We start from the raw sequence: 57,671 nt of genomic DNA, 5'->3' as shown, positions 1-57,671 counted from the left end.
TTCTCCGACATGGGAAAATATGATTGGTGGTCAAATTAATATGCGTGATGCTATTAATAAGACGATAGAATTTTCACAAGCATCCAATGGTAAAACGTATAAATTAAATAAAGAAACAGCAGTGCTTTTAGTTCGTCCACGAGGTCTACACTTGCTTGAGAAACATGTTCTTGTCGATGGAGAGCCGATTTCAGGTAGCTTCTTTGATTTTGGTTTATATCTATTCCATAATGCAAAAAATGCGCTAGCGCAAGGTACTGGTCCATATTTCTATCTGCCAAAGCTTGAAAGTCATTTAGAGGCTCGTCTATGGAATGATGTCTTTGTATTTGCCCAAGATTATATTGGCATTCCACAGGGAACAATAAAAGCTACTGTACTAATTGAAACGATTTTAGCGGCGTTTGAGATGGATGAAATTTTATATGAGCTACGCGAACATTCAGCTGGTCTGAATTGTGGACGTTGGGATTATATTTTCAGTTATATTAAACGTCTTCGCAATCAAGCTGATGTTATTTTGCCAGATCGTGGGCAAGTAACAATGACCGTACCGTTTATGAAGGCCTATACGTCTTTATGCATACAAACATGTCATAAGCGTAATGCACCAGCAATGGGGGGAATGGCTGCACAAATTCCTGTTAAAAATGATGATGAGGCGAATGCTATAGCGTTTGCGAAAGTGGCAGAAGATAAACGTCGTGAAGCAACAGAGGGGCACGATGGTACTTGGGTAGCACATCCTGGTATGGTTGCAACTGCAATGGAGCAGTTTGATGCCATTATGACAACACCTAACCAAATTCATAAAAAACGTGAGGATGTACACGTAACTGCAGAAGATTTAGTAGCGGTGCCAGAGGGAACAATTACGCTTGAAGGTCTTCGTATTAACTGTAGTGTCGGTGTACAATATATTGCTTCATGGCTACGGGGTAATGGTGCTGCACCAATTAACAACTTGATGGAGGATGCTGCAACAGCAGAAATTTCTCGTACGCAAGTATGGCAATGGATTCGTCATCCAAAAGGAATCTTAGATGATGGACGTGGTATTACGTTAGCATTTGTCCTAGAAATATTGGAAGAAGAGCTTGTGAAAATTAAAGAGGCTGTTGGGGAACAAGCTTATAGCAGTGGTCGCTACATTGAAGCAGCTGAACTGTTTAAATCCTTAATTGAGCAAGATGAATTTGCGGAATTTTTGACACTTCCAGGATATGAAAAATTAGCATAAGACATAAATCTACTATCAGCATATTTCAACTTTCCTAATTCCACTAACATAGCGTGACGGGGTCTGTTCCCCGTTTAGGCTAAAGAGATGAGCACGATTGAATTAAAGGGATCTACTAATAAAAGTAAAGAGATTTTAAAGGGGTGAAAGATCTCTTACTAGCTTTGATGGGGAGCTTGTAAGGCATCTTTTATTAGGGGAATCCGCGTTAATATGGTAACGCGGATTTTTTCTATATTAGTTTACGATAGCAAGTACAAAGCCGTCATAGCCTTTTACACCAACTGTTTGTATAGCTGTTGCCTCAATTCTAGGTTCCTCTTTTAGTAATTCCATAAATTGCTGAATACCGCGTACACGTTCATCCTCACTATTTTTATCAGTTATTGCACCATCACGTACTACATTATCTGCAACGATTATAGCACCTAAATGAGCTAATTGTATGGCCCACTTCAAGTAAGCGGGGTTATTCGGTTTATCAGCGTCAATAAAAATAAAGTCAAATAAGCGCCCTTCATTTTTTAAATCTGGCAATGTTTCTAATGCGTTTCCAACAATAACCTCAATTTTTTCCTCATAACCTGCATTCTCGATATTTTTCCTTGCAACCTTTGCGTACTCTTCATTAATTTCTAAAGTAACTAGTTTACCTTCTCGAGGAAGAGCTTGGGCTAAGCAAATACTGCTATAACCACCAAGTGTGCCAATTTCTAAAATATTTGCTGCGGCTTTCATTTTGGCTAATAAATATAATAGTCTCCCTTGCGTAGGAGATACATCGATCTCTGGAATACTTGCAGCTTTATTCGTCTGTAGTACAGCATTAAGATGTTTGTTTATTGGGAGGAGCTTATCCATAAAATAATGATCTACATTTTGCCAAACATTCATCTCTGTCATCATACAGTCCTCATTTCTTTAATTTATACGTGCAAGCTTGCAAATAAAGTGTATGATAGAATGAATCATAATAAAAATATATTCTAATTATTTATGTATAACTTTAGATTATGAGTAGGAGTAAAATCATGAATATTCATGGCTTAAAATTGTTTTATCAAGTTGCAACTACAGGTAGTTTCACAAAAGCTGCAGAAATATTACGTATAAGCCAGCCCGCTGTTTCGAGTCAAATTAAACGATTCGAACATGAAATAGGAGTACAGCTTTTTAAGCAACAGGGACGAGGGGTAGTTCTCACAGAATTTGGTGAGGCACTAGCGGAGAAAGCTCAAAATCTTATCGCCCTTGAACATCATATTGAAACATTTATAGAAGAATACCGGCTTGCAAAGGCAGGAAATTTACATATAGTTGCTACCTACCTGCCAGCAAATTTTCTAATTCCAAAATGGGCTGCTCACTTCAAGGCTGTAAATGAGCATGTCAATTTAATGATTACAACGACCAATACAAAGGATGCCTTTGAACAACTTATTCATTATAAAGCGGATATTGCTATTTACGGGGGAGGAATGTCCGAAAGACCTAAAGAAATAGAGTGGGAGGAGCTTTATGAAGATGAATTATGGTTTGTCGTGTCTCCAACTCATCGCTATGCACACCAAAACATTACCTTAGTTGAAATGTTTCAGGAGCCGTTTATTATGAGAGAGGAAGGAAGTTCGATGAGAGAGCATCTTTTTTCACTATGCCAAACATATCAGGTGAAACCTCCGAACATTGCGCTTCAATTTAATGGAATTAATGAAACAATTCGATCGGTCATGGCGGGTTATGGAGCGAACTTTATTTCTTCTCTTGCAGTTAGAGAATATGTAGAGAATGGGCAATTGGCTAGGGTTTATGTTAAGGATATCCATGCTATTAAACATAAAATTGCTATTTGTACGAGGAACAATGAAAAGCATAACTTGCTTGTACAAAAATTTATTGAAACCATCAAGAGTTCTCCTATTTGATATGTACATCATGCATAATAGTAGGAAATTTGTTATACTAGTTATATAACAATATGGAGCTGATAAACATGTTCATTCAAATAGAGCCACAATCGGACGTACCTATTTATGAGCAGGTGACACGTCAAATCATTGAAGGCATTGCAAGAGGTGAGATGAAGCCAGGGGATACCCTACCATCTGTTCGGAGTTTAGCTGCTGATTTAGGTGTAAATATGCATACTGTTAATAAGAGCTATCATGAATTAGAAGCCAAAGGTATTATAGTTATTCGGCCAAAATCGGGAGCTATTATAAGTTCTACAGAGGAGCGAGCTTTGACACCTGAGCAATTACAACAAATCGAAAAGAATTTGAAGCCTGTTGTGGCAGAAGGTATGGTGCTCGGCGCAACAGCAGAACAAATTGAGCACATGATGAAAAAGGTGTTCGCTGAATTGCAAATACCAGCAGAGGGAGTGTAGCACAATGCTACTTGTTGTTTTTATAACGATCTACATCATGACATTAGCTTTGCAATTGGTGGTTCCTTATATTGTGCGAGATACTATTGTTTTTGGGGTCACTGTACCAGATCAAAATATTATGCACCCCGTCTTAGCTAAAATGAAAAAGCAGTATGTTCAATTAGTGGGGGGCACTGGAATAGTATTCTTACTCATTATGATTATTAGTTACAATTGGTTAGCCCCTTCTGAATCGATTCAAAGTATCGTTTTATTAAGCTGTCTATTTAGCATGCTTACGGTCAGTATGGTGCTGTACTGGATAAGTCATCAAAAGGTATCAAGGCTGAAAAAGCAGGAACAATGGGGCGTAAATATTAAGCAAGTACGTGCCGTTGATTTAACTGCGCGAAGCCGTGATGAAATGCTACCTTGGTCATTTTTTGCTGTACCTTTAGGAATTTCAGTATTTTTAATCATTTACACAATGCTCCATTACGACCAAATGCCGAATGATATAGCTGTACATTGGGGGCCAAGTGGAGAAGCGGATGAGTGGAGGAAGAAGACGTATTTTACGGCTATTTCGTTGCCGCTTGTTATGCTAATGATGCAATGTATGATGTGGGGAGTTAGCGATTCCATTAAACGTTCTGCAATTAAGCTGGCTGTCAATCGCAAAGAACAATCATTAGAGGACCAGCTAAAAACTCGAAAATATATGAGCTGGCATATATTGTTGATTAGCTATGCTTTAACCATCTTATTAACAGTGTTACAACTAAGCAATATCTATCCCTTCATGACTGTAGGCTATAAGCTATTGCCAGTCTTTATTTCGTTTTTAGTTGTACTGTTTGGTTCACTATTTATTTATATTGTGAAAAAGCATAAACATAAAGTACGCTATGAAGAAAATATTGATTCACAAGTAATGGATGTAGATGAAGATAGGTATTGGAAGGGTGGCTTAATTTATATTAATCGACAGGATCCTTCCGTTTTTGTGGAAAAACGCTTTGGAGTAGGGTGGACGATGAACCTTGCGAATCCTAGAGGTTATATTTTCATTGGTCTGCCTTTTGTGTTATTGCTGTTGATTTCAATTTTTTCGTTATAAAATAATAGTAATTTGTAGGGGGAAAATTCGTTCCATGTGAACGGATTTTTTCTTATTACTGGAGGTAGGCAGATGAAAATTCTTGTAGTCGATGACGATATTCATATTTTAAAACTAGTTACAATTTATTTAACAAAGGAAGGTTATCAAGTGTTACGTGCAGAAAATGCTGAGCAGGCACTAGCATTACTTGAAGGAAGTCTACCTGATTTAGCTGTTGTAGATGTAATGATGCCAGGAATGGATGGTTTTACACTAACTGAGACTTTAACACAAGATTATGACATTCCAGTCTTATTATTAACAGCGAAAGGCGAGTTAGAGGATAAAGAGCGAGGCTTTTTAGCAGGATCAGACGACTATGTTGTAAAGCCCTTTGAACCAAAAGAGTTATTATTTCGCATAGCAGCTATATTACGGAGATTGGATAAGAAAAATCAAATAACGATTCAAGTTGGAAATATAGTGATTGATCGCCGAAGTTTTGAAGTTGTAATAGGAGAAGATACTCTTATTCTTCCTTTAAAGGAATTTGAATTACTGGCCTTATTGGCGTCACGGCCCCATCAAGTGTTTACGCGTAGCTATATTATGGAGCAAGTATGGGGCTATGACTATGATGGAGACGAGCAAACGCTGAATACACATATGAAGCGGATTCGCGAAAGAATAAGTAGGTATGACACTGCTGTTGAGATCACAACAGTGCGTGGTGTGGGCTACAAGCTAGAGGAAACAACATGAAGACTTTATACAGTAAATTTGTAGTGACGACAATGCTTGTCATGATTGGTAGCTTATGTATTGGTTTTTTAGCGACGAATACATATTATCATCAAGTGGTAAAAGAAAAAAATGATGCAAAAAATGTTACAATAGCTCAGGATATTGCGCAATATATTGAAACGGCCAATCCAGAGGATTTAGATCATTACTTGATGACACTGGGCAAAGTTGGCTATCAAATATATGTAACATCAGGTGAGGAAGGGCAATTTTTTGGTGGAGAATATCGAGATAAAACATTGTCAGCATCTGTTGTTGAACGTGTTTTAAATGGAGAAGTCTATCATGGAATGCGAGATTTTCCAAAGGAAACTTTTGTAACAGGCTTTTTTGCTAATGAACTAATTAATACAATTGGTGTGCCATTTACATATGAAAAAAGGCCATACGCATTGTTCATAAGACCTGATATTCGTTTATTATTTTCTGAGGTGCATACGATACTTGCTGGATTAATGCTCGTTATGACCGTATTGAGCCTATTAGCTATGCTAATGTTTGCTAAAGCATTAATTCGTCCAATTACAAAGCTTACAGCTGCAACACAACAGCTTGCACATGAAAAGTTTGACACTGTTTTAGACATTGATCGTGCGGATGAAATCGGTCAATTAGCGGCTAGCTTTAATACGATGACAGAGAAATTACAAGAAAATGATCGTTTGCGGAAGGAATTTATTAGTAATGTATCACATGATTTTCAGTCTCCTTTGTTAAATATTCAAGGCTATGTAGATCTCCTTAAAAATCCTTTGCTAACTGAGCAGGAAAGACAGGAATATGCAGGGATCATTGAATTAGAAACAAAGCGTCTATCTACATTAACCAAGCAATTATTATTACTAACATCGCTGGATCAATCGACAAGAATGGTAAAACGGGAACGATACAGCTTAGACGAACAACTGAAAGAAACAGTACGAAAATATCGTTGGCAAATAGAAGAGGCACAGCTGCAGATATCATACAAGCTAGATCCAATTCATTATGATGGCGATGCAGGACTTTTGCAAAATGTGTGGGATAATTTGTTGACGAATGCTATTAAATATAATGTAAACGGTGGGCAAATACAAATCCAATTACAAAAGAAAACTACCTCACTAGAAATCCTTGTGGAGGATAACGGTAGAGGCATGACTGCTGATCAATTAGCTAAAGTATATGATCGTTTTTACCGAGGTGACGCCTCTAGAACCACGCAAGGAACGGGGCTAGGACTGGCGATTGTCAAACAAATTATAGAGCTCCATGGAGGCACTATCCATATGGAAAGTGCAATAGATGCTGGTACAAAGGTAACTATTGATTTACCCATTTTGTCATAAGGAGTTCATGTAAAGTTCATGTTCACACGATAAACTGCTACTTAGTTGAAACAAGCTTAGGGGGAGTTTATCGTATGGAACAAAAGTGGAGTATACGCCTTATTCGATTAGCAGCCATTTTTGCCTTAATCGGAACATACTTAGGTTCACATATGTCAGGTTCGGGTAGTTATGAGTATAGACCGATACATGCACATATTTTACTTGTTGGTTGGCTGAGTATGTTTGCGTGGGGTATTTTTTATCGAGTTTTCAAAGTTAAATCACAAAAATTAGTAACCATACATGGATGGACAGCTATTCTTGGTGTTTTAGGATTAACATTAGGCATGTGGTTTTATAATATAAATCCATTTAATTTTAGTAGCACGTTTACATTAGTCTTCTTTATTGTAGGTGGAACTACGCTATTAATTAGCTTCGCTTTATTTATTGTCGTTACATTCATGATTAATCAAAAAGTGGATATGAAAAAATAATGAAACCTACCGTGTCACGATTTGTGAAGCGGTAGGTTTTCATGTTTATTGTATAACTACTAGAGATTTTTTCAGCCATTTTGAAGCTCTTGGTAATCTTGTGCACCATATCCCTTTTCTTGCTTACCAAGTTTGTTTTTTCTTAAATGAATCGTGACAAAATTCGACAGAGAGATAACACGATAGTTAAACAATTTACTGTTCCTACAATAATATATGAGGGTTTAATCGGAGAAATATCGATATTATTGATATGTTTTGATGGGATTCATCAGTTGAATTGTTGCTGTTACATGATACTATTTGATATAAGGGAAATTCGTCTAAGGAGAGCCTGTCAGCCTATAGATAGGGGATCGAAATAATGAAAAATATTGTAGCTATTATTCCAGCTTATAATCCACAACAATCACTTATTACTTATGTACACCAATTATTAGCAACGACCATTACACAAATAGTTATTGTCAATGATGGGAGTGATCAAAAATATAATGAGCTTTTTGAAGATCTAATGAAAATAGATCGTTGCCAGGTACTGCAGCATAATGGCAATATAGGCAAAGGGGGAGCACTTAAGACGGCCTTTACCTATTTACGGAAACAATCGAGAATGTATCATGGCGTCCTTACAGTAGGGGCACATGGCCAGCACACATTACAAGACGTGAAGCTTATTTTAACAATGACAAGGGTGTTTTCTGAAGGTATTGTATTAGGTGTACGTAACTTCCATTCCGTTGATAGTACGTTTCTTTCTTATTGGGGAAACCGTGCAACAAGCCTCTTTTTTGAGCTGCTGTATCATCGAAAATTAATGGATACGCAAACAGGTCTGCGATATATTTCGATAAATGAGCTGCCTTGGCTGATGAAAGTAAAAGGTGAAAAGTATGACTATGATACAAATATGCTAATTGCAGCACTTAAAAGAAAGTGTCCGATTTTTGAGGTAGAGATTGGGCAATTACGTGTAAAAAAGAATACGATTATTCATTACGATGAAATTACAAATGCAGGAACGTTAATTACGAGAATGCTTATGAATTATTTAAAACCAAGGAATAGTAATAGCTAGGTTTAAATTCGAAATAATAAGCTAGGATAAAGATTAATGATAAATATAGAACGTAGCGAGTTTAGAATAAAGGAGCAATGGAAATGGAATATTCAGATCAAGTGAAAAATCGTGTAAAGCGGATGGAAGGTCAGCTACGTGGGATTCTGAAAATGATGGAGGAAGAAAAGGACTGTAAGGCAGTCATTACACAGCTATCAGCAGTAAGGTCTGCTGTAGATCGTACAGTTGGTGTTATTGTCAGTACAAATTTATTGGAATGTGTACAAAATGCTGAAGGAGATGGCGAAAAAATGAATGAGGCCATTCAGGAAGCAGTTAATTTAGTTGTGAAAAGTAGGTAACAGTTATGAATTTGTAGTATGAATAGAATCATAACTTAAAATATACAAATATTAGCAAGCGCAATTGGACCCTTAAGTGAGTTCTTTGTGCTTTTTTTGTATATAATGAAAAGAAGACGGTTGGAGGTGAGGAATTTGTGGAAGAAATTAGCCATTATCGCCATTATTGTTATTTTTATTGATCCCATTTATTCTGCTGGTAAAGCGGTTGTACAGCAGGTGGTGGATTGGACAAATAATGATGAAATTGAAACTATGCTTCTTTCAACAAAGGAGAAAATTGTGGATGTTACTGCTAGACTTTCAGACAATGCCTCAATTGAAACAGCCATACCCATAGAAGATGTACATGAAGCGGAGGTAGCCCCAACAGCTCCACCAATTAAGAAACCAGAAACGAAGTTAGTCGTGACGAATGCCAAGGAAATGGCGGATGCGATGTATTCATATTATAGTAGTTTTTCACCGAAGTTTGAAATTCAATACAAAGGAAATACCCAACGAATTGAACAAATTGTAGAAGAGGCCTACAACAATGCGATTAAACGAGATGACTATGTTTATGGGCATATTAGTAAACATTCAATCCGATATGAATATGGACGGAATAAGGCTACTGTTTTTGGAGAACAGAGCTATTTAATGACACCAGAGCAGGCAGCATATGTGGAGATGAATGTTCAAGATATTATCGCCAAAATAAGTAAAGAATCGATGACAGAAGTAGAAAAGGTACGAGCTGTCAACGACTATATTGTTGCCAATACTTCTTATACGGATCAAACAAATTCAAGTCCGCATAGTGCTTATACGGTTCTTGCTGAGCATGGAGGGGTATGTCAAGGCTATGCTTTACTCGCACATTCAATGCTTCAAAAACTGGGCATTGAAACGAAATATATCGTAGGTTATGTCGGTCAAGAGGGACATGCGTGGAATTTAGTCAAACTAGATGGTCAATGGTATCATCTCGATACGACATGGAATGATCCAGTACCTGATCGCAAGGGAGCTATACGTTATCAATACTTTTTGGTAGATGATCGCACAATGGCGAAAGATCACTCATGGATAGCTGAAGACTATCCAAAGGCAACTAGTACACTTTATAATAACTATCATGATATGGATTTTCCAGCACAGGTTGGAGATCAGTTATTTTTTAGTAATATCTCTGATAATAATAAGCTATATGTATTTGATATAAAGACCGGTAAGACGAAGCGTGTCACAGATTCTCGCGCACAATACATCGTTTATTCGGATGGTTGGCTCTATTTTAGTAATTATTCACGAGGGGCATATTTAACGAAAATTCGTCCAGATGGCAGTGGGGAGCAGGTATTAAATAGAGAGGAAACGAAAGATTTATTTGTGAAGGATGGCTATCTATATTTTACAACAAATGAATTAAAGAGAATGGCACTCTAATTTTTCGGTATAAGAAAAGGGCAATGACTTATAAACAGTCATAGGCCCTTTTTGTTCGTTCAATCAGATAAGTAATAGGTTGATGCTGACAAAGCGTAATAGAAATTTGAGGATATGTTAAGGCAATTTGTTCTGAAAAGGTTTTTAAAATGAGTGGATTATGCTTAATGGCGCCTCCATTACAATAAAGTGAAAAAGGACCATTCTGATAGCCAATTTTTTTTACCACGGCACTTGCTAGAAGGGCTAGTTCATGAGCAGCTTGTTGCGAAATGTGAATGGCACAAGCATCTTCTTGTTCGACTGCTTTAGCCACAAAGGAGCCCATCTTAGCCAATTGTGCATTAGTATAAGAAGGCTGAAATAACCATTCCGCTAGCTCAGTTATATCTTGGATACCTAAAGAACGATAGACAGCATCTTTTAATAAGGTTGGTTGACCACGCCCATCTTCCATTTTAAATATAGCCCTTATAACCTCTTGCCCTAACCAATAACCACTCCCCTCATCCCCAGCTCGATGTCCCCATCCCCCAGCACGAACAATTTGCTGTCCATCATAGGCATAGGCGATGGCTCCAGTGCCAGCAATGAGTAATGCACCTGCCTGTCCAGCAGTCACACCAAGTAGAGTAGCTTCTGCATCATTTTCAATAATCAGTGTATCAATTTGTAGCTGTGCGGCCGCAAGAGCCTTGTGAACGATTGCCGTTACCGTTTTATGATCTTTAGGAGAATCAATACCAGCTAAAGCAAAGGTTGCTACAGCAATTTGTGAACGGGGGAATTTTTGCAAAAATGTTTTTATATTTGCTAAAAGTCCCTGTAATATTGCTGTAGCGGATTCGACACCAATTGCTTGATAATTAGACCCCTTAGTGGATGTAGAATAAGGAATGTCACCAGATTCCGCATGAACTAATGCACATGCTGTTTTTGTCGCCCCACCATCAACAATCAGAAGCCATTTCTTCATTGATTCCATTCCTCTAGAAATGTTGATAAGATTTTTTCCGCTTCGATAATGCCATTTTCCTTTAAGCGTACCCATTCATAAAGGGTATGAGTATTCATCTTTGAACGTTCTAGAGCTGCTTTCATAGTGGCTGGAGCTGGACCACCTGGTAATGTTCGTACACCAACGAAAGATTCTGGTTTTAATGTCTTATAAAAGTCCTCTTCTGTAATAGTTAATTCTTTTCCTGTAATTAATTTAGATTGGGTATTAGCAAGGCCCCACGTAAGGCTTGCTAGCGATTCCTCGCCATGAGCAAGTAAAACTTTTATACATTTACTAACAATACTATGTGCTTGTCGAAACGAGATTCCTTCCGAACGTACTAACGTATCAGCAAGTTCTGTAACATTGGCAAAGCTATTTTCCGCACGACTTCTTAACTTTTTCTTATTGACATCCATTGTGACAACGAGAGAACCAAATAATTTGTAAATACCTAGTAAGCGATCGATGGCACGCCATAAATAAGGCTGCATGTCATCCTCAGTATCGACGATATCTCCGAATGGTGTATTATGTACCATCTGTAATACTGTGCCCGCATCGCCAACAACAGCAGATAGTAATGAGCGTGTATGCTCTATGGAAACAGGATTACGCTTTTGAGGCATAATAGAGCTAATTTGTACATACGGACTTGCTAGAGTAAATGCGTTAAACTCCTGTGTAGCCCATAATAAAAAATCCTGAGATGTACGACCAAGATTTAGCGCAGCAAGCTGTACAATACTTGCAGCTTCTGCAATGTAGTCTGCACCTGCAACAGCATCCCACGCATTTTCGATAATGTCATCAAATGCCAGTAATTCACGCATACGTTCTCTACTAATATTAAAGCCTGTCGTCGTTAAGGCAGCTGCTCCCATACTACTACGATTGACAGTTTTATAGACATGCTGCATTCGCTCAAAGTCACGCTCAAGCTGATCAATAACAGCTTTTAAATAATGGGCAAAGGTTGTAGGCTGAGCCTGCTGAGTATGTGTGTAGCCAATCATGATCGTATCCACATGTTCCTCTGCAGCAGCAATTAAATCATCACGTAATGTTAGTAACTCACGCATTAATAATAATAATTTTTTTCTTAATGTCATTCGATAGATGGCGATGCCCATATCATTCCGACTTCTACCAATGTGAAGATTTCCAGCAACATCACCAGCAAGCTCTATTAATTTATTTTCAATGCGGAAAAATAAATCTTCGTATTGGGGACTGTAATCCTCTAAACGATAATAATTTAAGTCTATTTTTTTTAGAGCCGCCCCAATCTGTTTCGCTTCATCTTTTTTTACAAGTCCTTGTTCTTCTAACATTTTTAAATGTGCAATATTAATTTGTAGCATAATGGATAAAAAATTTTTTTTCGCCTCATCATAAGCTGGCTGTAAGACAATTTTTCGATAGATGTTAGAAGGAAAGATCATCCCATCCTCAAGCTGTGTTTTGTTGCGAAAATCTTCAAACATTGTAATGGCCCCCTAATAGATGGCAGCTAGATGGCTGTACCAGCACTGCCCTTTGATAATTTTTCAGAAATAATAAGGACAACTAAAATTAAGCAAATTTGTAAGACACCATAAGCACAGGCGGTCCCAAATTTAAATGCATATAATTTTTGGAAGATTGCTACAGACAATGGAATAGTGGATGTACTATAAATTAGAATGGATGCAACAAACTCACCGAAGCTTTGTACGAGGGCTAAAAGTGTCCCTGCTAATATACCGGTGAATGTTAAAGGAACGACAATACGTCTAAATGTATACCACCAATTGGCGCCTAAGCCACGAGATGCCTCTTCAATCGATTGATCTAGTTGTACAAGAGAAGCGGATGTCGATCGAAAAACAAGTGGTAAATGTCGAATAAAATAGGCTAATGGTAAAATCCAAAATGTACCGATCAATACTTGATTAAAGCTAAAAATACTTTCGGTACTAAAGGCAGCGATTAAATTGACTGCAACTACTGTCCCTGGTAAAGCCCAAGGCACCATAATCAAAATATCGAGTAATGTTTTCCCTTTAAAATTTAAGCGAACCATCGCATACGCTGCGGCTACACCAAAGATAATATTGCCGATTGTTGCGACGACACCCATTTGTATTGAATTCCAAATAGGTCGCCATGTGCGTTCGTCAGTAAAAAGGGCAATATAATGATCAATTGTATAGTCTGTTGGAAGAATTTGTGTCTTCCAAGCACCGTCAACAGAAAAGGATATCAATATCAGAACTAAAATCGGTAAAATTAATATTAATGTGCCAACAAAAGAGGCGATGGTTGCCAAAACTCTTATTTTCTTAGAGGATACCTCTGAACGATGAACACTAATTCCCTTACTGAGATTTTGATAATTTCTCCGATTTTGATACCAACGCATAATGATTAAAAAAGTAATAGACACAAAGGATAAAATCATCGACTGAGTTGCAGCCATCTCAAGATTTCCATTCGTTCGAGATAAATAGATTTGCATCGTCATTGTGCGTTCTACACCAAACATTAATGGAGCAGTATAAGAAGCCATTGAAATCATAAACACTAATAAGGATGAGGCGACAATGGAAGGTGTTAGCATCGGCAAAATAACCTTTGTCCATACGCGAATACGGCCTGCGCCTAAACTTGTTGCAGCCTCTTCTAGAGCAGGATCTAGCCCCTTAATTGCAGCCGAAGCGGTTAAATAAAAGTAGGTATACATCGTGAATGTATGGACGACGATAACTCCCCAAATGCCTTTCAATGAAAATGGTACATGATCTAAACCAAATAAATGCTGAAAGATTCGAGGGAAAATACCACTATCCCCGTACAAGAAAGAAAAGGATAACACACCCACTAGGGGAGGAAGAGCCATAGGAACTAATACTAAAATGGACAGGATCCGTCTACCTGGGAAGTTATAGCGTTCAAGTAAAAAGGCCATCGTTACCCCAACAATTGCGCAGCAAATGACACTAATAATGGAAATGTAGATACTGGTCCATAAAGCCTCTAAGTTTGCAGGGCTAGCTACATTAAAAAACTTCTTATAATGAAAGAGAGCCTCATCACCAGCAAAGCTTTGAATAAACGTTTGATAGAAGGGATAAACCACGTAGGCGAACAACACTAAAAATAGTGGCGCTATTAACACATAGACAAACCAATTGGATTGAAAAATTCGTGTCCAGATACTTTCGTGAGGGGCATTGATAGATTGTTTTTCCATATTGGCTTCCTCCTATTCTCCTAAAAAATATAGTGAGTCATGCGCAATATTGATTGTAATGTCTTCACCGAGCTTTTTTATGTGGTCATAAGAATTGATAATCATTACTTTGAGTGAAAATGCAGTAAAATCCACAATGTAATTCACGCTTATACCTGTAAATTCAACGAAGGTAATTTTCCCTGTTAAGGTGTTATCACCAACACCTAAATGAATAGATTCCGGACGAATTGAAATAAATACTTTGTCTCCAATCATATGCGTTAAAGTTGGAGAGCTTTGTTGCTTTCGCCCAGTAAAAATATGTCCATTGGCTGTTTTCACTTTTATATCTTCGTCATTTATTTCTTGTATTGTGCCTTCGATTAAGTTGGTTTCGCCAATGAAATTTGCTACAAAGCGATCTACAGGCCGATTATATATTTCTTGAGGAGTTCCAATCTGCTTGATATGGCCATTCTCCATGACCATGATTCGATCAGACATAGCCATTGCCTCCATTTGATCATGCGTAACGTAAATCGTTGTCACACCAAGCTCTGATTGAATTCGTTTGATTTCAATACGTGTTTCCTCACGCAATTTGGCATCAAGATTGGATAGAGGTTCATCGAGTAATAAAATGTCTGGCTCAATTACTAGTGCTCTAGCTAAAGCAACTCGTTGCTGTTGCCCACCAGATAGTTCGTTGATTTTTCTGTTGCCATAAGCGGCTAAATGTACTTGTCCTCTAATTCGATCAACTTTGTATTGAATCTCGGCCTTCGAAAATTTACGAACTTGTAAACCAAAGGCAATATTTTCATCAACCGTCATATGAGGGAATAGAGCGTAATTTTGAAATACCATACCGATATTCCGTTTATTTGGTTGAAGTCGAGAGACATCTCGCTCATCAAAAAAAATTTTACCTTTAGAAGGGTAATAAAAGCCTGCTATCATTCTTAAAGTAGTGGTCTTGCCGCAGCCACTAGGTCCGAGAAAAGTAAAGAACTCACCTGCTTTGATTTCCAGGTTTAAATCTTTCACACCATACATTTGGCCAAATTGCTTCGAGACATTTTCGATGTTGACACTTCTCAATGATAAACTCCTCTCTAACAAAGAATCCAGATGATACAGAAAGGTAAAAATTCGCTGCATAAGCCGAATTTTTACCAGTTATACTATTTGCCGCGCCCTTTAATATTGTTATCCCAATACTCCATCCATTCGGCTTCTTTGTCAGACATTAGCTGCCAATCTATATCGAATGTTTTTAAATCTAACTCCTGATACCATTCAGGCATAGAGGCTTTATCAATGTCAGAACGTGTAGGAATTTGATAATAATCATTCGCTAACTGTGTCACCATTTCCTTTTCAAATAGGAATTCTACAAATAGTTTTGCATTCTCTAAGTTTTTCGCATTATTTACAACGGCTACACCATCTACTAAAATAGGTGCTCCACTTTTTGGATAAATATAATCAAAAGGATAATCTGTCGTATATTTCTTTAATAAAATATCTTGAAGATTCCATAAGGAGACACTGCCTTCTTGACGTGTTAGCTTTAAATACAAAGCATTAGGATCCTGTGTATACTCTTTTGTATTTGCGTCTAATTGCAATAACCATTCATAGCCTTTATCTGGTGAATTGGCATCTTGTCGTACAATCATAGAGGAATAAATCGTACGCATTGTCCCTGATGCAAGCACGCCGCGGATTAAAATTTGATCCTTCCATTTAGGATCTAATAGGTCATCCCAGTCCTGTGGTCCTGTTTCTTTTGTCAGTAGATCACTGTTAATCATGATGACTTCTGGTAGCAACATCTCGCCAAACCAACGTCCATCGACATCTTTATGGGCAGCATCAATGGCATTGATAAAGCTAGGCTGCCAAGCATGCAGTAGGTCTTCATTTGCCCCAACCATGAGTGCTGATTGAGTACCACCCCACCAAAAGTCTGCCTGTGGATTGGCCTTTTCACCACGGAGGCGCTCCAAAATTTGCTGTGCCCCCATTGTTAAAAACTCCGCTTCAATGTCTGGATATTTTTCATTAAACTGATCGATCACATTTTGCACCATTTCCTCATCGCGACCTGTGTAAATCACAAGTTTTCCTGATGGCGTCGTAGCTGTTACTTCTGTCTTGTCGCCATCAGCGTTTTTGTCGTTATTTGCTGAATTACTTGTGGAATTTTGCTGTTCCTTGCCGTTACAGGCAGTTAAAACCAAGAGCAGAAAGATAAGGAAAAGACTAAGAATATGGTGTTTTTTCATCAACTTCCCCCTTCTTAAAGTAAGTTACTTGCATATTGCAGTATAATACGAAGGGATATCATTAATGTTAGAATTATTTAAAAATTAAACTTACCTTCATCATAGCGAAGCACCAATCCATTAGCAACGGCATTTTGTAAAGTTAAAAAAACTCCTTGAAAAGGAGTATTCCATTTTCAAGGAGTTTTTTTGACTATTTAAGAATGTACCTCTAAGAAGCTATCTTTTTGTCGACGTTGTGCAACAATCGTTGGTAGCATCATACCTGCAATAACGAGAAGAATCCCGATGATTTGTATAGCTGTTAAAGGTTCATGTAGCACAATAACAGAAACAGTAACTGCAACGGGTAATTCAATGGCACTTAAAATTGAAGCAAGTGCACCACCAATTTGGGGGATGGCTATTGAAAATAAGTATATCGGTAATATGATACCGAAAAGACCAAGGGCTAGTCCAAATTTCCATAAGCCTTGCATAAATAACTTGCCGTTCCAAATAACCTCAGGGCTAAGGAAAATACTTATCATAATAAGGGCTATAAAGGAAACGATTAATACCCTTGATGTTGTTGTAACGCCTTCGACAGGTCGAGAATTGAATTGTATGAAGCAGGCAAAGGTGACGGCTGCCGCAAAGCCGAATAGCCATCCTTGGATAGGGATGCCGCTTAAATCTACATTTAATACACCTGCCGCTAAAATAGTTCCTACAAATAAAATAATGATCGAAATCACTTCAGGGCGACTTGGTAAACGTTTATGTAGTGCACAATCAATCAGCAGACCAATCCATGTAAATTGGAATAGCATGACTACTGCAAGAGAAGCGGGAAGATACTTTAGCGATTCCCCGTATACGATACCTGTCGTCCCAGTAAAAATACCAGCACAAATTAATATAGCTAAGCCTTTTCTGGGGGGCTTTGGTAATTTCCTGTCTGTAAAAATAAAAATAGCTACTACGAGTATAAAGCCAATAATATATTGACTTGATACAGCCTCTGCTGATGTAAAGCCATGTTGCATGGCTACTTTGACAATAGTCGACAAAATACCATAGCTACTAGATGCAATAACGATCAAAAGAGGGTAAAGAAAATTTGTTTTCATATTTTCGTTGTTCACTTCCTAAAACTGTTTCACCATATGATGAAATGGTTCGTCAATTATGGACCATGGCTCGGTAATAACAAAACCTAAACGCTCATAAAGACGGCGTGCATCTTCTTTTTGAGTTTCAACATTTAGTGATAACTTTTTATAACCACGCTGCTTTGTAAGCTCTTCCGCAAACTGTAATAGCAAGGTTCCGATTCCTTTGCCTCGTGCTTGGGGTGATACACATACAGTATCGATATAGGCCTCATCTTCATGGGCTTCTTGATCAATAATGATAGACGGTGCATTTTTTTCTTCTAGCCATTTAACAAGGTTAGCATCCATGTCAACGGCTTGTGCGCCAAAATAATAAACGAGAATCCCTAAAATTTGCTCACCTTCAGTTGCGACAAAGGTATTTAAATAAGAATGTCGATTGTCGTCACGTTGAAAAAGAATTGTCAGCTCTTGACTAACGGCTTCGGACGATTGCTCGCCAGTTAAGCGATTTGCAATATCACCAATTGCATCGATTATTAGAGGCACAACAGCATGGGCATCATCTGGTTGCGCTTGTCGAATTGTAATACTCATCTTGAAAATCCCTACCTTTCTATAGGCAAGTATAACAAAGATAGAGAATGACTCAAATTTTCAGATATGCTCTTCAAAGTTAAACCTTTATAGAATGACAATTTTCGTGTTAATCTATAATGACTAGACTTTCAGGAGGACAATCATGACAAAGCAAGAGAAGGATTTTATTTTAGTCTATGGAGATGCTTTTATTGACTATATTGCTGATGATGTAACAAACACATCATTTACTAAATATATGGGTGGCGCAACGGTTAATGTTGCAGCTGGTATTAGCCGTATTGGAGCGCCATCAGCCTTAATTACAATTACCGGAGATGACGAGGGTTCTCAATTTGTGCGTGATGGACTTGCACAAGAGGGGGTAAAGCTAGATTATGCTATATTTAATCCGGCTAAGCGAGTAAGTGGTGTATATGTTCATCTAACAGAAGCGTGCGAGCGAATTTTTAAAGATTATGTCGATGAAACACCGGACTTACAAGTCGAACCATCACAATTAAATGAAGCAGCCTTTAAACACGCCTCAGCTTTAACAGTATGTTCAGGTACTATGTTCCATCCAACAGCACTTGCTACAACTCGAGCTGCTGTAGAAATGGCAAAGGACAAGGGTGCAATTATTGCGATGGATGCGAATATTCGCCCCTTACGCTGGAGTAGTGAGGAAATTTGCCGAGAAACAATAACGTCATTTTTTGAAGATGTAGATATTTTAAAGGTGACAGATGATGAATTATTCTTCCTGACAGAGACAACGAGCTTAGAAGAAGGTATTGAACAACTAAATAGCTATCTTGTCCCTATTATTCTAATCACAGTAGGAGAAAACGGAACTTACGCCGTGCTGAATGGTGAGGTTATCCATGTACCTACTGAGAAAGTAGTGCCAGTGGATACTACAGGTGCAGGAGATGCATTTATGGCAGGTGTATTACGCGATGTCCATTACAATGGCTTACCTACGACGAAAGAAGAACTAGTTCGTTGTACAAGCTTTGGAAATAAATTAGGGGCATTTGCTGCTACGAAAGCAGGGGCATTAACCGCTCTACCGTATTATGAGGATATTAAGCATTTACTGAAATAAACATATGGAGTGGGTAAAGTATGGAAAAAAACTATGATGTTTTAGTAAAAGATCAAATATTCTTTGGTGGTGCAAAGGATGCGGAGGCTGCATTTGCACAAGAATCAGTAGATGTAGTGATAGATGTTCGTGTTAAGGGGCTTTCATCACAAGAGCAAGAAGCTGTATCTTATGCATACAAGCATATGCCTATTGCAGATGAAGATATTGAGGTAGCACCTTCCATTCAACAAGTAGCGAAAGAAATTGCTACAGCCTATGAGGCAGGTAAGAAAGTATATGTCCATTGTGGCAGTGGTGGTGGTCGTGCAGGTGTTGCCGCAACAGCCTTGTTAATGGAGCTAGGAATGGCTAATTCATTAGAGGAAGCGGAAACAGCAGTAAAAAAAGCTCGTCCACAAGTAACCATTCGACCAAAAATGGAAGATGCTTTGCAACAACTATATAAACAAAGCTAGAGATGAAGATGTACCGATGATGGTGCATCTTCTTTTTTATTCCTTGTCATAAAATTGTTCTATACATATTAGAACAAAATTGTTATAGTAAATATATAACAACTAATGGGGTGATCTGTATGATGGAGGAATTAGCGAAGGTGCCATGGGCTGTTATTGCGCCACTTATCATTGTCCAAATTATTTTAATGATTGTAGCACTTATAGACTTACGTAAAATACATGCAACCAACGGTCCTAAAATTTTATGGGTATTTATTATTATATTTGCTAATTTATTAGGGTCCATTGCGTACTTTATTGTAGGGAGAAAGCAGTCATGACAACATTACTTCAAGTAACGGGTTTAACAAAGCAATTTGCAGAGCATAAAGTTGTGGATGATATTCATTTTACTTTAGAAGAAAAGACTTCTACAGCTTTAATTGGTCCAAATGGTGCTGGTAAAACAACGACATTATCCATGTTAACTGGTCTTTTAAAACCTACTGCTGGGAGTGTAAGAATGCTGAATGGGGATGTACGTTCGAATATAGGGTTTTTGCCACAATATCCTCAGTTTCATCCTTGGCTTAGTGCATTAGAGTTTACCGAGATGGCTGCGAGGCTGAATGGTATCACAGCAAAAAAGGCTAAATTAGAAGCACAAAAAACATTGGAGTTTGTAGGGCTAGGAAACGCACAACATAAAAAGATTGCTACTTTTTCTGGTGGAATGAAGCAACGTCTAGGTATTTCCCAGGCAATTGTGCATAAGCCTAAATTACTGCTATTAGATGAGCCTGTTTCAGCATTAGATCCTGTTGGTCGTAGGGAAGTCCTTGATTTATTAAAAGGATTGCAACAAGAGACAACTATTTTATATTCAACACATATTTTAAATGATGCCGAGGAAATGACAGATCAGTTATTATTCTTGCAGGATGGCAAGCTAGTAGAGCAAGGAACATTACGTGAGGTACGCCAACGTTTTGATGAGCAAAGTTATGTAGTTGAATTTAATAATGAAGAAGAGGCAAGGCTATTTGCAGGCCCAACAGAAAGTGTAAAGGGATGCTATGTGTATATAAATATTTTGAATGAAGAGCCAACGATGAAGGAGTTATTGCACCGTTTAAGTATATGCCCATATACGATACGAAAAGTGGAGAGACAAACAGCATCTTTGGAGGAAATTTTCATGAAGGTGGCGAAAAAAGCATGAGGGGATTCAGTGTACTTCTAAAAAAGGAATTTAGAGAGGCTTGGCGGAGCTGGAAATTTCTATGGATACCTCTTGTGTTTGCTCTGCTAGGAATGAGTGACCCGCTGACAAATTATTATATGATGGATATTTTAAATGCTGTTGGGAACGTACCCGAAGGCTTTGAAATGTTAGTGCCAGAATTAATGCCAGTTGACTTAATACAAGCTTCTATAGGACAGTTTCAAACAATAGGATTGTTAGTGATGATGGCTACTTTTGTGGGTATCATTAGTAAAGAACGTGCTAGTGGGATGGCTACCTTATTATATGTCCGCCCGATTTCTTTTGGCGCCTATTTTATGAGTAAATTTATCGTTATGAGCTCAGTTGGCTTTGTAAGTATTTTAGCTGGCTTTGCGGCGAATATCTACTACACTAGTATCCTATACGGAACTTTAGAAGTTGGGTCACTGTTTGCAATCTTTTTTACGTATTATGTATGGCTACTATTCGTCATCGCTGTAACCTTAATGATGAGTGCCAGTTTTAAAACTATTATAGCTACGACATGTGCCTTTACGGTTATCTTTGTAGGACAAATAGTAGATATGATAGTGGGTCTTTTTTGGACAATATCTCCTTGGAAATTAGCGAGCTATGGAACTTTGCTAGCTCGAGGCACAATGGCGATGTCAGATTACTGGTGGAGCCTGATAATTACTGTAGCACTGACAATGCTCTGTATTAGTATTGGGATCGTCATGATGAAGAAAAATGCGCCTATGACAAAAATATAAAGAAATAAAAACGGTAAAAATCCCTTTTTGACGGATATTTACCGTTTTTTTATTTTAGATCATGCCACCATTGATTAACAAAATTAGGCCAACAAAAAACATAATCCATGAAAGGGCAGAACTTGTACTTTGTTCAAAAAGTGATTGAATTTTTCTTAAGGGCTGATGCATATATCGACGGAATAAAAGATGGAAACAAAGCAGGATGATTCCAGGTGTAATCATCATCAAATTGTAACCTGCCAATATTGGTAACCATTCATAGAACGATAAATGATGGCTCGTTAAAATGCCAATTGCTGCAAAGTAAGGGAGAGCTGTTGCAACTTCTAAAATAGAGGTAGTGAAACCTAGGGCTATCATAGCACTAACATGTAAAGTTTTTGGTCTAGGTGCTCCCGTTGTCTTTTTCTTTGGTACTAGCCAACTACCTATGAATAAAATTCCGCCCACAAAGGTCATGGTTAAACGAGCAGAGTAGCTGCTTAGCAAATTAGCGATTGGATCAAATATGACATCTAGACCCAACATTAGAAAAATGCCAGTGCTAAAGTAAAATAGTGCAACAGTTATCAAATAGGTAAGGACAAGTCGCAATTGGTGCTTTTTAGCCACAAGTAATAAATAGACGGTAACACCAATAATAGAGGGACTAAACATATCTAATAAAGCTAAAGCGCCAACCAACAACAGTATTTCATTGCTCATACTTAGGATCACCGAATGCCTTTTTTGTTTCATAAACATGGAAAGCCTGTTCGATAAAATGCAGAAAATCCTCCTCTAAGGGATATAATCCGATCTGTTCAGATTTTTGAGGAGACTTACGTATTGCCCACATTTTTTCTAAAAATTCTTCATTTCCTTCGAATTCTATTTGTGACTTTTCCATCATTCGTTTAATAATGTTCTGTACTGAAACTGCTTCAGGGCTCTCATTACTAAGTTGTTCTAACTGACCTAACAAACCAATCCATTCTAAAGTATTGGGATCATTACGATTGACATTAGGAAGTTTTTGAAGAAGTTCTATTTCGGCTGCTGCAAAAATTTGCTTACACAATGCTTGCTTGTTCCCTTGATCTCGATTGGAAAGCTGAATAAATTTTTGAATAAGAGACTCAGTTAACCCTCCCTCAATAGCTGAAGCATTCTTTAATCCGTGTATAGCGTTCTCCATCTGTTGAAGTTTTCTTTGCTCTTCTATTAGAAAAGCTAATTGCTGATCTAAGCTAGCTTCCCAATCCCACGTATTATGAAGAAGTGTTTGAATTTCTTTTAATTTAAATCCTAATGCTTTTAAAAATACGATTTGCTGTAGTGTTTTCAGTTCATTCTCACCATAAATCCTATGTCCTCCATCAGTCCTTGTTGTTGGAAGTAATAATCCGATCTCCTCATAATAACGTAATGTTCGAACAGATATACCAGTTTGTTTTGATACAGTGTGAATCGTAAGCAAAATAACCATCCCCTCTCCTGTTATTGCCATTATACAAAATGACGTAACGTAACTTTCAAGAGGGAAAATACATACAAATGCTAACAAAATTACTTTCTTGGAATTTCCATAACTTAGGAATATAATGGGGATGTAACTCGAAATTTGTCAAATAACTCGGAAAATAAAAAGATCATGTAGAAAGAAGGTTTATACAAAGTGGGAACTGAAAATTCCGATCGTTTTCTGACAGCGTTTAATCGGATAGACCATAGATTAAGAGATATCGTAGGCATAAAGGATTTTATGCCATTTTATCGGCTTATTGATCAAGCGAAGAAAAAAGAGGTATTAGTGAAAAAATATGAAGATGATTTACGCTCATACGCTGATTTGCGAAATGCCATTGTACATCATCGTACGGCTTTAAACTATGTTATTGCAGAACCACATACTGATGTTGTAGAAAGAATTGAATACATAGATGCTACTCTTGCTAAGCCTATGCTTGTAGGGCAAATGTTTCGAAAGAGAGTCTTTGTTTTTCAAGAGAATGATTCATTAGCACATGTCTTAAAAGTAATTCGCCAACGAAAATATACACAGTTCCCTGTCTATTATAATCGACAATTTAAAGGACTTATCACAACCGTAGGAATCACCAATTGGCTTGCTTCAAAGATGGGTGGAGATCATTTACCGAAAGGTATTCCGACGTTGTATGATATTTTAATGCATGAGAAAAATAGGGTGAATTATAAATTCGTCAGTAGATACATTACGATTTATGAGGCAGAGGAAATATTTAAACAGGGAGTAGAAAGAGGTAGGCGTTTTGAGGCATTATTAATAACGGAGCATGGCAAACCACATCAAAAATTAATTGGAATTATTACACCATTAGATATTGTTAAAATTGATTAATAAAAGAACGAGACAAACAAGCAATTATGGGCTTGAATGTCTCGCTTTATCTTTTAAGCTGATATATAAGGAACCATTTGTTTGAACTTGTGCAAAAAAGACATCCTCAACTGACTGCACGTTTTGCTTTTTTAACTTTTTCATTACCCAGTCTTCTGTTAACTCAAGCTCCACAATATTCTCCTTAATAAGCTGACCATCAGAAATAACCTCAGTAGGTAAATAGGTAGGTGGCGAAACATCTGCTTTAACATCCTGCTTCGTAGCAACTTGTTCAGATGTTTTTTGCAGCACACTAAGCTTCCCGTTTGTTTCAAGCAATGCGTACTGGACGTCCTGTACAGAGAAAATGGCTTGCTCTCGTAGCATCATTGTTAGTTCGTCCATATGCAAACGATTTTTCTTTAAAGCTGATTCTAAAATAAGACCATTTTGTACAACAATCGTAGGCTTGTCATCAATCAGTACGCGTGCCTTTTTAGACTTAATTGTAATAATGGTCATTAAATAAGTTAAAGCACTCCACCAAATAAGGGAAATCATACCGTCTAAAAAAGGCGTTTCTTCTTGTGAGGCAATTTCTGAGGCAATCGATCCAAATGTGATACCCGTAATATAATGGAAGAACGTTAGTTGACCTAATTGCTTCTTCCCAAGGATACGAGCCAGAATAAGTAAGACAAAAAATGAAAGCGTTGTTCGAAGAATCATTTCCCAAAAATGAGCATGAATAAAGCTTTCCATGCATATATCAACTCCTTTTACAGCTGTCGAAACATAGCTTGTGCAAAATGATTGATAGTATGCGACAATCAAAAATAACCAAAATTTATAAGAGCGAGGTGGCAGCATGAATAATCAATTAAATGTGGCAAATCCTATCTATCCAATAATGATTGCAATAGGTGTTGCTCACCTAATCAATGATACGATGCAAGCAGTAATACCAGCGATGTTTCCGATATTCAAAAGTGAGTTAGGACTGACCTTCACACAAATTGGACTCATATCATTTGTCTTAAATATATTTGCTTCTGCCTTACAGCCTATTGTAGGGTTTGTCAGCGATAAAAAGCCAATGCCATATGCGTTACCGATAGGAATGATAAGTTCTTTTATAGCCATTGCTATTATTGCGTTCACAACACAGTATTGGATTATTCTTATTGCAGTATTATTTTTAGGCTTTGGTTCGGCAATTTTTCACCCAGAGGGATCTAGAGTATCATTTATGGCAGCAGGCTCTAAAAGGGGACTTGCTCAATCTATTTATCAAGTTGGAGGAAACTCAGGGCAAGCTCTTGCACCATTGATTAGCGCCTATATTTTTGATATTTTTGGACAGCGTGGTGCAGCAATCGTATTAGTGGCGGCAACTTTTGGAATTATATTATTAAGTAAGATTGCAGGATGGTATAAGAAACAATTGGAGCAAGAACGTGAGGCGAAGAAAAAACGTGTTTTAGTTTCATCATTGCCACCTTTAACAAAGAAACAAGTAGGGATTGCTTTAACTTTATTGTTTACTATTATTTTTGCGCGATCATTTTATACAACAAATATAACAAGCTTTTACGTCTTTTATCTGATGGATCATTATGATGTCAGTCTACGACTAGGGCAAATACTTATTTTCCTCTTCATGGCATTTGGGGTAGTAGGTACATTTTTCGGCGGCTCTTTGTCTGACAGGATTGGGAGGAAAAACGTCATCATCCTTTCTGTTGTAGTACCAATGCCATTTTGTTTAGCATTACCTTATGTGCCATTATGGGCTGCTATGATCTTTTTAGTCATTATCGGTACATTGATTATGATTAGCTTCTCCGTGACAGTGGTCTATGCACAGGAACTCGTCCCTACAAAAATTGGCACAATGGCTGGCTTAACGACAGGCTTTGCCTTTGGTATGGGAGCAATAGGTGCGATGGTTATCGGTGTATTAATGGATCATAAGGGTATTGATTTTACAATGATAGTTGTTTCGTTATTACCTTTATTATTGTTAGTTGCTTTCTTCTTACCGAAGGATAAACCCGCATCTCCTGTAGTTTAATAAAAAAACGCGTCTAGGACGCGTTTTTTATTGTCTTAATGGGGCTAAAAATTCGGCAGGAAGCTTCTCTTGATCGATCACATAGCCTTCTGAAATATGGACTTCATGCATTTTATCGTTGTAAGTGAACTTGAAAATGCCATTATCAAAATCTGTGCCGATTTCCTTGAAAAATATCCCTTCAATCGATACATATTTAGGGCATGTAAAGGCTACTTTGAAGTCTTCCTGCTCTTTAATTAAGTAAGCACGTACTCCTTTTTCGTATGTTTCATTTGCATCATCATCTGTTGGACGTTGAACAGCAACAATATGAAAATCCACAAAAGGAACTTCTTTTAACAGAACGTTGAGGAAAGAACCTTTAGTAATTTCCTCCCACCTGCTTTGAGCGCTTTGCCCTACGATAATTTGAGAAATTCCATAATTTTTTGCGACTTCTGCAATTACTTTCTGTATGGGGCGTTTTTCATTATCTTGCAAAATGAATTTTTCAACCTCTAGTTCATCTGATAACTTCTTCCACTGCTCAATATAACTAGATTTCTCTGCGTCAAATGCATCAAGGGGTTGCGAATCGACTGAAAGAATATAGAGTGGGCAATCTAGCATGGAGGCCATCTTGTGACCACGACGTATTAAACGTTCGCCATTTAAGCCGTAGTAAACGCAAACTAATATACTTTCATCCAAACGCCCTTTTACATGCTTCATAAAAAATGTACACCTCTTATCTGTTGATATTTTATTAATTTCACTGCTGATTTTGAAAAAATTATCCTAAAACAGCTAAATTCGATGCTGTTACAGTGCATTATGCTCATTTATATTGTATACTTTAAAATGTATAAAAGTTAACGAAAATATATTGGAAAACCCTTGAAGGATAAAGCTTAAATCAATGATTTATAATTATTTAATTTATGCATCATGTGCATCAAAGATAAATTGCTTCCATATGCCACACTATTATGCAGGGAGTTAAAAATATAGTCAAGTGTCTTCATTGTGCTGATATAATTGAGTTGAATTGATTTGCGACCGTATAAATTATTTGATTTTCCACAAGTTATTTAAGCTTGCATCGGGTTAGATGTAACAAAGTAACTAAAAAGGATCCATTTGTTAGGCATTTTAATACCCCGCACCTTCCAATTACAAAAATTTCAAGAATATATCTAATATGTTACTTAGCTTAAACAAAATTCTAAAGTCTTAGCACTTATTATTCCAATTCACCATAAAAATTGCTAGATGATTTTGATTGTAGGAGGTTTTCATTTGGTTACAGTTCTCATTGCGATACTTTTGCCATTTGTTTGTGCTGCTCTAATCCCATTGCTTTATAGGCGACTAAGGCGTGTTACACATCTTGGCTGGTTTGTTTTATCCGTTCCATTCATCTTGTTTGTTTTACTCGCGCGCTATATTCCTCAAATTGCCGAGGGTAAGACGTTTATCCATACATATGAGTGGATTCCCTCTTTTAATATAAATTTCACAACTTATCTTGATGGACTCAGTATGATTTTTGGCTTGCTGATTACAGGAGTAGGTAGTTTAGTCATTTTATATTCTATTTTTTATTTATCAACGAAAGAATCTCTTCATCATTTTTACTGCTATTTATTACTATTCATGGGCGCTATGCTTGGCGTTGTTTTTTCAGATAACTTAATGATATTATACACATTTTGGGAATTAACAAGTGTGTCATCATTCCTATTAATTGCATTTTGGCATCATAGAAAGGCATCACGTGCAGGAGCAAAAAAAGCAATGATGATTACAGTCTTTGGCGGACTATCAATGCTTGCAGGCTTCTTAATGCTCTATGTAGCTTCCAATACATTTAGTGTTCGTGAAATTGTGGCCAATGTAGAAGTTATACGTGATCATGCACTATTTACTCCCGCACTAATTTTAATTTTATTAGGGGCTTTTACGAAATCGGCACAATTTCCATTCCATATCTGGTTACCTGATGCAATGGAAGCGCCAACTCCAGTTAGTGCTTACTTACACTCAGCCACGATGGTTAAAGCAGGTATTTATTTAGTTGCGCGTTTTTCTCCAATCTTTGGTGGAGAATCAATCTGGTTCTGGCTAGTGAGCGTTATCGGTTTAGTAACGTTATTCTGGGGCTCCTTTAATGCTGTTCGACAAACGGACTTAAAAGCTTTATTAGCCTTTTCTACAGTAAGTCAGCTAGGCTTAATTATGAGTCTATTTGGCCTTGGGTCTGTTGGACATTATTATGGCTATGCAGAAAGCTCGATTGTGTATACACAAGCAAGCTTTGCGGCACTATTTCATCTTGTCAATCACTCTACATTCAAAGGTGCTTTATTTATGATGGTTGGAATTGTCGATCATGAAGTAGGGACACGAGATATCCGTCGTCTTGGTGGTTTAATGTCTTTGATGCCTGTAACTTTTACAATTGCAGTAATCGGAAGCTTCTCAATGGCAGGATTACCGCCGTTTAATGGTTTCCTAAGTAAAGAAATGTTTTTTGCAGCTGTATTGGCTATAAGGGATGTAGAAGCTTTCTCTATTGCTGATGTAGGTTTATTTTTCCCATTCATAGCATGGGTGGCAAGTATCTTTACCTTTGTTTATAGTATGATTTTAATTTTCCGTACATTTTTGGGTAAACTACAGCCTGAAAAAATGGATCGAAAACCACACGAAGCCCCATTTGGCATGTTAATTTCACCCATTATTTTATGTTTATTAGTAGTCGGTATCTTTTTCTTCCCAAATGTGCTCGGCCACTATATTTTAGAGCCTGCAATGGCAAGTATTTATCCTACATTTCCGTCCTCAAGTGAATTAACGCCACATATTCATGCATGGCACGGCATTAATGCAGAGTTATGGATGACGTTAGGTGTCATTATTATCGGTATTATCTTATTTAAAACATTAAAAAGTTGGAAGCCACTGTATCGTATATTTTCTCAAAAGTATACGTTTAACACATACTACAATCGATTGATCGAAATTAGTGAAAATGGCTCTGAGAAGCTCACTCGTAAATATATGACTGGCAATTTAACGCATTATTTTGTCTATATATATGTATTTTTCATTGCGCTTATAGCTGGCTACTTTATATGGTCAGATGCAATGACCTTTCATTTTGACATGGACTCGGTCATTGAGTCTTACGAGTTAATTCTTGTGTTTGTTATGATATTTGCGGCTGTTTGGATGATATTTGCAAAGGGCCGGGTTACAGCGATGTTGTTAAATGGTGTTTTAGGCTATTCCATTGCATTTTTCTTTGTTATTTTCCGTGCTCCAGATTTGGCTTTAACACAATTAGTTGTTGAATCGGTAACAACCGCTCTATTCCTTCTATGTTTTAAATATTTACCGGATTTAATGCCTGAAGCGCCTCCTAAAAGGGTGCAATGGTCAAAAGCGGTGATTTCTATTTTTGTTGGGGCAACCGTAACGATGGTTGGATTAGCAGTAGTGCACTACGACCGCTTTGAGCCAGTGTCCACTTATTTTAATGATGCCTATGAGTTAGCAGGTGGTTCCAATATTGTTAATACAATTTTAGGGGATTTCCGTGCCTTTGATACAATGCTTGAGGTTGTGGTTCTTCTGATTGCTGGCTTAGGGGTTTATACATTAACGAAGCTTAAGCCACGAAAGGAGGAAGCGGATCGTGAAAATTAATGATGTGATATTAAGGACAGTCACAAAGGCAGTCGTGTTCATTATTTTAACACTTGGCGTGTACTTGTTCTTTGCTGGTCATCATGCTCCAGGTGGTGGCTTTATAGGGGGCCTTGTGTTAGCTTCTGGCATTGTTTTATTATATCTCGCTTATGATATAGAGACTGTTCATAAAGGAATGCCTTTCGATTTTAAAAAGGTTGCTGCTCTTGGTGTTTTTCTTGCGACTGGAACGGCAATTGGTGCATTGTTTTTCGATGTGCCATTTTTAACGCAGACATATACGTATATAGATGTTCCGATATTTGGAAAAATGGGCTTTTCAACCGTAACTATTTTTGAAGCGGGTGTCGCATTAACGGTTGTAGGTGTTGTTGTAACAATTATTTTAAGTATAAGTGAGGATGAGTAGCCAATGGAATCTTTAATACTTGTTTTAGTCGGTATATTAGTAGCTGTTGCGACGTACTTAATCCTCTCTAAGCAGTTATTGCGTGTAATTTTAGGAACAGCTGTTTTATCTCATGCTGCCCACTTACTGATTCTGACAATGGGAGGTCTTAAAAAAGGGGATGTACCGTTATTAGGGGAATCAGAGGGTCCTTATACAGATGCATTACCACAGGCATTAATTTTAACAGCCATTGTTATTAGCTTTGCTGTTACAGCTTTTGTTCTCGTTTTAGGCTATCGAGCGTACAAAACAAATGGATCAGGTAATTTTGATGAAATGAGAGGTACGCCGGATGAGTAATATGATTGTTTTACCATTAATTGTACCGGTAATTACTGCCATTTTACTGGTATTTTTAAAAGAGCATGTTATTTTACAACGCATCATTAGTTTACTGACTTTAAGCTTTATCGTTATTATTAGCATCATTTTATTACTAGAGATTCAAGAGCAAGGTGTGATGCGAATTGATTTTAGTGGTTGGGCACCACCTTTTGGTATATCGTTTGTTGCAGATTCTTTTGCAATATTATTAGTATTAGTGGCCAATCTTGTAGCTGTTATTTGTATGCTATATGCAATTTTTACAATGGAGCTTGGATATGAAAAGATGTATTTTTATCCATTTACTCTGCTTATGGTTGCAGGGGTTAATGGTTCATTTTTAACAGGGGATATTTTTAACTTATTTGTATGCTTTGAAGTAATGTTGCTCGCTTCTTATGCATTGATCAGTCTAGGTGGCGAAAAAATTCAACTACGAGAAGCATTAAAATATGTGTTAATTAATATTGTTGCTTCTTGGATTTTCTTAGTAGCTTTAGCCTTTCTATATGGTACAGTTGGTACTTTAAATATGGCCCATATTTCTGTTCGTGTCATGGAGGCAGGAGCGAATCCTCTCATTACAACAGTGGCGCTAATATTCTTAATCGTCTTTAGCTTGAAGGCTGGACTTTTATTATTCTTCTGGTTGCCTGGCTCCTATAGTGTACCACCAACTGCCATAGCGGCTTTATTTGCGGCATTATTAACAAAGGTTGGGATATATGCACTTGTGCGGACGTTTACATTGCTTTTCCCTAATAACACTGAAGTGACACACATGGCTCTTGGTATAATGGCAGGGATAACGATCGTAGCAGGTTGTATCGGTGCTCTATCAGGGCGCGATGTTAGAACGATTGCTTCATACAATGTGCTCATTGGAGTTGGATTTATAGTCACTGGTTTAGCGATTGGTACAGAGTCTGCTTTACAAGGTGTTATCTATTATTTAATGCATGATATGGTTGCTAAGGCAATGCTTTTTTTAGCGGTGGGCATGATGATTTATGTTACGGGGGAAACGGTCATAGATAAAATGAGTGGGCTTATCCGGAATTATCCCTTTTTTGGATGGATGTTCTTCATCGCCATGTGCTCATTAGCAGGTATACCCCCTTTAAGTGGCTTTTTAGGGAAAGTTTTAATCGGACAAGGAGCAATAGAAGGAGGCCATTTTGTTCTATTAGGTCTAGGATTTTTCTCTAGTTTAATTGTTTTGTATTCACTGCTGCGAATATTCCTCTCCTCCTTTTTTGGAGAAACCATTATTAGCTTGGAAGATGAAAAGCCATTACCCAAGCGAATTTTGCTACCTATAACATTACTGGCTGCTTGTACAATTGGCTTAGGAATTGGAGCAGAGAAATTGGCTCCTTTTGTAACGGATGCGGCAGAAACACTTTATACGCCTTCCATTTATATTGATGCAGTATTAGATGGGGAACTATGGCAAGGTGAGGTGAATAAATAATGGCAATGCAGTTTATATTGAATTTATTTATTGCAACACTTTGGTTACTCTTACAGGATGAAGTGACACCCCAATTTTCGACATTTTTAATGGGCTTTATCGTAGGAGTGGGTATTTTATATGCTATGCACCGTTTTTATGGCACCCAATTTTACTTGCGACGAGTATTTTCCATTATAAAGTTATTATGGCTTTTTAATTGGGAGCTATTTTTATCAAGCTATAGCGTATTAAGACAAATTACAACGCCAAAGCTTACTATTACACCTGGTATTTTCACTTATAAAACAGTATTAAAGGGTGATTGGGAAATTACTGCACTTGCATTATTGCTTACACTAACACCAGGTTCTGTCGTTATGGAAGTATCAGAAGAGGGGGATGTTTTTTATATTCATGCCATGGATATTGAACAGTCCAAAGATGCTGTCATACGCTCTATTGGGAAATTTGAACAAGCAATAATGGAGGTGACACGTTAATGATTGATAATATTTTACTTTTAGCACTGGCTTTCTTTAGTATCTCCATTGCATTATCGCTGTACCGTGTTATTCGTGGTCCATCAATGCCTGATCGAGCTATAGCTCTTGATACAATTGGCGTAAATCTATTATCAGCCATTGCCATCGTATCAATAATTTTAAAAACAAAGGCATATCTAGAAGCTATTCTTATTTTAGGTATATTAGCGTTTATTGGAACAATTGCCTTTACAAAATATATAGAAAGAGGTGTGATTGTTGAACGTAAATCAAATGATTGAGTGGGCAGCAGTCATCCTTATTCTTATAGGTTCAATTGTGAGTATGATTAGTGCATTTGGTATGATTCGCTTACCAGATGTCTATACACGATCACATGCTGCTACCAAAAGCTCCACGTTATCAGTATTAACATGCCTATTAGGTGCATTTATTTACTTTTGGGTGCATGATGGCTTTGTCAGTGTACGTTTAATTTTAGGTATTCTATTCGTCTTTGTGACAGCTCCCGTCGCAGGACATTTAATTTGTCGGGCCGCCTACCGTTCTCGCGTTCCATTAGCAGAAGGCTCTGGAGAGGATAAGCTAAAAGCTAAGCTATTTAAAGAAGAAAAATAAGCGCTGGACCTCCATATGGGGGTCTTTTTTATTAACTCGAAATTTTAATTTTTTACTTACCGAACGATGGATAATATTCGAGCTTTCGGAAAATAGTATAGTAAAGCCTTTATGAAAAATAAATAAATTGACTTGTCTGAAAATTATGTATATAATATTTCACTAAATTTTTTTTAGTTTGTCTTGATTATTATTTCAAAAGAGTATATCTTAATTAGCAGATAGATTTTTTATTCTTTAACATGAATAAATATCCAATCGACTATTTTCGAGAAATGTATTCTCATACACAATAAATTATAAATAAAAGGAGAGTATAAATGATGAAGAACAAGTTATTCTTGTTAATGCTTGTACTTGTAATAGGTGTACTTGCAGCATGTGGCAGTAAAGATAATAATGCTAGCAATGCAGGATCAAATAATAATACAGAGGACAAGCAAGTATTAAAAGTTGGTACATCAGCTGACTATGCACCATTTGAATATGTGGACGCAGCGAAAGGCGAAGAAATTATTGGCTTTGATATTGATTTAATCAAGTTAGTTGGCGAAAAAATAGGCGTTGATATGCAAGTGCAAGATATGGACTTCAATAGTTTAGTACCAGCGCTACAGGCAGGAAAAATTGATGTCGTTATTTCTGGTATGACGCCGAACCCAGAACGTGAAAAAGTGGTTGATTTCTCTGATAAATACAATGAAACAGAGCAAGTAATCATTGTTAAAAAGGATAGCGGTATTAAAAAAGAGGCTGATTTGGCTGGTAAAAAAATTGGTGTCCAAACAGCATCTATTCAAGAAAATTTAGGTAATGAAATCGCGAAAAAAGTAGATGTATCAGTAGAAGGACGTACACGTATTCCTGAGATTATTCAAGATATGATGTCTAAACGCTTAGACGCAGGTATTTTAGAGGGTGGCGTTGCGAAAGGTTATTTAAAAACAAATGATCAATTAGAAGCCTTTCCTGTAGAAGAACAACCAGAAGATTTCAAAGCGATCGCGGTTCCAAAAGGAAGCGATTTAAAAGATAAAATTAATAAAGCATTAAAAGAACTAGCTGATGAAGGCAAAATTCAAGAGCTAGAAGAAAAATGGTTAGAAAAAGTTGAATAATTAAAGCATGCGATAGCTCCTATTTGGGCTATCGCTTGTGCTTTTCTTTTTATCAATTCCGCCTCGGCATAACCTCGTCTAGATTTATTTATGAAGTTTCTGTACGTGAGATTGTGCATTCGGTGCAAAAAATAAAAGCTGTATTAAGTTGAAAAAGAAAGGAGGGAGCGCTGTGAATTTAGATTTTACGGCGATTGTTCCCTCTATTCCTTATATTTTAAAAGGGATAGGTGTTACACTTCAAATTGCAATCGGTGCATCCATCATCGGTTTTATTGTAGGTATACTTTTAGCATTATGTAAAATTGGAAAGGTCAATGTTTTACGTTGGTTTGCAGATTTCTATACGTCGATTTTCCGTGGTACACCACTTGTATTACAATTATTAATTATTTATTATGCAGTACCACAATTATTAGATATTCAAATTGAACCTATACCAACAGCCATTATTGCGTTTGGTCTAAACTCGGGTGCTTATATTTCGGAAATTATCCGTGCCGGTATTAATGCAGTGGATAAAGGGCAAATGGAAGCAGCACAAGCTCTTGGTATTCCATATGCAAAAATGATGAAGGATATTATTATTCCACAAGCAGTAAAAAATATTTTACCATCTTTAGTGAATGAATTTATTACATTAAATAAAGAAACAGCTGTTGTAACAGTTATTAGTGCATTAGATATTATGCGTCGCGCCTATATTGTAGGGGGTTCAACATACCGTTATCTTGAGCCATTACTTTTTGCAGGGGTCATCTATTATCTCATGACGCTTGTTTTAACGTTCCTTGGTAAACGAATTGAGAAAGGAATGAGAAAAAGTGATTAAAATTGAGGATTTACACAAATCGTATGGACAGAATGAAGTATTAAAAGGTATTTCAACTGAAATTAAGGAAAAAGAAGTAATTGCGATTATTGGACCTTCTGGATCAGGTAAATCGACCTTTCTTCGCTGCTTAAACTTGTTGGAAACTCCTACAAGTGGAAAGGTAACGATTGCAGGTGATGTCCTTACAGATAAAGGGACAAATATTATGAAAATACGGGAAGAAGTAGGGATGGTATTTCAGCATTTTCATCTTTTCCCTCATAAAACAGTGCTCGAAAATTTAACGTATGCTCCAATCAATGTTAAAGGAATGGACAAGGCTGCAGCAGTGAAAATGGCTGAGGAGTTACTAAAAAAAGTTGGTCTTTTTGAGAAGCGTCACGAATATCCAAATCGCTTATCTGGGGGACAAAAGCAACGTGTTGCTATTGCACGTGCACTAGCGATGGACCCTAAAGTCATATTATTTGATGAGCCTACATCAGCGCTTGACCCAGAAATGGTTAAAGAGGTATTGGATGTTATGAAAAGTCTTGCAGATACTGGTATGACCATGCTCATTGTGACGCATGAAATGGGCTTTGCTCGTGAGGTTGCTGATCGTATTCTCTTCCTTGATGGCGGCAAGCTTATTGAGGACGCATCACCCGAACAGTTTTTCACAGCCCCATCAACACAGCGTGCGAAGGATTTTTTAGAGAAGGTTTTATAAATAACGAAACGCATTTAGCTCTCCTACCTAATCGAGTGCTAAATGTGTTTTTTTATTAACAGGAATAGGGAAAATTTCTGTTCCTACAAATAGGAAAGGATTATAGAGACTATATTTTAAAAAACTATGCTTATAATCTAGTGAATTAGTATTGAAGATCTTCTCTCACTTTCGGTAGGATAGCTTATCCCAATGCATTCTTTGTAATTTCGGTGCATATACTTACAATCACTCTGTTTTTTGCTTATAATAGAGAAGTCAGAGTTTTTTTCTGAAAAAAGTAGCCACAAAGTGAGCGATTGCGATTGAAAAAATTATTATATGGTATTTTCTTTGTCGTTTTTATAGTCATTTTTTTGTACGTAAACAATCACTGGCTCGTTGTAAGTAAGCATGTGTTCGAATCGGAAAAAGTGCCTGCTAGCTTTGATGGGCTACGCATAGTACAAGTATCAGATTTACACGATGCCCTCTTTGGCGACAACCAAAAAAATTTGATTGCTAAGGTTAAGGCTACGAATCCTGACTATATTTTTATTACGGGTGATGTTATTGATAGCAATCGCTATGATTTAGAACAAAGCCTTCAGGCAGTGAAAGGACTAGTTGCAATAACGGATGTTTATTATGTACTGGGAAATCATGAAGTAGCGACGAATAAGGTGAATGAAATTTATGAGGCGCTGTCATCGTTAGGGGTACATATAATGGCCAATGAATCGACTGTTTTAGAGCGCGACGGGGAGCGTTTGGCGATTGTTGGAATTGAGGATCCGTTAATGGGTAGACCAACAGAAGACATGCTGGACATTGCAACAGCTTATTTACCAGATGACATGTTTAAGCTGTTACTAGCGCATCGACCAGAAGTATTTCATACGTATGTAAATTATCACATAGATTTAGTCTTTTCGGGACATGCGCATGGTGGGCAAGTTCGTATTCCTGGGCTTGGTGGTCTAGTTGCACCAGGTCAGGGGCTGTTTCCAAAATATACGGCTGGTGTCTACGAAGCTGCATCCACTAAGATGGTAGTTAGCCGTGGATTAGGCAATAGCTCTGTACCCTATCGCATTTTGAATCTTCCAGAAATTATTGTGATGGATTTAAAGAAAAAATAAGCACTGCGTTCAATTTACGCAGTGCTTTCAATTTGTTTACGTTCTATACGTTTGACAAGGTATATGCTTATTTCATACAAAATAATCATCGGTATTAACACAAGGAGCTGACTAATGAAATCAGGTGGCGTGATAACAGCAGAACCTACGCCCATTGCGATGTAAGACCAACCTCTTATTTTTTTCATGGATTCAGCAGTTAGTACACCAATGGCTGATAAGAAAAGGGCGACAATCGGTAACTCAAATAATAAGCCAAGTGGTACTGTGGTCATGATTAAAAAATGCATATATTCACTCGCTGATACCATGACATCGAAATTAGTTGCTCCTATGCTCACTAAAAACGAGTAACTTAGCGGGTTTACAACAAAGTAACCGAAAGCTATTCCTAATAAGAAAAGGACTAGCATAATTGGTGCATAGAGACCTAGAAAGCGACTTTCCTCTTCCTTTAACCCTGGTTTTATAAAACTCCACAAAAAATGAACGAGAAAAGGCATAGAAAGACCAAATGCTAAAGTAGTTGAAATAGTCATATAAAATTTAACGACCTCAAGGGGTCCTAATATAATGAGAGAATGGCCTCGAGTTACAAAGGGAAACCAAATATTGATAGTAGAGAAAACCACAATAAAAAATAAAATAAAAACAGTTAAACCTTTTATAATTTGCTTACGTAGCTCAGAAAGATGTTCAAATAGGGAATTAACAGGTATAAGTGGTTCATCTGCTACATGCTCCTGCTCCTCAACTACTACCGTTGGCATTTCAACTAAAGCCTCCACTGGTGGGGGAGGCTCAGTTTTTGGTTTATCGAGAGGGCTTAAATATTTTCTTTTTCCATCTTCATATGGATCCATAGGAAACCCTCCTACGAAGCATCAGATTTTTTTTCGACCTTTTTCACTGAATCATCATCATCGTCTATAAGCCCCTTAGTGGACTTTTTAAATTCTGCAAACGTTTTACCAACTGCTCCACCAATTTCGGGCAATTTTTTTGGACCAAATACAATTAACACAATGACCAAAATAATGATTAATCCAGGTACTCCAATTGCTCCAAGACCTCCCATAAGTCTTGCCTCCTTTAAATTAAGGTATTTACACTAAAGAACCGCCAGATTGACTATATTTTATAACCCCTTCCGCACAGCGGTATGCAAGTGCTCCTAATGTGCCTGTTGGATTGTACCCACTATTATGTGCAAAGTTACCAGCACTCACTGCGAAAAGATTATCAACATCCCAGTGTTGTAGATAATTATTCACGACGCCTTGTTCTGGAGTTAAACTCATCACTGTTCCACCCGTGTTATGCGTTGTTTGGTAAGGTACGATATTGTAATCCTTAATTTCAGCATTTGGAACAATCGTTTTAGCGCCCATTTCTTTCATAATGTCAGCTGCACGTGCAGAAATATATTTATGAAGCGCACGATCCTGATCTGTAAAGTTGTATGTCAATTGTACTAACGGTAAGCCATAAGCATCCTTGTAGGTTGGATCCAGAGATAGATAATTTTCTTTATGTGGCATAGATGCTCCCTGTGCACCAATCCCGAAGGAGCGTGTATAGTAATAAATAGATTGCTTTTTAAATTCTGGTCCCCAAGTAGGTGTATCTGGTGGTGTCGGATTTGAGCCAATTGGACGGGCACCTGTCTGAGTAAGGGCAAGATTTCCTCCATGAATAAAATCTAAATCACTATGATCAAAATTATCCCCATTGTAGTCATCTAGACACACACCTAAAGAACCTGCTCCCATAAACGTATTGTATTGTTCATCAAAGAATCCAGCAGCACCAGGTAAAATTTGATAGCAATAGTTTCTACCAAGTGTACCTTTGCCAGTAGTAGGATCGTATCTTTCTCCAATGTTAGAGACCATTAATAGCTTGGCATTATTAAAGACATAACTAGTTAAGACAACAGCATTAGCGGGCTGAATGAATTCTTCTCCAGACACGGTATCGATATATCTTACACCAGTAGCCTTATTGCCTTGCTTTAAGATTTCGACAACATTCGAGTTGTAGCGTAAATCAAAATTACCTGTCTTTAAAGCGGTAGGAACAACCGTAACTTCTGCAGAAGATTTGGCACCATATTCGCAACCAAAGCGTTCGCAAAAACCACAATATTGACAAGCATTGATTGTTTCACCATCAGGATTTTTATAAACCTCTGATAAGTTGGCGGATGGCACCATATAAGGTGTTAGCTTTAAGTTTTTTGCAGCTTTTTCAAATTGCGTAAGCATAGGTGTTTTTTTCATAGGACCTGTTGGATAAGGATTTGAACGTTTACCACTAAATGTGTTTTTGTCATCCCCTGAAATACCAGCGGTTTTTTCAAACTTATCCATATAAGGTTCAAGCTGATCATATGTTAAACCCCAATCTTGAATGAGGTAATCCGGACCGAGTTTGTTTGGCCCATAACGTTTATCTGTTAGCGTTTTGATTTGAAAATCATAGGGTAAGAAACGGAAAGTCATTCCATTCCAATGGGTACTTGATCCACCAAGGCCTTCTCCAAGTAAAAAGGAGCCTAGCTGGCGCATTGGCAAAGCCTTCATATTACGATCATTACGGAAGCTTACCGTCTCTTTGGATAAATTTTGCATTAAATCATATCGTATGGCATAGCGGTATTCATCATGAACATTTAAATAATCTTCGGTACCACGCTTTTGTCCGCGCTCTAAACCGACCACCTTTAGGCCAGCTTTGGCACATTCAGCAGCAACGATACCACCTGTCCAACCTACACCAACTGTTACAACGTCTACACTCGGCAATGTTTTAGCCATATTCTAACCCCCTTAATGGTTGCCTAATGGATTAGGCTCAATTTTTTGGAACTTTGTATCTTCTATTTGTGTAATATAAGCCATTTGGTGGCCAGGGAAGCCCTTCATACGCCAGCCATCCATATTACGATTTCCTCCATACATTGGATCGGAATAGGCACCCTCTAAAGTAGCCGCGCGTAAGAGTGTAAAGAAGAATGCAGATGTAACTCCGACCATTTCTATGTCACCCTTTTGAAAGGCTGTTAAAATTTCATCCATTTGTTTTCCATCTAAATCATTAAAGCTTTTTTTATATCGCTTTTGAGCTTCATCCTCCATCGTTTGAATGCCCTGTCTAAAAATCTCTGCTCTTGTTAGGCGACTTTGATAACCTTGTGTAGGGGCACCTACGTCAAATGGCCCTTGCATATACTCTTTAGAGTTACTTCCATAATTACCTGCAAGTTGATGATCGATAAAATAGGGAACATCCAAGCCTATAGCACCTGGCCCTAAATCATCTTCTGGGAAGATGCGTTCTGTAGCATTTGATAAGATACTAAAATCTCTTTCATTTCTAAAAAACATCTTAGCCTTTGGTGAACCAGTAGCCTCATTTGTTGTTCCATGCCCACCATGCTCCAGAGTAGAAGTTCCTTTACCATGGATGTTGTAACCTACTAGCCCTCCTATTAATCCACCACCGACTAATGTACCAGCAGCAATACCTGTTGTTTTCAAAAAGTCTCGACGCGAAACATTGTTTTTGTCTGAACTCATGGAAATCCTCCCCTCAAAATGTTTTAAACTGATTCTATCTTTAATAATCAGCAAAAAATGTGGATTATAATCAATTTTTGTTGGAAAAAGTTTTAATTTCATCCAACAGCGCAATATATTCTGTCTTTCTAAAGCGAGTTTTGTCCTATAAGTTGAAAATTTGTAGAAAATGGTTAGCACTATACCAATAGTATAAATGGTATTATTATACATTTATTAATCAAAATGGAAAACTTTTGTTGACTTCTACTTTTGGTGACTTTACTCTGTAGTTATAAATAAGCGAAATAGTATAGCTAAAAGTGGAAGTAGTGTGATAAAAGGAATGTGGATAAAAGGTATTGGAGGTAAATTAGTCGTTGCGATCATAGCGCTTGTGTTTGTAACATGTGGTACGCTTGGTCTATCCACCTGGATAAATAGTACGAAGGCAATGAATGAACAAGTGGAATCCAATTTGGTATCCAGAGCAGAGGATGTTTCAAAATACATAGAAGAACACTTCCAGCTAACATTGGTAGAAGTTGAGGCAATTGCTGAGCAAGAGGCAGTTCGTAGTATGGACTTTGCAAAACAAAAACAATATTTGTCAAAGCGTCTTGCTAATAATGAAAATTATTTAGGATTTGGCATTATTAAAGCAGATGGGGTTGCCCATTATTTAGATGATACAACCGCAGAATTAGGTGATCGTGATTATGTAAAAGAAGGCTTTACAGGTAAGTCAGTTATGTCTGAAATAACAATTAGCCGTGTAACGGGTGAACCAGTCATTTTAATCGTTTCACCAATTAATACTGTCACAGGCGAGCAAGCTTTATTATTAGCTCGTATTGATGGCTATTATTTATCCAATATTGTAGAGGGCATTAAAGTTGGAGACAATGGATATGCATTTATGCTCGATGCCAAAGGGACTATCATTGGTCATAATAATCATACCTATGTGAAGGAGCAGAACAATCCCATCGAAGAAGCCGAGGAAACGGGTGTCATGACAGGCAGAGCATTAGCTGCAAAAGAAATGATTGCTAATAAAAGCGGCTACTTTTCGTTTAAAACAGAAGATACAGGAACAAGCTTAATGGGCTTCCATACGCTTAATAACGGTTGGAAAATGGGAGTTATTGCTTTAGAAAACGAGATGTTTACAGGACTATCTAAGCTAAAGACGAACTTTATTGTCACAACCATTATTGTTTCGATACTGGGCCTTTTCATTTCTTTTGCTATTTCGCGTTCTGTCAGTAGACCACTCCGTCACGTGCTGCGTATAAGTGAAGGCTTATCAGAAGGTGACTTTACACAAGAGATTCCTGAGAAATATTTGAAACGAATTGATGAAATGGGGACAATGTCACGTGCATTAAATCGCATGACTGATAATATGCGAGAAATGATAGCGAAAGTGAGCCATGAAGCGACCGCAGTGAACGATGCCTCATGTGATTTAATGGGAGATGTAATTGCAGTCACAAAACATTCTGAGCAAATAGCTGGTGCAATTAGTGAAGTAGACAGAGGGGCACAGAGTCAAACCTCTATGGCAGAAGAAAGTGCCTCAGCTATGGAACAAATGGCGCTTGGCATACAAAATGTTGCGGAAGTTGCTTCAACAATTGCTTCTAATACAGAATTTATTTCCCAGAAAATTAGTGAAAGTAACGATGCAGTGCAGCAATCTATTTGTCGTATGAGTGAGATTCAGCAAGGTACGACAGCTGAGCTAACCATTATTCACAAACTAGAAAAGGAGTCAGAGGAAATTAGCTTAATTTCTAAAATGATTACCGATATTTCTGATCAAACCAATTTATTGGCACTAAATGCTTCTATTGAGGCTGCTCGTGCAGGAGAGGCTGGTAAAGGTTTTGCTGTTGTTGCCGATGAAGTTCGTAAGCTATCAGAGCAAACAGCAGAATCTGCTACTAAAATTAATGTGTTAATTCAACGAGTTCAATCCTACACATTAGAAGTAGTAAAGGCTGCAGAATCTGGTGAACATAACGTGGAACGTGGATTAGCTTCAATCGAGGCAGTAGGAAATCGCTTCGAGGAAATGATACGAGCAGTTGGAGAAATAGCAGGCCAAATTGAAGAAATGAATGCTTCAGCTGAACAAATGTCTGCAAATACTGAAGAAGTTTCAGCCTCTATGGAAGAAATGGCAGCTACAGCACATGCGGCTAGTGACTATGTGCATGAGGTAACAGCTTCCACAACGGAACAGATAAAAACAGTCACAACGATGAATAATCAAACCGAGAAGTTATCAGAAATGGCAAAACGTTTATATGGAGCCATTCAAAAATTTAAATATTAAAGAAGTAGGAGCTGTCGCTGGTGACAGCTCCACTTTTTAATAGTGGGATTCAGCGTTTTGCAATACTTCTAGTAGCTCTTCTTTAGAAATTGTACATTCTCCACCGCCTTGTACCATTTGGTCACTTCCGCCACCCTTACCATTAATAAGTGGTAGTACTTTTTCGGCAATGACTTTCATGCTTTTTGCAACATTTTTCCCTTTTGCTGCTACGAACTGCAATTTGCCTTCATTTTCTGAAGCAAGAAGGGCCGTAACATCTGGATTATCGATGACAATAATACGAGCTATTTTTTGCAATTCCTGCATTGTTCGTTGGTTAAAGGCTGCTGCAACTACATCCTCGTTCCCAGCAACAAGTGCTTTTACTTCGTACGCTAGTAATTCCTCTTTTGCGGCAGCAAGTGCTTTTTCAGTATTTTTTTGAGAGACTAGAATTTTAGAAAGTGCTGTAGCAGCTTCGACCTCTGGTACACTTAATTGACGAGCTACATCAGCTAAAACCTCTTTACGCATAGCAAGCTCGGATAAGACACGTTGTCCACAAACAAAAGAGACGCGTACATTGCCCTTCATTTTCTCGGTGCCAAGAATTTTAATGGCAGTAACTTGCCCAGTAGATACAGGATGTGTTCCACCACAGCCGTTATAGTCAAAATCAGGGATGATTACAAGCCGAATATCTCCTGTCACAGCGACTTCTTTGCGAAGATTATAGTTGGCAAGCTCATTTTCTGTAATCCAAGTCGTTTGAATTGGACGGTTTTCTAAAATGATATCATTTGCTCTTGCTTCCGCTGCTGCTAACTGTTGTTCTGTTAGTGTATCGGTAGCAATATCTATCGTGACATGCTCACTTCCTAGGTGAAAACTTACAGTCTGTGCATTGAAAAGTTCAACAAATGCAGCTGTTAAAATATGTTGACCAGCATGCTGTTGCATATGATCAAATCGTCTAGCCCAATTTAATTTGCCATGGACGACACCGTCTAAAGTCGACGGGTCACCTTGAATATAATGACGAATCTCATCGTTAATTTTCTCGACATCTAAGACCTCAATAGCATCCAATGTACCTGTGTCATGAGGTTGTCCACCACCTGTTGGATAGAATGCAGTATTAGATAGCACAACATAATGACGACCAACTTCATCAGTCCCCTTACTGACAATCGTAGCTTCAAACTCACGTAACATAACGTCTTGGTAATATAATAGCTCTTTCAAGAAAAAGCCTCCTTTATGTAGATATTTTAGTCTCTAAATTATTTCCATTTTATTGTGGCATAATTACTTACAGGTGTATACGGCTTTTCTAGTTGACCCATGCTGAAATTGATTTAATATAGAAAGGAACAGCTAAAGATAAAGGAGCTAGCATAATGGAAATTACACAATTCTCAATGGAAGAAATTTTAGACCCAACAAATATTATTGAAGGTAAGCGTTACGAATTTATTTTAGATGTAGAAATCGATGAGGATGATGAGCTATATCACGAAGCGGGTATAGAAATTCGTGTACTGATTGGTGAGAAGGGCGAGGAGCCATTTATTTTAAACTATTTCATCATGGAAAAAGCAGAGGGTGAATATTTAGATTTCGCATTAGAGGATGAAGAGCTAGAGGAAATTTTAACATTCTGTAAGGAAGAAATGGCAAAAGCATAAAAATATTGCAGGGACAGGTAGAGAGTAATATTCTTTACCTGTTTTTTTCTGGAGTTAAGGATTATGTAAGCTTGCTGAAATATATATGTTGTATTAGATGTCTAAACTTAGTTTTAGCGTTCAGGAAATCGGGCAACTTAAATAGCGAGGTGCTTATATGTCAACTTACACAGAATCCATTTTCATAGCATTTTTTATTACTATTATTTTATCATTTGTACTTTTCATTCCATGGCTAATTTATACGTATCGCAAATATGGTTACTTATCGATGTCTAAAACTATTATTATGTTGTCATTTATCTTTTACTTTTTATCCGCACTATGTTTAGTATTACTACCATTTCCATCTACAAGAGATACATGCTCACTGCAGCCTGCAGATACCATTCATTCCAATTTACGATTATTCCAATTTGTTGAAGATATTTTAAAGGACAGTGGAGTTGTCGTGACAAATCCGTCTACATGGCTTGCAATCACAAAACAGCAGGCATTTTATCAAGCTTTCTTTAATTTTTTATTACTGATGCCATTTGGCGTATACTTACGATATTTTCTTAAAGAAAGAAGGTACTGGAAACGTGCATTTATCATTAGCTTTTTGCTAACATTGTTTTATGAGATCACTCAAAGAACAGGTATTTATGGCATTTTTAATTGTGCCTACCGTCTCTTTGATGTTGATGATTTATTACTAAACAGTGTAGGCGCGTTACTGGGGTTCTTTTTAGCACCAATTGTATGGGCATTATTCCCTTCTCATGAAGAAGTTGAGGCTAAAGCGGCTGAAATGGAAAAAAGAGATATTGTTAAACCTATTTCTATTTTGCTGGCACTCGTTATTGATTTATGCATTGCACAAATGATTTGGCTCATGATTGGTGCTCTGACAGGATATAATGGAACTTTTGAGTTTTTAGTAAAAATAACGCTGTACATGTTACTTTTTGGTGTGATGCCAAGCATGCTAGATGGTGCAACACTCGGTATGAAGGTAATGCGTTTTACAATGGTTAATAAGAATGGAAAAAGTATTGTAAGGCAATCGTGGCGTCGCTGTGTTGCCATTATTGCTTCGGCTTGTCTATTTGAGGCCATTACAACGATTGGTGGTATTCAATTAAATATCGATTCACCATTTTATGTTCTGCAAATTATCATTTCTCTCTTTGCAGCAACAGCAGGTTTTATACTAACAATGATTATAGCCATCCATGTACTACGCGTCATTGTAAGTGGTGGAAAACGACGTTTATATATCGATCAATACGCAGATTTAATGGCAACAAGGAAAAAATAAGGGGGCTTGTAGAATGAAATACGTCATCATCGGGGGAGATGCTGCAGGTATGTCTGCAGCAATGGAAATCTATCGTAATGTACCGGGGGCAGAAATTACCACTTTAGAGCGTGGCTTTATTTATTCGTATGGGCAATGTGGTTTGCCCTATGTTGTAGATGGTCGTATTTCTTCAACTAATCGTTTAATTGCAAGAGATGTCGAGACTTTCCGTGATAAGTATGGCATTGATGCAAGAGTGGGCTATGAGGTAGAAAATGTAGATGTAGAGAAGAAAATTATTACAGGTACACAAGCAAGTGGTGAAGCATTTGAAATTCCTTATGATAAGCTTCTGATTGCAACAGGGGCAAGTCCAGTTATGCCAGTGAAAAAGGGGTCTGATTTAGAGGGTATCCACACAGTAAAAACGATTCCACAATTAGAAGACTTAATGGCTGATTTAACGCCTGCTATTCAACAGGTAACTATTATCGGTGGTGGCTATATTGGGTTAGAAATGGCAGAAACACTACATGCCTGCGGTAAAAAGGTAAAACTAGTTCAACGTGGAAGCCATGTAGCACGCACTTTAGATGAAGAGCTTGCCCAACATGTTCATGAAGAAGCAAAAAAGAATGGTGTGGAGCTATTATTAAATATAAGTGTGGAAGCATTCGAAGGGAATAAACGTGTTGAACGTGTCATTACAGATAACGGCGTTTTAGAGACAGATTTAGTTATTGTCGCTTCAGGCATTAAACCAAATACACAATTTTTACAGGGTACTGGGATAGCACTAGCCAAAAATGGAGCAATTATTGTAAATCGTCATTTAGAAACCTCTATAGAAAATATTTATGCTGCAGGAGATTGTGCAACCCATTTTAATATTGTCAAAGAGCGTTTAGACTATGTACCATTAGGAACAACTGCTAATAAGCAAGGGCGTTTAGCTGGACTTAATATGTCAGGCAAATGTGCGCCATTTAGAGGAATTGTAGGAACTTCGATCTTAAAGTTTTTCAATTTAACAATTGCTACAACAGGTATTAATGAGCGCACGGCTAAAGAGCTTGGCTTCGACTACGAGGCATATAAATTATCTGCTCGACATATCGCAGGCTATTATCCAGGTGCGCAGCGCATGTATATAAAAGTTATTGTGCGAAAACGAGATCAGCTGCTATTGGGAGCGCAAATAGTAGGGCCAGCAGGAATTGATAAGCGTATCGATGTTTTTGCTACAGCATTGTATAGTAAAATGACATTACCAGATTTGCTTGATTTAGACTTAGCCTATGCACCGCCTTTCAACGGTGTATGGGATCCTTTACAGCAGGTGGCAAGAATGAATGGACGTTTATAATGGGAGGTAGAAAGATGGACATTTATGATATTAACGTAACTTTAGAGGATGGTACTATCTATAGCCTAGAACGTTATAAAGGAAAGCCTATGCTTATTGTCAACACAGCTTCTAAATGTGGCTTTACACCGCAATTTGAAGAATTAGAAGGTCTCTATGAGAAATATCAGGAGCAAGGTCTTGTAGTCCTTGGTTTCCCATCGAACCAATTTAAACAAGAGCTAGCGACTGCTGAGGAGGCGGCTTCTCAATGTCGACTGACGTATGGTGTGACGTTCCCGATGCACGAGATTGTCAAGGTGAACGGTAAAGAAGCCCATCCTATATTCGATTATCTGACTTCCCATTCCAAAGGATTTTTAGGTAGTAATGTTAAATGGAACTTTACAAAATTCCTCGTAAATCGTCATGGTAAGGTTGTTGGACGCTACGCACCGGCAGATAAGCCAGGTAGCTTTGAGGATGATATTCAAAAGGTTTTACAGCAATAGATGAACAGGGTTCATGCACAGTTTGTGTATGAATCCTTTTTTTATTTTGATTGAGGAAAAGGGGACCTTCGTGGATGTGTGGATAGAATTCTAGATAATTTACATTGGTAGTAATTTATAAAGCTAATGATTTAAGGTTGTTGTAAGCTTGTGACAAATTTCTTGTAAGTTTGGGGTCGTATACTAAAGTCAGAAAGAAGAGGTGAGCGTATATGACGCCATTATTAAAGGTACAAAACGTTGGAAAAACTTACGGCAAAGGCGCAAATACTTTTACAGCGCTATCGAATATATCATTTGAAGTAGAAAAAGGAGAGTTTGTTGGAGTAATGGGTCCTTCAGGGGCTGGGAAATCTACGCTTTTGAATGTATTAGCAACGATTGATACGCCAACAAATGGTGAAATTATTATTGGGGATACCAATTTAGCACGTATGAAGGACGCTGAATTAGCAGATTTTCGTCGTGATAACTTAGGATTTATCTTCCAAGATTATAACTTACTTGATTCTTTAACAGTACGAGAAAACATAGTTTTACCACTGGCTATTGCAAAGATGCCAACAAAGGCCATTAGCGCAAGGGTTGACCGTATTGCAGGTTTGTTTGGAATTAGTGATTTGCTTGATAAATATCCTTATCAAATATCGGGTGGACAAAAACAGCGTACAGCCTCATCGCGTGCATTAGTGACAGAGCCAAAAATAATTTTTGCTGATGAGCCTACAGGAGCACTTGATTCAAAATCTGCTACTGATTTACTTGAAAGTTTAAGTGATTTAAATCAATCTCAAGCCGCAACGATTATGATGGTTACCCATGATGCATTCGCAGCTAGCTTCTGTCAACGCATACTCTTTATTCAGGATGGGCAGCTTTCTAAGGAAATTCATCGTGGGACTCTAACAAGGAAGCAATTTTTCCAAGAGATCTTGCAGGTGCTATCTAGCATCGGGGGTGGAGTAAATGACGTTATTTAGTTTAGCGCGTAAAAACATTCAGCGCAATTTATCGAATTACTTTTTATATATTGCCTCGATGGTATTTAGTATTGTTATTTACTTTACATTTGTGACGCTGAAATATAATGATGATCTTTCAGCGTTAAAACAATCGTCACAACAGATTAAAGGATTGATGAGTGCGTCATCAGTAGTACTGCTGTTCTTTATAGTTATTTTTATGGCATATTCCAATTCATTTTTTATGAAGAAGCGGAAAAAGGAAGTTGCCCTCTACTCGTTACTAGGTGTTCGGAAGCAAAAAATTGGCTTAATGCTCTTTTTTGAGAATTTAGTTATAGGGCTTGTTTCTTTAGTACTTGGTATTGTTCTTGGATTCTTTATGTCACAAGGGCTATTAATGATTTTAGTGCGCTTAATGGGCTATGAAGTGGTAGGTAGCCTGACATTTTCGATGGAAGCACTAATTAATACGACATGCATTTTTACACTACTGTTTTTATTCACATCTTTACAAGGTTATCGTGTTATTTATCAATTTAAGTTAATTGATTTATTTCATGCTGAAAAACAGGGAGAGCAAATCCCGCGTGCATCATTAGTAGCTGCCTTACTGGGCACAGCGCTCATTGCATTTGGCTATTATACAGCTGCTTCTGATTTGTTTACAAGTAAAATTTGGCGATTCTTTACTATTTTAGGTACGCCATTAATGGTCATCGGTGTTACGATTGCCGGGACATATCTTCTATTCCATAGTGTGAGTGTCTTTGTGCTAACCGCTTTAAAAAAAGCAACATCATGGTCATGGAAAGGGTTAAATTTAATCGGTGTTTCCCAACTATTGTATCGTATCCGAGCAAACGCAAAGTCGTTGTCGATTATTGCTATTTTAAGCGCAACAACCATTACAGCTGGTGGTGGGGTCTTCGGTATGTATTACAATGCAGAAGCAAGTGTACGCCAGATGCTTCCGAATACGTTTATGTGGAAGGGCGATGCAGTTGAATTACCGCAGCAAGAGGTTTTGTATAATGAATCGCTGTCAGTGAAAAATCTACGTGTGGATAATGAATTCTCATTTTTCGAATATACATTACTTAAGGAATCTGATTATAATCGTTTAGCTAAATTACAAGGTAAGAATCAAGAACTGCACGTTGCAGATGGTTCTACTGTGTTACTTGATGCAGCCTATGATGAGCGATTTTCACATGATTTTACTAACGAAGACTTTAAACTTGAAAACGGAGATTCCTTCCATGTAGATAAAATGTACACAGAAAGTGTTTTAAACTTTACATCTGCAGGCACAGTACTCGTTGTGAATGATCAGGAATTTACTGCTACAAATGCTGAAGAGGTGACGATTCAGGTTATTGGATTAGACAATGATTTAAAACAACAGACCATATCCAAAGACATTTACAAGCAGTTATCCTCTGAACAGCAAGAATCTTTCTCTAGCGTTCCACAAAGTTATGAGGACAGTATAGCGACAGTAGGTGCACTATTGTTTGTAGGAAGCTTTCTAGGCTTAGTGTTCCTAGCGGCAACAGGTAGTATTATTTATTTCAAAATTTTAACGGAAGCTGAAGAAGATCAGGCGAAATATGCCATTTTAAATAAAATCGGTGTGAATAGTAAGCAAATCTTAAAGACAGTAGCAGGTCAAGTAGCTGTAATCTTTAGTGCACCACTGATTGTCGGTATTGTGCATAGTTCGTTTGCATTACTTGCATTTTCACAATTATTTGGTATGAACATTACAAAGCCAGTAATACTGTGGATGATTGCATACTCAGCTATTTACTTTATTTATTATATTTTTACCGTACGTTCGTTCTATAAAATTGTAAGACAGGGGAATTAATATGAAAAAAGTATTTCTCGGAATAGGTGCTTTGTTTATCTTATTCGTAGCAGGGTTAGTCGTATTAATGACTGTAGACTTTAACCGTTTAAATAAAGACACGTACTATGTGCATATCACAGCTGATGGCGAGGTAGAGGAGTATAAGGCAGATAGCGGTCAAATCTATCAAACATATTGGTACGAGCTACCTGCATTCAATAAAAACGGAGAAGAAAAAACATTCAAATTTTCAGCTCAAAAAAACTTACGTCAGGATGCGTATTTAAAGCTTTATGTAAAAAAAGAAACGGAAGTTACTTCATATGATGAGGTGAAATTCCATGAGTTACCTGCTAAGGTGCAGGACCAAATGAAGTAGAAAAAAGGGGTGTCTCAAAGATTTTTTGAGACACCCCTTTAGCGTTAAAATTTCTCGTTTTGACTTATGCGATTTTCACTTTGTAGATAAATGTTAACACTGGTTCCTTTTCCTTCTTCAGACGTAATGGTAACAGTGCCTCCATGGGCCTCAATAATATCCCTAGCAATGGCTGTGCCTAAGCCGGTACCCGTTGTTTTTTCTGTATTTGTACCTCGGTAATAGCGTTCAAAAATATGTTCTAAATCCTCTGCAGGGATTCCCTTGCCGTTATCAGAAATTGTAATAGAATTCCCATCAACCAACACTTGGACAGCTACATCTGGAGTATTGTGAAGGAGAGCGTTGTGTAAAAAGTTCATGATCGCTCTACGCATAAAATGCTCGTCGATTTGATGGTAACTGTTCTCAGAAGCCGCATTAAACTCGATATTGGCAAGCTCAAATTGTGTTGTATTTAAAGTATCAATAACAATCTCACGAATAAATGGCACCATATTAACTTTTCTTAATGAAAGTGGTAGCTGTTGATGTCTTAAGCGCATCGTCAAGTTCAAATCATCGAGTAGATCTTGCATATGCAATGATTGTTTTTCAATAATTTTGGCGTATTCTGTTTGCTCACTATAAGCTAATTGATCATCGTTCAATAGCTCTGCATAACCACGAATAGAAGCAAGCGGTGTTTTCATATCGTGTGAGACATTACTAATCCATTCCTCCCGCATAATCTCTAATCGTTTTCTTTCCTGTTCATGGGCTGCCAATTCTCGTGATACTTCATTTAAATTTTCAAAAACTGGTTTATATACACCACCAGGAGTTGTAGCAGTCTGATGTTCATGGTTTTTTAAATGGTGAATGCGTTCTATCATTGCATATAGAGGCTTCGTTAACGTACGACCAAAAAGCCAGCCAACTAATGTAGCTACTAACAAGTCGGCAATAACAATGAAAAGTCCGAATTTACCAATAAACTGTAAAAATGATGTGCCGGAAACATGCATGACTAACCGCGAAACATCACTCCTAATACCAATGAGATAACTAACCTCATCCTTGACGCCAATAAAAACAGTCGTATCAGCTTCAAATTCTTTATATTTATAAACCTGGATTAAGTCAATAGGTGCATAGTGTGAAGGTGCCTTTTCTGGTGTAAAGTGTGCATCAATAACTTGACCATTTACATCAAGCAATTGAATCCAAGCATTCCGCTGATGCAACTGTTCAAGCCCTTCTTTATTGATTGTCGCTGACCCATTCTTTATCTCAATATATTGTTGGAAATCCCGTACAAAGTCTTCCTCTTTAGTTGCAGATGGACCATCATAATCATTTGACAATCGATAAGTAAGGAGTCCTACGAAAATGGCTGTATTGACGAAAATAACAATAATGACAATAGATAGTACGGAAAGGAGAAAGCGCGCTGTTAATTTCCACTTCATCCTTGCGCCTCTTTTGGTATGACAAATTTATAGCCAAGTCCCTTTACTGTTGTGATGTAAAGAGGTTTAGAGGCATCCTGCTCAATTTTCTCACGTAGACGTCGTATATGCACCATGACCGTATTATCAGAGCCGAAAAAATCCTCTCCCCAAACACGTTCAAACAATGTTTCCTTACTTAAAATTCGATTAGGATTATGCATAAAGCAGGCCATTAAACCAATTTCCTTAGCTGTTAACTCCAATAAAACCCCATCCTTATGCACTTCCGTTTCATCAGCGTTTAGCTGGAATGGTCCAACCTTTAGTGCTTTTTCGGCAATGCTCGGAGTGGTATCCAGTAGTTGATAGCCGGCTCTACGTAATTGTGCCTTTACACGATAAGCAACTTCCTTTGGACTAAAAGGCTTCGTAATATAATCGTCGCCACCAATGGCTAGTCCTAAAATTTTATCTATTTCCTCATTTTTAGCAGACATGAATAGCACAGGCACATGGGACACCTCTCGGATTCGTCGACATAAATCGTAGCCCTCACCATCTGGTAGCATGACATCTAGCAGGACTATATCTGGATTTGTTTGTTGGAAACTTGTCCAAGCCTCGTGAATGGAGCCAGCTGTATAAATTTGTTTATAGCCCTCTTTTTCTAGACTACGTTTTAGAAGATTAGCTAAATCAGCCTCATCGTCCACGACTAATATGGTTGGTTCTTGCACTTATTCACACGACCTTTCAATTTAAAAGAATCTTTTCTGACAATCATTATAAATGAAATGTACAAGAAAGAGGAAATGAAGCATTGTTTTTGTAAAATTTGACCTAGCTGGCATTCCCTTATAATGAGTTGAGAGGGAGGAATGAAACCTTTACACATTCTAAAGCGTAAAAAGAGTATTACTATTTAGGGGGAATGACAATGTTTAAAAAAATAGCAGCGGATGCACTTGGACTTTCAGATATTGGGGTAGTTGTACCAAAAGAGGATTATGATAAAACGGATGCGGATGATTTTATCCTACATGAAATTGATGAGAAAATTTATTTTCTAATTAAAACGAAGGCAGATGAGTATTGCTTTACAAATCGTGCCATTATTCATGTAGATGGCGAAAGCGCTATGAGTAAGAAGCGATTACTACGACGCTATGACTATTCTATGTATTCCATTACAGATGTTTTTCTCGAAACAGCAGGAACAATAGACCTTGATGTCGAAATTAAGTTTACAATCGGCAATTCTCCACTTTCCATCGACATCCACAAACGCTTTATTGATGACATTAAAGATTTGTATAAAGCACTACATGCCATTAGCTACGAGCAGAAGCACAATGCCTATAAATTAGAGGTAGCAGAAAAAAGCCTTAACATTGCATCATCATCACTTGGTCGAATTGGCAATGACAATATATCTCCAGCGTCGTCATTCAAAGAAATTACAAGCTTTGCGAACAAATGGATGATTGAACATAAAGATAAATATAAAAAAGAAGACTTCTCACATATTTTTGATTTATATATGAATAATTAAATCTTTAGCACTCGGCGTAATGCACGTTGTCGCTTTGCTTTCTCATACATCCTGACAACTGTCAAAGATAAGTATTCATAACACGAACTTTTGGTAGGCTTCTTGTCGAAAAGATTAAATAGCTCTCTGCAAATGTGGAGAGCATTTTTAACATAAAGTTATACATAAAAATCAAACTAGGAGCGTGACGAAAAATGACAAACGAATTGCATGTGCTTGAAAAAGAAGGATTAAAAAATGATGACTTTATACAGCAACCGCAAGCCGCTGAGACATTGTTCGTAAATGAGTTCATCGATGGAATTTTAGATCCCTCACAGAAAATGTTGGGGCCAGTTAAAGATGGTGGGACAATCATTGCCAATACAACACCTGGATGCTGGGGACCCATGCTTACGCCTACTATTCGTGGAGGACATGAAGTAACAAAGCCTGTTTTTGTAGAAGGGGCTGAGGTGGGTGACGCTATTGTCATAAAAATACAATCAATTCAGGTTACATCGTTAGCAACCTCATCTGGACATGATGAAGCCATTACTGATCGATTTATTGGCGATCCGTTTGTTTCCGTCAAATGCCCTGGCTGTGGCAAGCTACATCCAAATACAGTCGTAAAAGGAATAGGGCCACAAGCCATTCGCTGCTCGACATGTGATACCGAAACAGCACCATTTAAAATAACAAACGGCTATACAATGGCACTAGATCATAGAGGTCAAATGGGTGTGACTGTTGGACGAGACGGTGCTCGCCGAATTGCTCTTGACGCTAAAAACTACATGAGAACACCTGAAAATTCTGTACAAAATCCTGTTGTTGCATTAGCACCAAGCGACTTAGTCGGTGTAATGGCCAGAATGCGACCATTTTTAGGTCAGCTTGGAACAACTCCTTCTAAAGCGATGCCAGATTCTCATAATGCGGGTGATTTTGGTTCGTTCTTGATTGGCGCCCCACATGAATATGCCTTTACACAAGATGAATTGGATGTACATCGTACGGATGGACATATGGATATTAGTCGAGTTCGTGAAGGAGCTACCCTAATTTGTCCTGTGAAGGTTCCTGGGGGTGGTGTCTATATTGGTGATATGCATGCCATGCAGGGAGACGGCGAGATTGCAGGACATACAACAGATGTAGCAGGTATCGTACAGCTCCAAGTTAGTGTCTTGAAAAAGGTAGCATTGGAGGGCCCAATCTTACTACCGAACGTGGAAGATCTACCTTATACAGCAAAGCCCTTTACAAAGGAAGAAAAACGGCGTGCTCGCGAATTAGCAGAGGAGTTCGGGGTGAAACAAGTTGAAGAATCATTTCCTGTATCTGTGGTAGGTTCTGGTAAAACATTAAACGAAGCTACTGATAATGCCATCTATAGAGCTGCAAAACTATTTGAGATGAGCGAGCCAGAAGTATTAAATAGAGCAACGATAACAGGTTCCATAGAGATTGGACGTCATCCAGGAGTTGTCACAGCAACCTTCCAAGTTCCTAAAACAATATTAAAGAAGGTACGAATTTTTAAAACTGTTAAAAAACAATATGATTAATAGTGTTCTTTTTTCGAAAGCAAACTTTTATAGGTTTGCTTTTTTGTATGGTTAATAAAGTATATAAGTAAGCATTTGTCTGAAAAATGAAGTTTAGATTGAATTCTATTGTTGTGTTGATATAATAATTAAAGTTTAACAACGATCAACATGAAAATAGTTTTGAATAGATGAGTAAAGATTAGAAAAGTTGGTGTCAAATGGCAGATTCCTTGAGTGTGGAAAATAAGTTAGAGAAAAAGAATAGTATTAAACCCTTTATATTAAAAATGAGGGGAGGAGGTCATGCGCCATCTCGGACTAATTTCGCAGATGCCTTCACAGGAGCAATTGGTGGATTAATATGTATCTTTGTGCTCCTCTGGCTAACAAGCTTTACAGATGCACCTTGGTTAATGGCATCACTAGGTGGAAGCTGTGTGCTTGTATTTGTTGTCTGGAATGCCCCATTGTCGCAGCCTCGAAATATTATTGGTGGTCATTTAATTTCTGCGTTTATTGGTTTGGCCATGTATGCATTACTAGGTTCGAGCATGCTATCTATTAGTCTTGGTGTTGGGTTAACCATATTTTTTATGGCTTTTCTAGGCATTATCCATCCTCCAGCGGGTGCTAATCCTATTATTATTATTTTAGGAGGCTATGGTTGGAGCTATTTAGTAATGCCCGTATTAATTGGTGCCGTTATTATTGTAATTTTTGGGTTATTGATAAATAATTTACGAGAAAAAAGAAAATATCCACTGTTTTGGTGATGAAAGTTTTCCATCTATGAAGTGTTTTCACTTAATAGATGGTTCTTTTTTTTGTTAACGTTATCGTTATGCATATCACTATTTTTTTAGCATATGTTAGTTAAGATTTGTTATATTGAAGAAAGAGTGTTAAAAACATGTATTTTAATGATAGGGGAAGATCTTTGTTGGTCGAATTCGATGGGAGGCTCCAATTGTATGCTGTTGGACTGTGATGAGCAATTATTCAAGGCTTATAAACAAAGAAGTGAAGAGGGTGCTGAAAATTTACTAGCAACATGGCTAGAGGCAGAGTCATATCTGCAGGAAGATCCAAAAATACTTGGAACTTCACTCTCACCCCATTTATTTTTAGTTAATGAAGAAACGGCTAAAAATATTGCCTTTTCCACAGCTCGTAAATATTGGGGTCGTGTATCAACAGAAATGCAAATGTATTTTGACAAATATGGTTTAGAAGCAAAATTTGTGAATGAACGGCTCAATGCTTTTTTCTATACGCAAAAAGGAAAAGAAACTTTTTTTGACCAGCTCTTTGCACAACATACCATAGATTTAGAACGATTAATTTGGCTAGTTTTTGGGAAAAGAATGCAAATGGAAATGCCAGTTAATGAGCTGCAGACCATAATTTTGTATAAGTTTCAAGATGAATATTTAGTGCATATGCTGTATAAACAACATGCTTCATTTTGGCATTGGCTATTTATGAAAAAAGTTTATTCACTGTTTATCCACAGACCTTTAGAGCAATTCACATTTCTTTATGAAATAATGGGTCTTTTTGAGAATTCTGTGAGAAAAAGTTGTGAACATGTGGATAACTTTGTGAATAACTATAAAACGATACTGGATAAGTGTATAACTCATGTGGATAAGCATAATGCTAGCTGTTTGGCAAAGAAACAGTTACGTCTTTATCAAATTGTTACACATTATTGTTTATCAGAGGACGATTATGACAATGTCAAAGCGCTGATAACTTCATTCGAAGTAGAGTGGCGCTACTCCATGTACGCACTTACAGAGAAGGAAAAAGTGTTAATTGCCTATATTTTATTTCATATAGCTAATAGAGAACATCAGAGTGATAAAGTTATACATTATGGCGAGTATTTATTGGAGGACGAACGATTAAATAATTATGCTATCGAAATTTTACTAGAATACAAGGATCTTTTACCAAATCGTAAACCCACACCACCTGCCATTATTAAAAACTATCAGCTTAATTATTTAGAGAATTTATATGCTATACTACTCGATCATTATGTAAAAATGGCGTTTTATGAGGATGG

Annotated in this window: 60 protein-coding genes (2 of these 60 only partly in view); 40 read left to right on the top strand and 20 right to left on the bottom strand. The window is 37.5% G+C overall.

All coding sequences use genetic code 11. The annotated features are described in order from the left end of the window. Positions 1-1,240, top strand: partial view of a malate synthase A gene (gene aceB, locus ABC382_RS14610; RefSeq protein ID WP_322612078.1) — the 3' portion only. It extends 359 nt beyond the left edge of the window; 1,240 of the gene's 1,599 nt are visible here — the last part of the coding sequence; the start codon falls outside the window, past its left edge; the stop codon is at positions 1,238-1,240. A 237-nt stretch (positions 1,241-1,477) separates the two neighbouring features. Here aceB and ABC382_RS14605 read toward each other — a convergent pair whose 3' ends face one another. Then, positions 1,478-2,143, bottom strand: a complete 666-nt coding sequence (locus ABC382_RS14605; protein ID WP_409264045.1) for an O-methyltransferase — start codon at positions 2,141-2,143, stop codon at positions 1,478-1,480. A gap of 128 nt (positions 2,144-2,271) precedes the next feature. On the opposite strand from ABC382_RS14605, the gene ABC382_RS14600 reads away from it, so the two are divergent. From ABC382_RS14600 to ABC382_RS14575, 6 genes are all read left to right on the top strand, one after another. Beyond that, positions 2,272-3,165 (top strand): LysR family transcriptional regulator, encoded by an 894-nt coding sequence (locus tag ABC382_RS14600; RefSeq protein ID WP_274795195.1) that lies wholly within the window; start codon positions 2,272-2,274, stop codon positions 3,163-3,165. 68 nt (positions 3,166-3,233) lie between these two features. Next, positions 3,234-3,629 (top strand): GntR family transcriptional regulator, encoded by a 396-nt coding sequence (locus ABC382_RS14595; protein WP_274795196.1) that lies wholly within the window; start codon positions 3,234-3,236, stop codon positions 3,627-3,629. Positions 3,630-3,633: 4 nt separating this feature from the next. Continuing rightward, a complete protein-coding gene (locus tag ABC382_RS14590; protein WP_322612080.1) occupies positions 3,634-4,731 on the top strand; it encodes a DUF1648 domain-containing protein in 1,098 nt (365 codons plus the stop codon). A gap of 72 nt (positions 4,732-4,803) precedes the next feature. Further along, a complete protein-coding gene (locus ABC382_RS14585) occupies positions 4,804-5,475 on the top strand; it encodes a response regulator transcription factor (protein ID WP_322612081.1) in 672 nt (223 codons plus the stop codon). Further along, positions 5,472-6,845 (top strand): HAMP domain-containing sensor histidine kinase, encoded by a 1,374-nt coding sequence (locus tag ABC382_RS14580; protein ID WP_322612082.1) that lies wholly within the window; start codon positions 5,472-5,474, stop codon positions 6,843-6,845. Before ABC382_RS14585 ends, ABC382_RS14580 begins: the two co-directional genes overlap by 4 nt. Positions 6,846-6,919: 74 nt before the next feature. Continuing rightward, positions 6,920-7,324, top strand: coding sequence for a hypothetical protein (locus tag ABC382_RS14575; protein WP_274795201.1), 405 nt, complete (start codon positions 6,920-6,922; stop codon positions 7,322-7,324). Between the two features lie 71 nt (positions 7,325-7,395). Here ABC382_RS14575 and ABC382_RS14570 read toward each other — a convergent pair whose 3' ends face one another. Beyond that, positions 7,396-7,518 (bottom strand): hypothetical protein, encoded by a 123-nt coding sequence (locus ABC382_RS14570; RefSeq protein ID WP_312507184.1) that lies wholly within the window; start codon positions 7,516-7,518, stop codon positions 7,396-7,398. Positions 7,519-7,688: 170 nt separating this feature from the next. Between ABC382_RS14570 and ABC382_RS14565 the strand changes: the two genes are divergently transcribed. The 3 genes from ABC382_RS14565 to ABC382_RS14555 all read left to right on the top strand — a co-directional run bounded on the left by ABC382_RS14565 (position 7,689) and on the right by ABC382_RS14555 (position 10,177). Beyond that, complete coding sequence (locus tag ABC382_RS14565; RefSeq protein ID WP_322605226.1) at positions 7,689-8,402, top strand: glycosyltransferase; 714 nt, start codon at positions 7,689-7,691, stop codon at positions 8,400-8,402. Positions 8,403-8,485: 83 nt separating this feature from the next. Then, positions 8,486-8,746, top strand: coding sequence for a metal-sensitive transcriptional regulator (locus tag ABC382_RS14560; protein ID WP_004233098.1), 261 nt, complete (start codon positions 8,486-8,488; stop codon positions 8,744-8,746). 135 nt (positions 8,747-8,881) lie between these two features. Further along, the gene (locus ABC382_RS14555) at positions 8,882-10,177 is read left to right on the top strand and encodes a transglutaminase domain-containing protein (protein WP_322605225.1); all 1,296 of its coding nucleotides are present in this window, start codon (positions 8,882-8,884) and stop codon (positions 10,175-10,177) included. Between the two features lie 28 nt (positions 10,178-10,205). On the opposite strand, the gene ABC382_RS14550 is transcribed toward ABC382_RS14555, so the two are convergent. From ABC382_RS14550 to ABC382_RS14520, 7 genes are all read right to left on the bottom strand, one after another. Continuing rightward, the gene (locus ABC382_RS14550) at positions 10,206-11,153 is read right to left on the bottom strand and encodes an N-acetylglucosamine kinase (protein WP_274795204.1); all 948 of its coding nucleotides are present in this window, start codon (positions 11,151-11,153) and stop codon (positions 10,206-10,208) included. Continuing rightward, complete coding sequence (gene argH / locus ABC382_RS14545) at positions 11,150-12,664, bottom strand: argininosuccinate lyase (protein WP_322605224.1); 1,515 nt, start codon at positions 12,662-12,664, stop codon at positions 11,150-11,152. Before argH ends, ABC382_RS14550 begins: the two co-directional genes overlap by 4 nt. Before the next feature lie 26 nt (positions 12,665-12,690). Further along, a complete protein-coding gene (locus ABC382_RS14540) occupies positions 12,691-14,412 on the bottom strand; it encodes an ABC transporter permease (RefSeq protein ID WP_274795206.1) in 1,722 nt (573 codons plus the stop codon). Positions 14,413-14,424: 12 nt separating this feature from the next. Then, positions 14,425-15,495 (bottom strand): ABC transporter ATP-binding protein, encoded by a 1,071-nt coding sequence (locus ABC382_RS14535; protein ID WP_274795207.1) that lies wholly within the window; start codon positions 15,493-15,495, stop codon positions 14,425-14,427. An 83-nt stretch (positions 15,496-15,578) separates the two neighbouring features. Continuing rightward, complete coding sequence (locus ABC382_RS14530) at positions 15,579-16,685, bottom strand: extracellular solute-binding protein (RefSeq protein WP_322612083.1); 1,107 nt, start codon at positions 16,683-16,685, stop codon at positions 15,579-15,581. A 197-nt stretch (positions 16,686-16,882) separates the two neighbouring features. Next, on the bottom strand, positions 16,883-17,797 hold the full coding sequence (locus ABC382_RS14525) for an EamA family transporter (protein WP_322612084.1): 915 nt from the start codon (positions 17,795-17,797) through the stop codon (positions 16,883-16,885). Positions 17,798-17,815: 18 nt separating this feature from the next. Further along, positions 17,816-18,379 (bottom strand): GNAT family N-acetyltransferase, encoded by a 564-nt coding sequence (locus ABC382_RS14520; RefSeq protein ID WP_274795210.1) that lies wholly within the window; start codon positions 18,377-18,379, stop codon positions 17,816-17,818. A gap of 145 nt (positions 18,380-18,524) precedes the next feature. Between ABC382_RS14520 and ABC382_RS14515 the strand changes: the two genes are divergently transcribed. The 5 genes from ABC382_RS14515 to ABC382_RS14495 all read left to right on the top strand — a co-directional run bounded on the left by ABC382_RS14515 (position 18,525) and on the right by ABC382_RS14495 (position 21,913). Continuing rightward, the gene (locus tag ABC382_RS14515) at positions 18,525-19,472 is read left to right on the top strand and encodes a carbohydrate kinase family protein (protein ID WP_274795211.1); all 948 of its coding nucleotides are present in this window, start codon (positions 18,525-18,527) and stop codon (positions 19,470-19,472) included. 20 nt (positions 19,473-19,492) lie between these two features. Continuing rightward, positions 19,493-19,930: a protein-tyrosine phosphatase family protein gene (locus ABC382_RS14510; RefSeq protein ID WP_274795212.1), complete on the top strand. Its 438-nt coding sequence runs from the start codon at positions 19,493-19,495 to the stop codon at positions 19,928-19,930. A gap of 119 nt (positions 19,931-20,049) precedes the next feature. Further along, positions 20,050-20,253, top strand: a complete 204-nt coding sequence (locus ABC382_RS14505; protein WP_016992404.1) for a PLDc N-terminal domain-containing protein — start codon at positions 20,050-20,052, stop codon at positions 20,251-20,253. Beyond that, on the top strand, positions 20,250-21,134 hold the full coding sequence (locus ABC382_RS14500) for an ABC transporter ATP-binding protein (protein WP_322612085.1): 885 nt from the start codon (positions 20,250-20,252) through the stop codon (positions 21,132-21,134). The genes ABC382_RS14505 and ABC382_RS14500 overlap by 4 nt, the downstream gene beginning before the upstream one ends. After that, a complete protein-coding gene (locus ABC382_RS14495) occupies positions 21,131-21,913 on the top strand; it encodes an ABC transporter permease (RefSeq protein WP_313471088.1) in 783 nt (260 codons plus the stop codon). The genes ABC382_RS14500 and ABC382_RS14495 overlap by 4 nt, the downstream gene beginning before the upstream one ends. A 54-nt stretch (positions 21,914-21,967) precedes the next feature. On the opposite strand, the gene ABC382_RS14490 is transcribed toward ABC382_RS14495, so the two are convergent. Next, positions 21,968-22,621, bottom strand: coding sequence for a GAP family protein (locus ABC382_RS14490; protein ID WP_312507193.1), 654 nt, complete (start codon positions 22,619-22,621; stop codon positions 21,968-21,970). Beyond that, entirely contained in the window at positions 22,611-23,384 is a 774-nt protein-coding gene (locus ABC382_RS14485; protein ID WP_312507194.1) for a MerR family transcriptional regulator, read from the bottom strand. Before ABC382_RS14485 ends, ABC382_RS14490 begins: the two co-directional genes overlap by 11 nt. Positions 23,385-23,573: 189 nt before the next feature. Here ABC382_RS14485 and ABC382_RS14480 point away from each other — a divergent pair, with 189 nt between their 5' ends. Further along, complete coding sequence (locus ABC382_RS14480; protein ID WP_274795217.1) at positions 23,574-24,278, top strand: CBS domain-containing protein; 705 nt, start codon at positions 23,574-23,576, stop codon at positions 24,276-24,278. Positions 24,279-24,302: 24 nt separating this feature from the next. On the opposite strand, the gene ABC382_RS14475 is transcribed toward ABC382_RS14480, so the two are convergent. After that, entirely contained in the window at positions 24,303-25,022 is a 720-nt protein-coding gene (locus ABC382_RS14475; RefSeq protein ID WP_274795218.1) for a YetF domain-containing protein, read from the bottom strand. Positions 25,023-25,128: 106 nt separating this feature from the next. On the opposite strand from ABC382_RS14475, the gene ABC382_RS14470 reads away from it, so the two are divergent. Continuing rightward, positions 25,129-26,334: an MFS transporter gene (locus ABC382_RS14470; protein ID WP_312507197.1), complete on the top strand. Its 1,206-nt coding sequence runs from the start codon at positions 25,129-25,131 to the stop codon at positions 26,332-26,334. A gap of 27 nt (positions 26,335-26,361) precedes the next feature. On the opposite strand, the gene ABC382_RS14465 is transcribed toward ABC382_RS14470, so the two are convergent. Further along, a complete protein-coding gene (locus ABC382_RS14465; RefSeq protein WP_274795220.1) occupies positions 26,362-27,048 on the bottom strand; it encodes an adenine nucleotide alpha hydrolase family protein in 687 nt (228 codons plus the stop codon). A gap of 567 nt (positions 27,049-27,615) precedes the next feature. Here ABC382_RS14465 and ABC382_RS14460 point away from each other — a divergent pair. The 11 genes from ABC382_RS14460 (at position 27,616) to ABC382_RS14410 (ending at position 37,168) form a co-directional block, all read left to right on the top strand. After that, on the top strand, positions 27,616-30,027 hold the full coding sequence (locus ABC382_RS14460) for a Na+/H+ antiporter subunit A (protein ID WP_312507198.1): 2,412 nt from the start codon (positions 27,616-27,618) through the stop codon (positions 30,025-30,027). Next, entirely contained in the window at positions 30,017-30,439 is a 423-nt protein-coding gene (locus ABC382_RS14455) for a Na(+)/H(+) antiporter subunit B (protein ID WP_274795222.1), read from the top strand. The genes ABC382_RS14460 and ABC382_RS14455 overlap by 11 nt, the downstream gene beginning before the upstream one ends. A gap of 3 nt (positions 30,440-30,442) precedes the next feature. After that, the gene (locus tag ABC382_RS14450) at positions 30,443-30,781 is read left to right on the top strand and encodes a Na(+)/H(+) antiporter subunit C (RefSeq protein WP_274795223.1); all 339 of its coding nucleotides are present in this window, start codon (positions 30,443-30,445) and stop codon (positions 30,779-30,781) included. Continuing rightward, a complete protein-coding gene (locus ABC382_RS14445) occupies positions 30,774-32,279 on the top strand; it encodes a Na+/H+ antiporter subunit D (RefSeq protein WP_274795224.1) in 1,506 nt (501 codons plus the stop codon). Before ABC382_RS14450 ends, ABC382_RS14445 begins: the two co-directional genes overlap by 8 nt. Continuing rightward, positions 32,279-32,761 carry a Na+/H+ antiporter subunit E gene (locus ABC382_RS14440; protein WP_274795225.1) on the top strand — a complete coding sequence of 161 codons (483 nt, stop codon included), beginning with the start codon at positions 32,279-32,281 and terminating at the stop codon, positions 32,759-32,761. Before ABC382_RS14445 ends, ABC382_RS14440 begins: the two co-directional genes overlap by 1 nt. Further along, on the top strand, positions 32,761-33,045 hold the full coding sequence (locus ABC382_RS14435) for a Na(+)/H(+) antiporter subunit F1 (protein ID WP_274795226.1): 285 nt from the start codon (positions 32,761-32,763) through the stop codon (positions 33,043-33,045). Before ABC382_RS14440 ends, ABC382_RS14435 begins: the two co-directional genes overlap by 1 nt. Continuing rightward, positions 33,023-33,382, top strand: coding sequence for a Na+/H+ antiporter subunit G (locus ABC382_RS14430; protein ID WP_274795227.1), 360 nt, complete (start codon positions 33,023-33,025; stop codon positions 33,380-33,382). Before ABC382_RS14435 ends, ABC382_RS14430 begins: the two co-directional genes overlap by 23 nt. Before the next feature lie 323 nt (positions 33,383-33,705). Further along, positions 33,706-34,500 carry a transporter substrate-binding domain-containing protein gene (locus ABC382_RS14425; RefSeq protein ID WP_312507201.1) on the top strand — a complete coding sequence of 265 codons (795 nt, stop codon included), beginning with the start codon at positions 33,706-33,708 and terminating at the stop codon, positions 34,498-34,500. Positions 34,501-34,672: 172 nt separating this feature from the next. Beyond that, on the top strand, positions 34,673-35,332 hold the full coding sequence (locus tag ABC382_RS14420; protein WP_036125759.1) for an amino acid ABC transporter permease: 660 nt from the start codon (positions 34,673-34,675) through the stop codon (positions 35,330-35,332). Further along, positions 35,325-36,047, top strand: a complete 723-nt coding sequence (locus ABC382_RS14415) for an amino acid ABC transporter ATP-binding protein (protein ID WP_274795228.1) — start codon at positions 35,325-35,327, stop codon at positions 36,045-36,047. Before ABC382_RS14420 ends, ABC382_RS14415 begins: the two co-directional genes overlap by 8 nt. A 305-nt stretch (positions 36,048-36,352) precedes the next feature. Then, positions 36,353-37,168: a metallophosphoesterase gene (locus ABC382_RS14410; protein WP_322612086.1), complete on the top strand. Its 816-nt coding sequence runs from the start codon at positions 36,353-36,355 to the stop codon at positions 37,166-37,168. A gap of 14 nt (positions 37,169-37,182) precedes the next feature. Here ABC382_RS14410 and tatC read toward each other — a convergent pair whose 3' ends face one another. The 4 genes from tatC to ABC382_RS14390 are packed head-to-tail and all read right to left on the bottom strand — an operon-like array spanning position 37,183 to position 40,749. Further along, complete coding sequence (tatC, locus tag ABC382_RS14405; protein WP_312507203.1) at positions 37,183-38,031, bottom strand: twin-arginine translocase subunit TatC; 849 nt, start codon at positions 38,029-38,031, stop codon at positions 37,183-37,185. An 11-nt stretch (positions 38,032-38,042) separates the two neighbouring features. Beyond that, the gene (gene tatA, locus ABC382_RS14400) at positions 38,043-38,246 is read right to left on the bottom strand and encodes a twin-arginine translocase TatA/TatE family subunit (RefSeq protein ID WP_036122204.1); all 204 of its coding nucleotides are present in this window, start codon (positions 38,244-38,246) and stop codon (positions 38,043-38,045) included. A gap of 28 nt (positions 38,247-38,274) precedes the next feature. Beyond that, positions 38,275-39,987, bottom strand: a complete 1,713-nt coding sequence (locus ABC382_RS14395; protein ID WP_274795231.1) for a GMC family oxidoreductase — start codon at positions 39,985-39,987, stop codon at positions 38,275-38,277. 12 nt (positions 39,988-39,999) lie between these two features. Further along, a complete protein-coding gene (locus ABC382_RS14390) occupies positions 40,000-40,749 on the bottom strand; it encodes a gluconate 2-dehydrogenase subunit 3 family protein (protein WP_274795232.1) in 750 nt (249 codons plus the stop codon). Positions 40,750-41,062: 313 nt separating this feature from the next. On the opposite strand from ABC382_RS14390, the gene ABC382_RS14385 reads away from it, so the two are divergent. Further along, positions 41,063-43,072 carry a methyl-accepting chemotaxis protein gene (locus tag ABC382_RS14385; protein ID WP_412926954.1) on the top strand — a complete coding sequence of 670 codons (2,010 nt, stop codon included), beginning with the start codon at positions 41,063-41,065 and terminating at the stop codon, positions 43,070-43,072. Between the two features lie 36 nt (positions 43,073-43,108). On the opposite strand, the gene ABC382_RS14380 is transcribed toward ABC382_RS14385, so the two are convergent. Further along, positions 43,109-44,299 (bottom strand): alanyl-tRNA editing protein, encoded by a 1,191-nt coding sequence (locus ABC382_RS14380; RefSeq protein ID WP_274795235.1) that lies wholly within the window; start codon positions 44,297-44,299, stop codon positions 43,109-43,111. Between the two features lie 155 nt (positions 44,300-44,454). Here ABC382_RS14380 and ABC382_RS14375 point away from each other — a divergent pair, with 155 nt between their 5' ends. From ABC382_RS14375 to ABC382_RS14345, 7 genes are all read left to right on the top strand, one after another. Beyond that, on the top strand, positions 44,455-44,742 hold the full coding sequence (locus ABC382_RS14375) for a DUF6509 family protein (RefSeq protein WP_274795236.1): 288 nt from the start codon (positions 44,455-44,457) through the stop codon (positions 44,740-44,742). Between the two features lie 157 nt (positions 44,743-44,899). Continuing rightward, positions 44,900-46,045 carry a VanZ family protein gene (locus ABC382_RS14370; RefSeq protein ID WP_312507205.1) on the top strand — a complete coding sequence of 382 codons (1,146 nt, stop codon included), beginning with the start codon at positions 44,900-44,902 and terminating at the stop codon, positions 46,043-46,045. Between the two features lie 13 nt (positions 46,046-46,058). Beyond that, on the top strand, positions 46,059-47,393 hold the full coding sequence (locus ABC382_RS14365) for an FAD-dependent oxidoreductase (protein ID WP_274795239.1): 1,335 nt from the start codon (positions 46,059-46,061) through the stop codon (positions 47,391-47,393). A gap of 14 nt (positions 47,394-47,407) precedes the next feature. Beyond that, positions 47,408-47,884, top strand: a complete 477-nt coding sequence (locus ABC382_RS14360; protein WP_412926953.1) for a glutathione peroxidase — start codon at positions 47,408-47,410, stop codon at positions 47,882-47,884. Positions 47,885-48,096: 212 nt separating this feature from the next. Next, positions 48,097-48,864 (top strand): ABC transporter ATP-binding protein, encoded by a 768-nt coding sequence (locus tag ABC382_RS14355; RefSeq protein ID WP_274795241.1) that lies wholly within the window; start codon positions 48,097-48,099, stop codon positions 48,862-48,864. Next, positions 48,851-50,719 (top strand): ABC transporter permease, encoded by a 1,869-nt coding sequence (locus tag ABC382_RS14350; protein WP_274795242.1) that lies wholly within the window; start codon positions 48,851-48,853, stop codon positions 50,717-50,719. The genes ABC382_RS14355 and ABC382_RS14350 overlap by 14 nt, the downstream gene beginning before the upstream one ends. A 1-nt stretch (position 50,720) precedes the next feature. Next, complete coding sequence (locus ABC382_RS14345) at positions 50,721-51,080, top strand: YxeA family protein (RefSeq protein ID WP_274795243.1); 360 nt, start codon at positions 50,721-50,723, stop codon at positions 51,078-51,080. A gap of 44 nt (positions 51,081-51,124) precedes the next feature. On the opposite strand, the gene ABC382_RS14340 is transcribed toward ABC382_RS14345, so the two are convergent. Both ABC382_RS14340 and ABC382_RS14335 read right to left on the bottom strand, forming a co-directional pair. Beyond that, positions 51,125-52,531, bottom strand: a complete 1,407-nt coding sequence (locus tag ABC382_RS14340) for a sensor histidine kinase (RefSeq protein WP_412926952.1) — start codon at positions 52,529-52,531, stop codon at positions 51,125-51,127. Next, on the bottom strand, positions 52,528-53,250 hold the full coding sequence (locus ABC382_RS14335; protein WP_274795245.1) for a response regulator transcription factor: 723 nt from the start codon (positions 53,248-53,250) through the stop codon (positions 52,528-52,530). The genes ABC382_RS14340 and ABC382_RS14335 overlap by 4 nt, the downstream gene beginning before the upstream one ends. Positions 53,251-53,450: 200 nt before the next feature. On the opposite strand from ABC382_RS14335, the gene ABC382_RS14330 reads away from it, so the two are divergent. The 4 genes from ABC382_RS14330 to ABC382_RS14315 all read left to right on the top strand — a co-directional run. Continuing rightward, on the top strand, positions 53,451-54,065 hold the full coding sequence (locus ABC382_RS14330; protein WP_274795246.1) for a PH domain-containing protein: 615 nt from the start codon (positions 53,451-53,453) through the stop codon (positions 54,063-54,065). Between the two features lie 194 nt (positions 54,066-54,259). Next, positions 54,260-55,618: an acetamidase/formamidase family protein gene (locus ABC382_RS14325; protein ID WP_412926951.1), complete on the top strand. Its 1,359-nt coding sequence runs from the start codon at positions 54,260-54,262 to the stop codon at positions 55,616-55,618. 200 nt (positions 55,619-55,818) lie between these two features. Further along, entirely contained in the window at positions 55,819-56,373 is a 555-nt protein-coding gene (locus ABC382_RS14320) for an HPP family protein (RefSeq protein ID WP_274795248.1), read from the top strand. Positions 56,374-56,571: 198 nt separating this feature from the next. Further along, positions 56,572-57,671, top strand: partial view of a hypothetical protein gene (locus tag ABC382_RS14315; protein WP_312507211.1) — the 5' portion only. Its footprint extends 376 nt past the window's final position; only the first 1,100 of its 1,476 coding nucleotides appear in the window; it begins with the start codon at positions 56,572-56,574; its stop codon lies off the right edge, out of view.

This window comes from Lysinibacillus phoenicis (assembly GCF_047238325.1).
Classification (GTDB): Bacteria; Bacillota; Bacilli; order Bacillales_A; family Planococcaceae; genus Lysinibacillus; species Lysinibacillus irui.
This window is presented reverse-complemented; position numbering and strand designations above follow the sequence as displayed.

Bases quoted from the DNA above. Each gene is read 5' to 3' on its own strand.
- tatC (WP_312507203.1), bottom strand. From the start codon at position 38,031: ATGGATCCATATGAAGATGGAAAAAGAAAATATTTAAGCCCTCTCGAT.
- ABC382_RS14515 (WP_274795211.1), top strand. From the start codon at position 18,525: ATGACAAAGCAAGAGAAGGATTTTATTTTAGTCTATGGAGATGCTTTT.
- ABC382_RS14470 (WP_312507197.1), top strand. From the start codon at position 25,129: ATGAATAATCAATTAAATGTGGCAAATCCTATCTATCCAATAATGATT.
- ABC382_RS14445 (WP_274795224.1), top strand. From the start codon at position 30,774: ATGAGTAATATGATTGTTTTACCATTAATTGTACCGGTAATTACTGCC.
- ABC382_RS14365 (WP_274795239.1), top strand. From the start codon at position 46,059: ATGAAATACGTCATCATCGGGGGAGATGCTGCAGGTATGTCTGCAGCA.
- ABC382_RS14600 (WP_274795195.1), top strand. From the start codon at position 2,272: ATGAATATTCATGGCTTAAAATTGTTTTATCAAGTTGCAACTACAGGT.
- ABC382_RS14590 (WP_322612080.1), top strand. From the start codon at position 3,634: ATGCTACTTGTTGTTTTTATAACGATCTACATCATGACATTAGCTTTG.
- ABC382_RS14330 (WP_274795246.1), top strand. From the start codon at position 53,451: ATGTTTAAAAAAATAGCAGCGGATGCACTTGGACTTTCAGATATTGGG.
- argH (WP_322605224.1), bottom strand. From the start codon at position 12,664: ATGTTTGAAGATTTTCGCAACAAAACACAGCTTGAGGATGGGATGATC.
- ABC382_RS14340 (WP_412926952.1), bottom strand. From the start codon at position 52,531: ATGAAGTGGAAATTAACAGCGCGCTTTCTCCTTTCCGTACTATCTATT.
- ABC382_RS14440 (WP_274795225.1), top strand. From the start codon at position 32,279: ATGGCAATGCAGTTTATATTGAATTTATTTATTGCAACACTTTGGTTA.
- ABC382_RS14350 (WP_274795242.1), top strand. From the start codon at position 48,851: ATGACGTTATTTAGTTTAGCGCGTAAAAACATTCAGCGCAATTTATCG.
- ABC382_RS14320 (WP_274795248.1), top strand. From the start codon at position 55,819: ATGGCAGATTCCTTGAGTGTGGAAAATAAGTTAGAGAAAAAGAATAGT.
- ABC382_RS14565 (WP_322605226.1), top strand. From the start codon at position 7,689: ATGAAAAATATTGTAGCTATTATTCCAGCTTATAATCCACAACAATCA.
- ABC382_RS14495 (WP_313471088.1), top strand. From the start codon at position 21,131: ATGAGGGGATTCAGTGTACTTCTAAAAAAGGAATTTAGAGAGGCTTGG.
- ABC382_RS14345 (WP_274795243.1), top strand. From the start codon at position 50,721: ATGAAAAAAGTATTTCTCGGAATAGGTGCTTTGTTTATCTTATTCGTA.
- ABC382_RS14520 (WP_274795210.1), bottom strand. From the start codon at position 18,379: ATGAGTATTACAATTCGACAAGCGCAACCAGATGATGCCCATGCTGTT.
- ABC382_RS14530 (WP_322612083.1), bottom strand. From the start codon at position 16,685: ATGAAAAAACACCATATTCTTAGTCTTTTCCTTATCTTTCTGCTCTTG.
- ABC382_RS14425 (WP_312507201.1), top strand. From the start codon at position 33,706: ATGAAGAACAAGTTATTCTTGTTAATGCTTGTACTTGTAATAGGTGTA.
- ABC382_RS14355 (WP_274795241.1), top strand. From the start codon at position 48,097: ATGACGCCATTATTAAAGGTACAAAACGTTGGAAAAACTTACGGCAAA.
- ABC382_RS14525 (WP_322612084.1), bottom strand. From the start codon at position 17,797: ATGAAAACAAATTTTCTTTACCCTCTTTTGATCGTTATTGCATCTAGT.
- ABC382_RS14550 (WP_274795204.1), bottom strand. From the start codon at position 11,153: ATGAAGAAATGGCTTCTGATTGTTGATGGTGGGGCGACAAAAACAGCA.
- ABC382_RS14540 (WP_274795206.1), bottom strand. From the start codon at position 14,412: ATGGAAAAACAATCTATCAATGCCCCTCACGAAAGTATCTGGACACGA.
- ABC382_RS14510 (WP_274795212.1), top strand. From the start codon at position 19,493: ATGGAAAAAAACTATGATGTTTTAGTAAAAGATCAAATATTCTTTGGT.
- ABC382_RS14360 (WP_412926953.1), top strand. From the start codon at position 47,408: ATGGACATTTATGATATTAACGTAACTTTAGAGGATGGTACTATCTAT.
- ABC382_RS14580 (WP_322612082.1), top strand. From the start codon at position 5,472: ATGAAGACTTTATACAGTAAATTTGTAGTGACGACAATGCTTGTCATG.
- ABC382_RS14560 (WP_004233098.1), top strand. From the start codon at position 8,486: ATGGAATATTCAGATCAAGTGAAAAATCGTGTAAAGCGGATGGAAGGT.
- ABC382_RS14375 (WP_274795236.1), top strand. From the start codon at position 44,455: ATGGAAATTACACAATTCTCAATGGAAGAAATTTTAGACCCAACAAAT.
- ABC382_RS14500 (WP_322612085.1), top strand. From the start codon at position 20,250: ATGACAACATTACTTCAAGTAACGGGTTTAACAAAGCAATTTGCAGAG.
- ABC382_RS14390 (WP_274795232.1), bottom strand. From the start codon at position 40,749: ATGAGTTCAGACAAAAACAATGTTTCGCGTCGAGACTTTTTGAAAACA.
- ABC382_RS14605 (WP_409264045.1), bottom strand. From the start codon at position 2,143: ATGACAGAGATGAATGTTTGGCAAAATGTAGATCATTATTTTATGGAT.
- ABC382_RS14485 (WP_312507194.1), bottom strand. From the start codon at position 23,384: ATGGTTATTTTGCTTACGATTCACACTGTATCAAAACAAACTGGTATA.
- ABC382_RS14395 (WP_274795231.1), bottom strand. From the start codon at position 39,987: ATGGCTAAAACATTGCCGAGTGTAGACGTTGTAACAGTTGGTGTAGGT.
- ABC382_RS14465 (WP_274795220.1), bottom strand. From the start codon at position 27,048: ATGAAGCATGTAAAAGGGCGTTTGGATGAAAGTATATTAGTTTGCGTT.
- ABC382_RS14450 (WP_274795223.1), top strand. From the start codon at position 30,443: ATGGAATCTTTAATACTTGTTTTAGTCGGTATATTAGTAGCTGTTGCG.
- ABC382_RS14585 (WP_322612081.1), top strand. From the start codon at position 4,804: ATGAAAATTCTTGTAGTCGATGACGATATTCATATTTTAAAACTAGTT.
- ABC382_RS14435 (WP_274795226.1), top strand. From the start codon at position 32,761: ATGATTGATAATATTTTACTTTTAGCACTGGCTTTCTTTAGTATCTCC.
- ABC382_RS14490 (WP_312507193.1), bottom strand. From the start codon at position 22,621: ATGAGCAATGAAATACTGTTGTTGGTTGGCGCTTTAGCTTTATTAGAT.
- ABC382_RS14595 (WP_274795196.1), top strand. From the start codon at position 3,234: ATGTTCATTCAAATAGAGCCACAATCGGACGTACCTATTTATGAGCAG.
- ABC382_RS14505 (WP_016992404.1), top strand. From the start codon at position 20,050: ATGATGGAGGAATTAGCGAAGGTGCCATGGGCTGTTATTGCGCCACTT.
- ABC382_RS14370 (WP_312507205.1), top strand. From the start codon at position 44,900: ATGTCAACTTACACAGAATCCATTTTCATAGCATTTTTTATTACTATT.
- tatA (WP_036122204.1), bottom strand. From the start codon at position 38,246: ATGGGAGGTCTTGGAGCAATTGGAGTACCTGGATTAATCATTATTTTG.
- ABC382_RS14325 (WP_412926951.1), top strand. From the start codon at position 54,260: ATGACAAACGAATTGCATGTGCTTGAAAAAGAAGGATTAAAAAATGAT.
- ABC382_RS14575 (WP_274795201.1), top strand. From the start codon at position 6,920: ATGGAACAAAAGTGGAGTATACGCCTTATTCGATTAGCAGCCATTTTT.
- ABC382_RS14475 (WP_274795218.1), bottom strand. From the start codon at position 25,022: ATGGAAAGCTTTATTCATGCTCATTTTTGGGAAATGATTCTTCGAACA.